Annotated in this window: 53 protein-coding genes, 1 tRNA gene and 1 pseudogene (2 of these 55 cut by a window edge); 23 read left to right on the top strand and 32 right to left on the bottom strand. The window is 71.7% G+C overall.

Going from position 1 to position 56462, the window contains the following annotated elements:
- Positions 1-189, bottom strand: the 5' portion of a protein-coding gene (locus BKA18_RS11405) for a TetR/AcrR family transcriptional regulator (protein WP_366043466.1). 486 nt of this gene lie to the left of the window's left edge; only the first 189 of its 675 coding nucleotides appear in the window; it begins with the start codon at positions 187-189; its stop codon lies beyond the left edge, outside the window.
- A 187-nt stretch (positions 190-376) separates the two neighbouring features.
- On the opposite strand from BKA18_RS11405, the gene BKA18_RS11400 reads away from it, so the two are divergent.
- Complete coding sequence (locus BKA18_RS11400; RefSeq protein WP_366043033.1) at positions 377-2950, top strand: beta-glucosidase family protein; 2574 nt, start codon at positions 377-379, stop codon at positions 2948-2950.
- A 64-nt stretch (positions 2951-3014) separates the two neighbouring features.
- Here BKA18_RS11400 and BKA18_RS11395 read toward each other — a convergent pair whose 3' ends face one another.
- From BKA18_RS11395 to BKA18_RS11385, 3 genes are all read right to left on the bottom strand, one after another.
- Positions 3015-3716: a DUF4097 family beta strand repeat-containing protein gene (locus BKA18_RS11395; RefSeq protein WP_366043032.1), complete on the bottom strand. Its 702-nt coding sequence runs from the start codon at positions 3714-3716 to the stop codon at positions 3015-3017.
- A gap of 129 nt (positions 3717-3845) precedes the next feature.
- Positions 3846-4892 (bottom strand): aldose epimerase family protein, encoded by a 1047-nt coding sequence (locus BKA18_RS11390; RefSeq protein WP_366043031.1) that lies wholly within the window; start codon positions 4890-4892, stop codon positions 3846-3848.
- Between the two features lie 57 nt (positions 4893-4949).
- Positions 4950-5876: a GDSL-type esterase/lipase family protein gene (locus tag BKA18_RS11385; protein WP_366043030.1), complete on the bottom strand. Its 927-nt coding sequence runs from the start codon at positions 5874-5876 to the stop codon at positions 4950-4952.
- 321 nt (positions 5877-6197) lie between these two features.
- Here BKA18_RS11385 and BKA18_RS11380 point away from each other — a divergent pair, with 321 nt between their 5' ends.
- On the top strand, positions 6198-6692 hold the full coding sequence (locus tag BKA18_RS11380; protein ID WP_093483003.1) for a DUF3145 domain-containing protein: 495 nt from the start codon (positions 6198-6200) through the stop codon (positions 6690-6692).
- Between the two features lie 195 nt (positions 6693-6887).
- Positions 6888-7778: an NAD(P)-dependent oxidoreductase gene (locus BKA18_RS11375; protein ID WP_366043029.1), complete on the top strand. Its 891-nt coding sequence runs from the start codon at positions 6888-6890 to the stop codon at positions 7776-7778.
- A gap of 65 nt (positions 7779-7843) precedes the next feature.
- Here BKA18_RS11375 and fabF read toward each other — a convergent pair whose 3' ends face one another.
- From fabF to BKA18_RS11350, 5 genes are all read right to left on the bottom strand, one after another.
- On the bottom strand, positions 7844-9109 hold the full coding sequence (gene fabF / locus BKA18_RS11370; protein ID WP_006605824.1) for a beta-ketoacyl-ACP synthase II: 1266 nt from the start codon (positions 9107-9109) through the stop codon (positions 7844-7846).
- Positions 9110-9186: 77 nt separating this feature from the next.
- Positions 9187-9435 (bottom strand): acyl carrier protein, encoded by a 249-nt coding sequence (locus tag BKA18_RS11365; RefSeq protein WP_006605825.1) that lies wholly within the window; start codon positions 9433-9435, stop codon positions 9187-9189.
- A gap of 105 nt (positions 9436-9540) precedes the next feature.
- On the bottom strand, positions 9541-10587 hold the full coding sequence (locus BKA18_RS11360; RefSeq protein WP_006605826.1) for a ketoacyl-ACP synthase III: 1047 nt from the start codon (positions 10585-10587) through the stop codon (positions 9541-9543).
- Between the two features lie 13 nt (positions 10588-10600).
- A complete protein-coding gene (locus BKA18_RS11355; protein ID WP_366043028.1) occupies positions 10601-11566 on the bottom strand; it encodes an ACP S-malonyltransferase in 966 nt (321 codons plus the stop codon).
- A gap of 89 nt (positions 11567-11655) precedes the next feature.
- Positions 11656-12840 (bottom strand): PucR family transcriptional regulator, encoded by a 1185-nt coding sequence (locus BKA18_RS11350; protein WP_366043027.1) that lies wholly within the window; start codon positions 12838-12840, stop codon positions 11656-11658.
- Positions 12841-12897: 57 nt separating this feature from the next.
- Between BKA18_RS11350 and BKA18_RS11345 the strand changes: the two genes are divergently transcribed.
- The gene (locus BKA18_RS11345) at positions 12898-13569 is read left to right on the top strand and encodes a pirin family protein (protein ID WP_366043026.1); all 672 of its coding nucleotides are present in this window, start codon (positions 12898-12900) and stop codon (positions 13567-13569) included.
- Positions 13570-13610: 41 nt separating this feature from the next.
- Here the strand turns inward: BKA18_RS11345 and BKA18_RS11340 are convergent, their stop codons facing one another.
- Positions 13611-14423, bottom strand: coding sequence for a serine hydrolase domain-containing protein (locus tag BKA18_RS11340; protein WP_366043024.1), 813 nt, complete (start codon positions 14421-14423; stop codon positions 13611-13613).
- Positions 14424-14608: 185 nt separating this feature from the next.
- On the opposite strand from BKA18_RS11340, the gene BKA18_RS11335 reads away from it, so the two are divergent.
- Positions 14609-15097, top strand: a complete 489-nt coding sequence (locus tag BKA18_RS11335; RefSeq protein WP_006605831.1) for a MerR family transcriptional regulator — start codon at positions 14609-14611, stop codon at positions 15095-15097.
- A 7-nt stretch (positions 15098-15104) separates the two neighbouring features.
- The gene (locus tag BKA18_RS11330) at positions 15105-16121 is read left to right on the top strand and encodes an aldo/keto reductase (protein WP_366043023.1); all 1017 of its coding nucleotides are present in this window, start codon (positions 15105-15107) and stop codon (positions 16119-16121) included.
- A 45-nt stretch (positions 16122-16166) separates the two neighbouring features.
- Here BKA18_RS11330 and BKA18_RS11325 read toward each other — a convergent pair whose 3' ends face one another.
- The 7 genes from BKA18_RS11325 to BKA18_RS11295 form a co-directional block, all read right to left on the bottom strand.
- Positions 16167-17405 (bottom strand): acyltransferase family protein, encoded by a 1239-nt coding sequence (locus BKA18_RS11325; protein WP_366043022.1) that lies wholly within the window; start codon positions 17403-17405, stop codon positions 16167-16169.
- A gap of 113 nt (positions 17406-17518) precedes the next feature.
- Entirely contained in the window at positions 17519-18685 is a 1167-nt protein-coding gene (locus BKA18_RS11320) for an alpha/beta hydrolase (protein WP_366043021.1), read from the bottom strand.
- Between the two features lie 152 nt (positions 18686-18837).
- Positions 18838-19518 (bottom strand): response regulator, encoded by a 681-nt coding sequence (locus BKA18_RS11315; protein WP_366043020.1) that lies wholly within the window; start codon positions 19516-19518, stop codon positions 18838-18840.
- Positions 19515-20918, bottom strand: coding sequence for a sensor histidine kinase (locus tag BKA18_RS11310; RefSeq protein WP_366043019.1), 1404 nt, complete (start codon positions 20916-20918; stop codon positions 19515-19517). Before BKA18_RS11310 ends, BKA18_RS11315 begins: the two co-directional genes overlap by 4 nt.
- A 108-nt stretch (positions 20919-21026) precedes the next feature.
- The gene (locus tag BKA18_RS11305; RefSeq protein ID WP_366043018.1) at positions 21027-21908 is read right to left on the bottom strand and encodes a DUF4429 domain-containing protein; all 882 of its coding nucleotides are present in this window, start codon (positions 21906-21908) and stop codon (positions 21027-21029) included.
- Between the two features lie 207 nt (positions 21909-22115).
- A complete protein-coding gene (locus BKA18_RS11300) occupies positions 22116-23327 on the bottom strand; it encodes an alpha/beta hydrolase (RefSeq protein WP_006605838.1) in 1212 nt (403 codons plus the stop codon).
- 226 nt (positions 23328-23553) lie between these two features.
- Complete coding sequence (locus tag BKA18_RS11295; protein ID WP_366043017.1) at positions 23554-24216, bottom strand: TetR family transcriptional regulator; 663 nt, start codon at positions 24214-24216, stop codon at positions 23554-23556.
- Between the two features lie 115 nt (positions 24217-24331).
- Between BKA18_RS11295 and BKA18_RS11290 the strand changes: the two genes are divergently transcribed.
- Together BKA18_RS11290 and BKA18_RS11285 are read left to right on the top strand one after the other, a co-directional pair.
- Positions 24332-25933 carry an MFS transporter gene (locus tag BKA18_RS11290; RefSeq protein ID WP_366043016.1) on the top strand — a complete coding sequence of 534 codons (1602 nt, stop codon included), beginning with the start codon at positions 24332-24334 and terminating at the stop codon, positions 25931-25933.
- 576 nt (positions 25934-26509) lie between these two features.
- A complete protein-coding gene (locus BKA18_RS11285) occupies positions 26510-26953 on the top strand; it encodes a peptidase inhibitor family I36 protein (protein ID WP_366043015.1) in 444 nt (147 codons plus the stop codon).
- Between the two features lie 161 nt (positions 26954-27114).
- Here the strand turns inward: BKA18_RS11285 and aceE are convergent, their stop codons facing one another.
- A complete protein-coding gene (gene aceE / locus BKA18_RS11280) occupies positions 27115-29847 on the bottom strand; it encodes a pyruvate dehydrogenase (acetyl-transferring), homodimeric type (RefSeq protein ID WP_366043014.1) in 2733 nt (910 codons plus the stop codon).
- Between the two features lie 514 nt (positions 29848-30361).
- Between aceE and BKA18_RS11275 the strand changes: the two genes are divergently transcribed.
- From BKA18_RS11275 to BKA18_RS11250, 6 genes are all read left to right on the top strand, one after another.
- Positions 30362-30793: a DUF3052 domain-containing protein gene (locus BKA18_RS11275; protein ID WP_006605843.1), complete on the top strand. Its 432-nt coding sequence runs from the start codon at positions 30362-30364 to the stop codon at positions 30791-30793.
- Between the two features lie 149 nt (positions 30794-30942).
- Complete coding sequence (locus BKA18_RS11270) at positions 30943-31401, top strand: peroxiredoxin (protein WP_006605844.1); 459 nt, start codon at positions 30943-30945, stop codon at positions 31399-31401.
- 170 nt (positions 31402-31571) lie between these two features.
- Complete coding sequence (locus BKA18_RS11265; RefSeq protein WP_006605845.1) at positions 31572-32147, top strand: TerD family protein; 576 nt, start codon at positions 31572-31574, stop codon at positions 32145-32147.
- A 192-nt stretch (positions 32148-32339) separates the two neighbouring features.
- The gene (locus BKA18_RS11260; protein WP_006605846.1) at positions 32340-32915 is read left to right on the top strand and encodes a TerD family protein; all 576 of its coding nucleotides are present in this window, start codon (positions 32340-32342) and stop codon (positions 32913-32915) included.
- A gap of 51 nt (positions 32916-32966) precedes the next feature.
- Positions 32967-34094 (top strand): DUF475 domain-containing protein, encoded by a 1128-nt coding sequence (locus BKA18_RS11255; RefSeq protein ID WP_366043013.1) that lies wholly within the window; start codon positions 32967-32969, stop codon positions 34092-34094.
- Positions 34095-34192: 98 nt separating this feature from the next.
- Positions 34193-34936 (top strand): TerD family protein, encoded by a 744-nt coding sequence (locus tag BKA18_RS11250; protein WP_040900801.1) that lies wholly within the window; start codon positions 34193-34195, stop codon positions 34934-34936.
- Positions 34937-35011: 75 nt separating this feature from the next.
- Here BKA18_RS11250 and BKA18_RS11245 read toward each other — a convergent pair whose 3' ends face one another.
- Complete coding sequence (locus tag BKA18_RS11245; protein ID WP_366043012.1) at positions 35012-36145, bottom strand: TerD family protein; 1134 nt, start codon at positions 36143-36145, stop codon at positions 35012-35014.
- Between the two features lie 218 nt (positions 36146-36363).
- Between BKA18_RS11245 and BKA18_RS11240 the strand changes: the two genes are divergently transcribed.
- The 4 genes from BKA18_RS11240 (at position 36364) to BKA18_RS11225 (ending at position 41727) form a co-directional block, all read left to right on the top strand.
- Positions 36364-37536, top strand: coding sequence for an HpcH/HpaI aldolase/citrate lyase family protein (locus BKA18_RS11240; protein WP_366043011.1), 1173 nt, complete (start codon positions 36364-36366; stop codon positions 37534-37536).
- On the top strand, positions 37533-40103 hold the full coding sequence (locus BKA18_RS11235) for a phosphoribosyltransferase (RefSeq protein ID WP_366043010.1): 2571 nt from the start codon (positions 37533-37535) through the stop codon (positions 40101-40103). The genes BKA18_RS11240 and BKA18_RS11235 overlap by 4 nt, the downstream gene beginning before the upstream one ends.
- Entirely contained in the window at positions 40103-40996 is an 894-nt protein-coding gene (locus BKA18_RS11230) for an HAD family hydrolase (RefSeq protein ID WP_366043009.1), read from the top strand. The genes BKA18_RS11235 and BKA18_RS11230 overlap by 1 nt, the downstream gene beginning before the upstream one ends.
- 107 nt (positions 40997-41103) lie before the next feature.
- Entirely contained in the window at positions 41104-41727 is a 624-nt protein-coding gene (locus tag BKA18_RS11225; RefSeq protein WP_208859225.1) for an O-methyltransferase, read from the top strand.
- A 49-nt stretch (positions 41728-41776) separates the two neighbouring features.
- Here the strand turns inward: BKA18_RS11225 and BKA18_RS11220 are convergent, their stop codons facing one another.
- From BKA18_RS11220 to BKA18_RS11190, 7 genes are all read right to left on the bottom strand, one after another.
- Positions 41777-41998: an FmdB family zinc ribbon protein gene (locus tag BKA18_RS11220; protein ID WP_366043008.1), complete on the bottom strand. Its 222-nt coding sequence runs from the start codon at positions 41996-41998 to the stop codon at positions 41777-41779.
- Between the two features lie 25 nt (positions 41999-42023).
- Positions 42024-43046 (bottom strand): sugar kinase, encoded by a 1023-nt coding sequence (locus BKA18_RS11215; protein ID WP_366043465.1) that lies wholly within the window; start codon positions 43044-43046, stop codon positions 42024-42026.
- The gene (locus BKA18_RS11210) at positions 43043-43663 is read right to left on the bottom strand and encodes a bifunctional 4-hydroxy-2-oxoglutarate aldolase/2-dehydro-3-deoxy-phosphogluconate aldolase (RefSeq protein WP_235447308.1); all 621 of its coding nucleotides are present in this window, start codon (positions 43661-43663) and stop codon (positions 43043-43045) included. The genes BKA18_RS11215 and BKA18_RS11210 overlap by 4 nt, the downstream gene beginning before the upstream one ends.
- Positions 43664-43808: 145 nt before the next feature.
- Positions 43809-44954 (bottom strand): galactonate dehydratase, encoded by a 1146-nt coding sequence (gene dgoD / locus BKA18_RS11205; RefSeq protein WP_366043007.1) that lies wholly within the window; start codon positions 44952-44954, stop codon positions 43809-43811.
- Between the two features lie 177 nt (positions 44955-45131).
- On the bottom strand, positions 45132-45836 hold the full coding sequence (locus tag BKA18_RS11200; RefSeq protein ID WP_366043006.1) for a FadR/GntR family transcriptional regulator: 705 nt from the start codon (positions 45834-45836) through the stop codon (positions 45132-45134).
- A gap of 22 nt (positions 45837-45858) precedes the next feature.
- On the bottom strand, positions 45859-46635 hold the full coding sequence (locus tag BKA18_RS11195) for a DUF4383 domain-containing protein (protein WP_366043005.1): 777 nt from the start codon (positions 46633-46635) through the stop codon (positions 45859-45861).
- A gap of 194 nt (positions 46636-46829) precedes the next feature.
- On the bottom strand, positions 46830-48089 hold the full coding sequence (locus BKA18_RS11190; protein ID WP_366043464.1) for a hypothetical protein: 1260 nt from the start codon (positions 48087-48089) through the stop codon (positions 46830-46832).
- A 268-nt stretch (positions 48090-48357) separates the two neighbouring features.
- Here BKA18_RS11190 and BKA18_RS11185 point away from each other — a divergent pair.
- Positions 48358-48429 (top strand) — tRNA-Val (locus tag BKA18_RS11185).
- 222 nt (positions 48430-48651) lie between these two features.
- A pseudogene (locus BKA18_RS11180) lies at positions 48652-48768 on the top strand (PaaI family thioesterase); the annotation flags it as partial.
- Here BKA18_RS11180 and BKA18_RS11175 read toward each other — a convergent pair.
- Complete coding sequence (locus BKA18_RS11175; RefSeq protein ID WP_366043003.1) at positions 48759-49328, bottom strand: rhodanese-like domain-containing protein; 570 nt, start codon at positions 49326-49328, stop codon at positions 48759-48761. The pseudogene BKA18_RS11180 and the gene BKA18_RS11175 sit on opposite strands and share 10 nt — an antisense overlap.
- A 77-nt stretch (positions 49329-49405) precedes the next feature.
- On the opposite strand from BKA18_RS11175, the gene BKA18_RS11170 reads away from it, so the two are divergent.
- Complete coding sequence (locus BKA18_RS11170) at positions 49406-49687, top strand: metal-sensitive transcriptional regulator (protein WP_319345906.1); 282 nt, start codon at positions 49406-49408, stop codon at positions 49685-49687.
- Positions 49688-49724: 37 nt separating this feature from the next.
- Here the strand turns inward: BKA18_RS11170 and BKA18_RS11165 are convergent, their stop codons facing one another.
- The 4 genes from BKA18_RS11165 to BKA18_RS11150 all read right to left on the bottom strand — a co-directional run bounded on the left by BKA18_RS11165 (position 49725) and on the right by BKA18_RS11150 (position 53425).
- Positions 49725-50474, bottom strand: a complete 750-nt coding sequence (locus BKA18_RS11165; RefSeq protein ID WP_366043001.1) for a sulfite exporter TauE/SafE family protein — start codon at positions 50472-50474, stop codon at positions 49725-49727.
- Positions 50471-50836 carry a rhodanese-like domain-containing protein gene (locus BKA18_RS11160; RefSeq protein ID WP_366043000.1) on the bottom strand — a complete coding sequence of 122 codons (366 nt, stop codon included), beginning with the start codon at positions 50834-50836 and terminating at the stop codon, positions 50471-50473. The genes BKA18_RS11165 and BKA18_RS11160 overlap by 4 nt, the downstream gene beginning before the upstream one ends.
- Before the next feature lie 38 nt (positions 50837-50874).
- Positions 50875-52251 carry an MBL fold metallo-hydrolase gene (locus tag BKA18_RS11155; RefSeq protein WP_366042999.1) on the bottom strand — a complete coding sequence of 459 codons (1377 nt, stop codon included), beginning with the start codon at positions 52249-52251 and terminating at the stop codon, positions 50875-50877.
- Positions 52252-52633: 382 nt separating this feature from the next.
- Positions 52634-53425: a bestrophin-like domain gene (locus tag BKA18_RS11150; RefSeq protein WP_366042998.1), complete on the bottom strand. Its 792-nt coding sequence runs from the start codon at positions 53423-53425 to the stop codon at positions 52634-52636.
- 225 nt (positions 53426-53650) lie between these two features.
- Between BKA18_RS11150 and BKA18_RS11145 the strand changes: the two genes are divergently transcribed.
- On the top strand, positions 53651-55108 hold the full coding sequence (locus BKA18_RS11145; RefSeq protein ID WP_366042997.1) for a protein kinase domain-containing protein: 1458 nt from the start codon (positions 53651-53653) through the stop codon (positions 55106-55108).
- Positions 55109-55172: 64 nt separating this feature from the next.
- On the opposite strand, the gene BKA18_RS11140 is transcribed toward BKA18_RS11145, so the two are convergent.
- Positions 55173-56072 (bottom strand): LysR family transcriptional regulator, encoded by a 900-nt coding sequence (locus BKA18_RS11140; RefSeq protein WP_366042996.1) that lies wholly within the window; start codon positions 56070-56072, stop codon positions 55173-55175.
- Between the two features lie 356 nt (positions 56073-56428).
- Here BKA18_RS11140 and BKA18_RS11135 point away from each other — a divergent pair, with 356 nt between their 5' ends.
- Positions 56429-56462, top strand: the beginning of a protein-coding gene (locus BKA18_RS11135; RefSeq protein WP_366042995.1) for an MFS transporter. The gene runs 1271 nt beyond the window's last position; 34 of the gene's 1305 nt are visible here — the first part of the coding sequence; its start codon is at positions 56429-56431; its stop codon lies beyond the right edge, outside the window.

Here is a 56462-nt window from a genome sequence, read left to right as displayed (position 1 = left end):
GACCAGCAGCAGTTCCTTCGTCGGGAAGTGGTGCAGCAGCCCCTGCTGGGTCAGGCCGGCGCGCTCGGCGACGGCGGCGAGCGAGGTGCGGCGGTAGCCACGTTCCGCGATGAGCTCCATCGCGGCCTGCAGGATGGCCTCCCGCCGCTTTGCGCGACGGGCCTCCCGGCCGCCGCCACCGGTCCGTATCGCGCCCGGTCCGCCGTCGCGGGAGCCGTCCTGATGTCGTGCAGTCACCGGCCGAGCGTATCCGTCGCGTGGAGATCCCGTACGGCTGATGTATCGGGAAAGTAACGGTCCTTACCGCGTGCATGGCGGCCGGGTCAGAATCCGGACAGGGGAACGCACGACCACCCAGGGAACACCGGAGAACCGCATGACCGATGACCAGACCCACGGGCCCGCCGGTGCCGACGCCGGCCTTCTGGCCCGTGACCGCGCACACGACCACACCGCGGCGGTGGAGCGGGCGCTCGCCGCGCTCGACCTCGACACCAAGGTCGGACTGTTGTCCGGCCAGGACATGTGGACGCTGCCGGCCGTGCCGGCGATCGGGCTGCGGTCGCTGGTGATGTCGGACGGCCCGGTCGGCGTGCGGGGCCAGGAGTGGAACGCCGAGGACCCCTCGGTGGCCCTGCCCGGCCCCACGGCACTGGCCGCCACCTGGGACCCCGAACTCGCCCGCCGGGCCGGCCACCTGCTCGCGCAGGAGGCCCGCCGCAAGGGCGTGCACGTCCTCCTGGCGCCGACCGTCAATCTGCACCGCTCCCCGCTGGGCGGCCGCCACTTCGAGTGCTATTCGGAGGACCCGCTGCTCACCGGCGTGATCGGCGCCGGATACGTCCGCGGGGTGCAGGAGGGCGGCGTCGGCGCGACGGTCAAGCACTTCGTCGGCAACGACGCCGAGACCGAACGCCTCACCGTCGACAACCGGATCGCCCCGCGCCCGCTGCGCGAGCTCTATCTCATGCCCTTCGAGCACCTCGTCGAAAACGCCCGCCCCTGGGCCGTCATGACGGCCTACAACCAGGTCAACGGCTCGACCATGACCGAGCATCGCGCGCTGGTGCAGGGTGTGCTGCGCGGCGAATGGGGCTTCGACGGCTGCAACGTCTCCGACTGGACGGCCGCCCGCGACACCGTGCGCGCCTTGCGCGGCGGCCTCGATGTGGCGATGCCCGGACCCCGTACGGTCTACGGCGCGCCGCTGGCCGAGGTCGTCCGTGCGGGTGAGGTGGCGGAGTCGGAGGTGGACGACGCGGTGCGCCGGGTGCTGCTGCTCGCGGCCCGTACGGGGTGTCTTGACGGGGTGCCGGCCGCGGTGGACCCGTCCGCGGTCCCCCAGGGGATCGACGGCCGGGCGGTGGCCCGCGACCTCGCCCGGCGCGGCTGCGTCCTGCTGCGCAACGAGCCCGTGGGCGGGGCGCGGCGGGCGCTGCCGCTCGATGTCCCGGGGCTGCGCAGGGTCGCGGTCATCGGAGCGGCCGCGCGGGACGCCAGGGTGCTCGGCGGCGGGTCCGCGACCGTCTTCCCCGAGGCGGTGGTCTCCCCGCTGGAGGGGCTGCGTGCCGCGCTGCCCGACGGTGTCGAGGTCACCTTCGCGGCCGGCGCCGAGGCCCGCACCCGAGTGCCGTCCGCCCGTGACGGCTTCACGCTCCGCGCCCGCTACCTTGCCGCCGATGGCCAACTGCTCGCCGAAACACCGCAGGTGGACGGCAAGGTGCAGGCGATGGGACGCCTCCCGCGGGGCGTCACCCGGCAGAATCTGCACGCCGTCGAGCTGACCGGCAGCTACCTCCCGCAGTGCGGCGGCAGCCACACCTTCGCCGTCTCCGGCACCGGTGAACTGCGGCTGACCGTCGGCGGTGCGGTCCTCTTCGACGGCCGGTGCGCGCCGGAGGGCAGCGACCCCTTCGAGGCGTTCCTGAACCCCGTCGAGCGGCGGGTGACGGCGGAGCTGACGGCGGGTGAGCGCACCGAGGTGACCCTGCGGTTCGTGCCGGGCGGCCCGGAGCTGGGCGAGGGGCTGGGCGGGCTGTACTTCGCCCTCGGCCACCACCTGCCGCGGCCCGATGCGGAGGAACGGATCGAGGAGGCGGTCCGCGCCGCGGCCGGCGCCGATGTCGCGATCGTCGTCGTCGCCACCACAGAAGAGGTCGAGTCCGAGGGCTTCGACCGCCGCGACCTGCGACTGCCGGGCCGCCAGGACGAGTTGGTCACCCGGGTCGCCGCCGCCAACCCGCACACCGTCGTGGTCGTCAACGCCGGCGCTCCGGTGGAGCTGCCGTGGCGCGAGAAGGTCCCGGCCGTGCTGCTGAGCTGGTTCCCCGGCCAGGAGGCCGGCGCGGCGCTGGCCGACGTCCTGCTCGGTGCCCATGAGCCGGGCGGCCGGCTCCCCACCACCTGGCCGGCCCGGCTGGCCGACGCCCCGGTCACCACCGTCACCCCGACCGACGGCCGACTTGCCTACGCCGAGGGGGTGTTCATCGGCTACCGGGCCTGGCAGCGGTCCGCCGTCGCGCCCGCCTACCCCTTCGGCCACGGCCTGGGCTACACCGACTGGGAGTACGAGTCGCTGGACACGACCCCCGACTCGGTGCGGGTGCGCGTTCGCAACACCGGTGACCGGCAAGGGCGCGAGGTCATCCAGATCTATCTGGCGCCCACCGCGGACGCCGCCCCGGACGCTCCGGAGCGCCCGGACCGCTGGCTGGCCGGCTTCGCCGTCGTCGAGGCCGGCCCGGGCGAGAGCGCCGAGGCCGAGATCCCGCTGCCGGACCGGGCCTTCGCGGTCTGGGGCTCCGCTTCCGAAGGCTCGGCAGTGAGCGGAGGCGGAGCGCAGCGGAGCGACGCGGACGACGGCTGGCGCCGGGTCAAGGGCGTCTACCGCGTCGAGGCCGCGCACAGCGCCGAGGACCGCCGGCTGACGGCGGAGGTCACCGTCGGCTGACCGGCCCGGGAACGGGGGCACCGTGCGCCGGCGGTGCCCCCGCTGGTCCTTCATGGCCGGTCCCTCATGAGGTCACCACCGACACATCACCGCCGCTCGTCCGCGCGGTCACCTTGTGCGCGGAGCGCCCGTCCGTCGGGACGGAGACCTTGCGGTGGCCGCCGCTCGTGGCGGCGTCGACCGCATACGCCCCCTTCGGGAGGCGGATGGTGACATTGCCTCCGCTGGACCGGCCCGAGACCTCGTCGGGCGCCGCGGCCAGCGCGAGGTCCACATTGCCGCCGCTGGTCTTCGCCCGCACGGTGCGGGCCGCGGAGTCCGTGACGGTGACATCGCCGCCGCTGGTCTCCGCGGCGATGGCGCCCTTGGTGCCCCGGAGGGTGATGTCCCCGCCGCTGGTGTGCAGATCGACCGAGGCGGTGCGCGGCAGCAGCACCCGGTAGTCGACCTCGCACCGGCGCCCCATGCCGCACTCCGCGGCCTTCAGCGTCAGCCGGCCGTCCTCGACCGTGTGGGCGGGAGTCGGCTTGCGGTCGTTGTAGCGGTACTTCTCCGTCACCCGGACCGGGCCCCCGCCGTCGGCCGGCACGATCTCGATGTTCCCGCCGTGCGTGGTCGCGGACAGCGCGCCGACCGTGCCCGGCACGGAGTACGTGCGCTGCGCCGTCTTCGTCGGCCCGTAGTCCGGCAGCGAGCAGCCCGCCACCACCAGGACGGCCAACGCCGCACCGGACAGGAGCAGATGAGGAGCGCGGAGGCGGGCCATGGTGACGGTTCTCCCTGGGCAGGCAACGGAACGGATCGCAGCGGACCGGAAAGCCGGTCGCTGCTCATCGTGCCGTCACCGCCGCCCGGCCGCGTCAGCGCACAGGATGACCTTCGCCGCGCCGCGCCCCTAAGGGTTTCCCGCAGCCCGCGGCCGCGCCGAGAAGCGGTACACGGTCTGCGAGCAGTAGTGCTCGCCGGGCCGCAGCACCGTCCCGGGGAAGTCCGGCCGATTGGGCGAGTCCGGGAAGTGCTGGGTTTCCAGGGCGAGTCCGGCCCGTGGGCCGTAGGGGACGCCCGAGCTGCCGGTCAGGGATCCGTCGAGGTGGTCCGCGGTGTAGAGCTGCAGACCGGGCTCGGTGGTGGCCAGCTCCAGCACCCGGCCCGACCGCGGGTCGTGGAGCTCCGCGACCGTGCGCGGCGCCGGTGCGACCCCGCCGTCGAGCACGAAGTTGTGGTCGTAGCCGCCGTCCACCGCCCGCGCCGTACGGAAGTCGAAGCGGGTCCCGGCGACGTCGGCGGGTGCGCCGGGCAGCGGAATGCCGGTGTCGTCGACGGGCGTGTACCGGGACGCCGCCAGCCGCAGCTCATGGCCGGTGACGGAGCCGCTGCCCGCACCGCCCAGGTGGAGATAGCTGTGGTTGGTGAGGTTGACGACGGTCGGTGCGTCGGTCCGGGCGCGCGAGACGAGGTGCAGTGCGCCGTCGGGGGAGAGGGTGTAGGTCACCCGCACGTCCAGGGCGCCGGGGAAGCCCTCCTCGCCGTCCGGGCTGACCCGGTGCAGCTCCACGCCGCCGTCGGTCTCCCGGGCGCCCCACACCACCCGGGAGAAGTTGGCCGGCCCGCCGTGCAGGCTGTGCCGCCCGTCGTTCGCCGTCAGCCGGTACGTCCGGCCGTCCAGCGGGAAGGACGCCCCGGCGATCCGGTTCGCATACCGCCCGACCAGCGCGCCGAAGTGCGACCCGCCGTGGGCGACGTACGAGGCCAGATCCGCGAAGCCCAGCGCCAACTGCCCCCGCGTCCCGTCCCGGTCCGGGGCCTCCAGGCTCTGGACGATCCCGCCGTACGTCAGGACGCGGACCCGCAGCCCGCCCGGACCTGACTCCAGGGTCCAGCGCTCGACGGGCGTGCCGTCGTCCAACGCGCCGAATATTTCCCTGCTGACCTGCGTCTTCATGCCGTTGAGCCTATGCCCGCGGACTGCCCGCGGGCGCCCGGTTCCCGGGTGCGGGCGCTACCTCCCCGCTCGGGTGACCACCTTGAACGCCAGCTCCGCCAGCTCCTTCTGGCCGCGGGCGCCGGGGTGGAACCAGTCCCAGGTGCTCAACTGCCGTCCGGTGAAGCGGTAGTCGAAGACCGACCGGTCGAACCGGCACAGCGGATCCTTGCCGCACACCTCCGCCAGCGCGGAGTTGTACGCCCGCACCCGGTCCTGCACGCTCGCCCGCCGGTCCTGGGCCGGCTTCGTCAGGTCGTCCGGGTCGCGCAGCATCGACCCGCACAGGCCCAGCTTCCACACCTGCTTGCCCAGCGGGTTCTTGCGCCCCTCGGACCACAGCCGCAGCAGGTCCGGCACCGCCGCGACATACACCTGGGTGTGCGGCAGGGCGCGCCGTAGTTGCCGCATGGACCGCGCGAAGTCGTCCCGGAAGGAGGCCTCCGGCGTCATCGCCGCCACGTCGTTCCGGCAGGCGTCATTGGCGCCGATCAGGACCGTGACCAGCTCGGGCTTGCGGCGGGTGGCCGAGGCGACCTGCTCCGGCAGATCGCTCATCAGTGCACCGGTCCGGGCGAAGTTCCAGCTGTGCGTGGCGGGCTGTTCGACCAGCCGTCGGGCGAGGCTGTCGACCGCGGGGTCGGTGCCGGTGGCCCAGGAGACCCGGGGGCAGTCGGCGAGGACCGTACAGGCGTCGAAGCCGGCGGTGATCGAGTCGCCGAGCGCCGCGATCGAGCCGGGGTCGGTGCGCCAGACGGGCGCGGGCGGGCCGTGCCGCTTGCCCGACGCGCCGGAGTGTGCAGTCCCGTCAGAACTACAGCCAGTGAGGGCGATCAGGAGTGCGGAGGCGACGGCGACGGTGCGTGAGGGGTACCGTCGGAAGCGGTGACGGCGGGGGCGGAACGGCCGACTGAGGGGGCGAAAGGGCCGATTGATCTGCGTCATCCCCTGTCCCCTCCGGCGTGCGAGTGATATCTCTTCGGGTACCGACGGTACGTCACCACCCGACCGGAGCCGCGCGGTAGCTTTGCCCCGTGCCTTCCGGGCGGTGACCCAAAGTGGCAAGTGCAGTCGGCACGGACAAATTACATCACGTCATTTCCTGTCCCTTTTGCGGCAAATTCCGCCTAATGGTGTTTACTGTAGGTCACCAGCACGCTGGTGCCGAAGTGATCACTGGGGCAGAATGACAACTGTCCCGGCCGCAACCGGAACGGGCACGAGGCCGCTGGGGAAGGCGAACCTCGAACCGCACTGGAGGTCCCGGTGACGACCCGTGGAGTTCTGTACGTCCACTCCGCACCGCGCGCGCTGTGCCCGCATGTCGAATGGGCCGTGGCGGGCGTCCTCGGCGTGCGCGTCAATCTCGACTGGATCCGCCAGCCGGCGTCCCCGGGCACGTGGAGAGCCGAGTTCTCCTGGCAGGGCGAGGCCGGTACGGCCTCCAAGCTGGCCTCCGCGCTGCGCGGCTGGCATCTGCTGCGCTTCGAGGTGACCGCGGAACCCTGCGCCACCGCCGAGGGCGAGCGCTACAGCTCCACCCCCGACCTGGGCATCTTCCATGCCGTCACGGGCATTCACGGCGACATCCTCATCCCCGAGGACCGGCTGCGGGCCGCGGTCGCCCGCTCGGCGCGCGGCGAGACGGAGTTGGCCGCCGAGGTCGACAAGCTCCTCGGCAAGCCCTGGGACGACGAACTGGAGCCGTTCCGCTACGCGGGCGAGGGCGCCCCGGTCCGCTGGCTGCACCAGGTCGTCTAGGGGGTGTCTCTTCGGTCTCCGTGGATCAGCCTGCGGTGCCGGACGCCGCAGGCCCACGGAGATCGAAGAGACACCCTAGGACGCGCCCGCCGGATCGCCCCCGGAGGGGCCGGTCCCCACGGCGTACCGCACGGCTGCTCCCCGACACACGGCGGCGCTTGCCTTGGAGTGCGCTCCAGGTTCTAGCGTGCCGTCATGGCCGACAACAACGCTTTCGACACCCTCTCCGTCGCGGTGCTCGGCACCGGAATCATGGGCGCGGCGATGGCCCGCAACCTCGCCAGGGCCGGTCTGGACGTCCGTGCCTGGAACCGCACCCGGGCCCGGGCCGAGCCGCTGGCCGCCGACGGGATCCGCGTCACCGGCAGCCCCGCCGAGGCGGTGGAGGGCGCCGACGTGGTCCTCACGATGCTGCTCGACGGGCCCGCCGTCCTCGACGCACTGCACCAGGCCGCCCCCGCCCTGCCGCCCGGTGCCCTGTGGCTCCAGATGAGCACGGTGGGACCCGAAGGGCTCGCCCCGCTCGCCCGGTTCGCCGGCGAACACGGGCTGCGGTTCGTGGACGCCCCCGTACTGGGCACCAAGGACCCTGCGGAGAAGGGGCAATTGACGATCCTGGCGGCCGGTCCGCAGGACGTACGGGAGCGCGCCGGGCGGATCTTCGGCGTCGTCGGGAGCCGTACCCAGTGGGTCGGTGAGGACGCCGCCGACGGCGCCGCCAGCCGTCTCAAGCTCGTCGTCAACACCTGGGTGCTGACGGTCATCAGCGGTACGGGTGAGACTCTCGCGCTGGCCGAGGGGCTCGGGGTGGACGCGCGCGACTTCCTTGCCGCGATCGCCGGCGGGGCGCTCGATCTGCCGTACCTCCGGCTGAAATCCGAGCTGATCCTGGCCGAGAACTACCCCGCGAGCTTCACCGTGTCCGCCGCCCGCAAGGACGCCCGGCTGATCACCGAGGCGGCCCGGGACGCCGGCGTCCACATGGACCTGGTGGCGGCGGCCGCGGAGCGCTTCCGCCGGGCCGAGCAGCAGGGCCACGGCGACGAGGACGCCGCGGCCGCGTACTACGCCGGCTTCGACGGCTGAGACGGCAAACGGGCCCGCCCGGTGACATGTCACCGGGCGGGCCCGTTACGGGTGCTGAGACCGCGTCAGACCGAGCGGAAGGCCAGGACCACGTTGTGGCCGCCGAAGCCGAACGAGTCGTTCAGGGCCGCGATCCGGCCCTCGGCCGGCAGCTTGCGGGGCTCGCCGCGGACGATGTCCGCGTCGGCCTCCGGGTCGAGCTGGTCGATGTTGATCGTCGGCGGGGCGATGCGGTTCTTGAGCGCGAGGACCGTGGCCACCGTCTCGATACCGCCCGCGCCGCCCAGGAGGTGGCCGGTCATCGACTTCGTGCTGGTGATGGCCATGTGGTCGACGTCGTCACCGAACGCCTTGCGCAGCGCCCGGAGCTCGCCGACGTCACCGGCCGGCGTCGAGGTCGCGTGCGCGTTCACATGCACGATCTCGGCGGGCTGGAGATCGGTGTTGTCGAGGAGGTTCTGCAGCGCCGCCGCGATGCCGTTGCCGGACGGCTCGGGCTGCGTGATGTGGTGCGCGTCGGCCGAGATGCCCTGGCCGACGGCCTCCGCGTAGATCATGGCGCCGCGGGCCTTGGCGTGCTCCTCGGACTCCAGGATGATCACGCCCGCGCCCTCGCCGAGCACGAAGCCGTTGCGGTCGACGTCCCAGGGACGGGAGGCGCCCTGCGGGTCGTCGTTGTTCTTGGACATCGCCATCATGTTGCCGAAGGCGACGATCGGCAGCGGGTGGATGGCGGCCTCCGTGCCACCCGCGACGACGACGTCGGCGCGGCCGGAGCGGATCATCTCGATCGCGTAGCCGATGGCCTCGGCGCCCGACGCGCACGCCGAGACCGGCGTGTGCACACCGGCGCGGGCGTTGAACTCGATGCCGACGTTCGCGGACGGCGAGTTCGGCATCAGCATCGGCACGGTGTGCGGGGAGACGCGGCGTACGCCCTTCTCCTTGAGCACGTCGTACTGGTCGAGCAGGGTCGTCACACCGCCGATGCCGGAGGCGATGACGGCGCCCAGACGGTCGGGGTTGACCGACGTGTCCTCGCCCGCCTTGGCGGTGAAGCCCGCGTCCTTCCAGGCCTCCTGGGCCGCGATCAGCGCGAACTGCGCCGAGCGGTCCAGCTTCCGGGCCTGCGGACGCGGAATGATCTCGGACGGTTCAACGGCGATCTGGCCGGCGATACGGACCGGCAGGTCGGTGGCCCAGTCCTGTTCGAGGGTGCTGATGCCGGAGCGTCCGGCGAGCAGGGCCTCCCAGGTCGAAGCGCTGTCGCCACCCAGCGGTGTGGTTGCGCCGATACCGGTGACGACCACGGTGCGATTGGTCGCGTTCACGGGAATTCTTACTCCACGGGTAGAGGGGTCTGAATCGACGGCGCCACCGCGGGGTGGCGACATGCGCGGGAGCTGGATCAGCTCTGGTGCTTGAGGATGTAGTCGGTCGCGTCGCCGACCGTCTTGAGGTTCTTGACGTCGTCGTCCGGGATCTTCACGTCGAAGCGCTCTTCGGCGGCGACGACGACCTCGACCATGGACAGCGAGTCGACGTCCAGGTCGTCGGTGAAGGACTTGTCCACCTGGACGTCCTCGGTGGGGATCCCGGCGATCTCGTTCACGATCTCGGCGAGACCGGCGACGATCTCTTCCTGAGTGGCGGCCATGATGGCGCTCCTTCGGTCATTTTATGGGGAAACTGCGTTACTTGCGGTGAAGATCCGAGCGGCGGCCGGTACATCCGAGGACATCCGGCGTTGCGCAGATCTTGCCTAGGGGAGGGTAACGACCGTCGCGGCGTAGACGAGACCCGCCCCGAAGCCGATGACCAGCGCGGTGTCGCCGCTCTTGGCCTGTCCGGTCGCCAACAGCCGCTCCATGGCGAGCGGGATGGAGGCGGCCGAGGTGTTGCCGGTGGTCTCCACATCGCGGGCGACCGTCACGCTCTCCGGCAGCTTCAGAGTCTTCACCATCGAGTCGATGATCCGCATGTTGGCCTGGTGCGGAATGAAGACGTCCAAGTCGTCCGGGCTGACGCCGGCCGCGTCCAGCGCCTGCTGGGCGACCTTCGCCATCTCGAACACCGCCCACCGGAAGACCGCCTGGCCCTCCTGGGTGATGGCGGGGTAGCGGATCTCCTCCGGGGCCGGCCGGCCCTCGGGGGCATCCCCTCCGGGGACCGGGGTGGTGCGGTAGACGTCCCAGCCGAGGGTCTGCTTGATGGTCTCGGCCTTGTCGCCCTCCGAGCCCCAGACCGTCGGGCCGATCGCCGGCTCCTTGGCCGGGCCGACGATCACCGCGCCGGCGCCGTCGCCGAAGAGGAAGGCCGTCGCACGGTCCTCCAGATCGGTCAGGTCCGAGAGCCGCTCGACGCCGATGACCAGGACGTACTCCGCCGAGCCCTCGGTCACCAGGCCCTTGGCCAGGGTCAGTCCGTAGCCGAAGCCCGCACAGCCCGCCGAGATGTCGAACGCGGCCGGCTTGCCGGCGCCGATACGGTGTGCGATCTCGGTCGCGATCGCCGGGGTCTGCTTGAAGTGCGAGACCGTGGAGACGATCACGGCGCCGATCTGCTCGGGCGTGATGCCGGCATCGGCGATCGCCTTGCCGGACGCCTCGACCGACATCTGCGCCACGGTCTCCTCGGGTCCCGCCCAGTGGCGGGTCGCGATACCGGACCGCGAGCGGATCCATTCGTCGGACGACTCGATGTACTTGAGGATCTCCTCGTTGGGCACGACACGGGTCGGGCGGTAGCCGCCGACACCCATGATCCGCGCGTACGGGGTGCCCTGCGAGGGCTTGATCTTCGAGGTCATGCGCTTCGGACTCCTATTCGGCCGGTGCGGAGCCCGCCGCGGCTGCGGCTGACGTCGTTTCGGCGATCAGCGTGCGGGCCGCGTCGAGGTCGTCGGGCGTCTTGAGAGCGAGGGTCCGCACGCCGGGCAGTGCGCGCTTGGCCAGGCCGGTGAGGGTGCCACCGGGAGCCGCTTCGATGAGCGCGGTCACGCCGAGCTCCTTGAAGGTCTCCATGCACAGGTCCCAGCGCACGGGGTTGGCCACCTGGCCCACCAGCCGTCGCACCAGCTCCTGGCCACAGGAGACCAGCGCCCCGTCCTTGTTGGAGACGTAACGGGTCTGCGGATCGGCGACCGCCAGCTGGGCGGTCGCGGTTTCCAGGGCCGAGACAGCAGGTGCCATGTGGTGAGTATGGAACGCGCCGGCCACCTTCAGCGGTACGACCCGGCGGGTGCCTTCCGGCTTGTTCTCGACCAGCGCGGCGATCTGCTCGGCGGTGCCCGCGGCCACGATCTGGCCCGCGCCGTTCACGTTCGCCGGGGTCAGGCCGAGCTGCTCCAAATGCGGGAGGACGACGGCCTCGTCGCCGCCGAGCAGCGCGGCCATGCCGGTCTCGGTGACGGCGGCGGCCTCGGCCATCGCCTGGCCGCGGCGGCGCACCAGCGTCATCGCGGCCTCGTCGGAGATGGTGTTCGCCAGCGCCGCGGCGGCCAGTTCACCCACGCTGTGGCCGGCCACCGCGCCGACCTGCGCGGTGACGGCATCGGCCGTCGCGAACAGCTGCCGGGCGGAGAGCAGGGCGGAGGCCACCAGCAGCGGCTGGGCCACCGCGGTGTCGCGGATCTCCTCCTCGTCCGCCTTCGTGCCGTAGTGGACCAGGTCCAGGTCGATGGCGTCCGACCAGGCACGGAGCCGGTCCTCGACACCGGGGAGGTCGAGCCAGGGGGTCAGGAAGCCGGGCGTCTGAGCGCCTTGGCCGGGAGCGACGAGTACGAGCACCCTCACACTCTCTCTTGTGGGTGGTTCCGGCCGCCCGTGGGGACAGGGACCAAGAACCATCGGGGTAATTGTTGGTGTCCGACAAAAGTCTAGAGTTGCGTCTCACCGTCAGCCAGGCGCCCCAGAATCAATGCGATACGGAGGGTGAACGCCGACCGCACATCGGAGGGTGACCAGCCGGTGACGTCGGTCACACGTCGAAGCCGATAGCGCACGGTGTTGGGGTGCACGAAGAGCATCCGGGCCGCGCCCTCCAGACTGCTCGCCTGCTCCAGGTAGACGCTCAGCGTCTCCAGCAGCGCCGACCCCGCTTCCTCCAGCGGTCTGTAGATCTCCTCCACCAGCTGGTCCCTGGCCACCGGGTCCGAGGCCATCGCGCGCTCCGGCAGCAGATCGTCCGCGAGCACCGGCCGCGGGGCGTCCGGCCAGGCGGCACAGGCCCGCAGCCCGGCCGCCGCGGCCTGGGCAGAGCGGGTTGCGGCCAGCAGGTCGGAGACCACCGGACCGGCCACCACGGGACCGGCGGCATACGGGCCGATCAGCGCCTTCGCGGCCTTCAGTGGATTGTCCGAGCCGCCCGCGATCACCACCAGACGGGAGCCCAGGACCCCGGTCAGCACCTGGAGCTTGGCGTGCCGGGCGGCCCGCCGGATCGCCTCCACGGTCAGTTCGCTGTCCCCGTCCGGGGCGGTGCCCAGCACCACACACACGTGCTCGGGGGAGTTCCAGCCCAGCGCCGCCGCGCGCGAGACGGCGCCCTCGTCGGCCTCGCCCGACAGCACCGCGTTGACCACCAGCGACTCCAGCCGGGCGTCCCAGGCGCCGCGGGCCTCGGCGGCCTGGGCGTAGACCTGGGCGGTGGCGAAGGCGATCTCCCGGGCGTAGACCAGCAGCGCCTCGCGCAGGACGGACTCATCGCCCGGCGCCGCGACCTCGTCGATCGCGGACTCCATGACCTCGATGGTGGTGCGGACCATCTCCACGGTCTGCCGCAGCGTGATCGCCCGGGTCAGCTCGCGCGGCGCCGTGCCGAAGACGTCGGTACTGATCGCCTGCGGGGTCTCCGGATGCCGGAACCATTCGGTGAACGCGGCGATACCGGCCTGGGCCACCAGGCCGATCCAGGAGCGGTTCTCCGGGGGCATCGCGCGGTACCACGGCAGGGTGGCGTCCATGCGGGCGATGGCGGCGGCGGCCAGTTTGCCGGACGAATTCTCCAGACGCCTAAGGGTCGCCGAGTGCGGGTGCGCGTCGCGCGATGCGGGTTCAGACACGGGACAAGCCTGCACTATCGGGGCGGAGAGGTGAGGGGGCGGGGCTACGGTGGGCCCATGATTCAGGTGCGCAGGGCCGAGGAACGCTACCGCGGCGGCGAGCCGGAGGCCGGGATCGAGTCACGGCACGCGTTCTCCTTCGGCCCCCATTTCGACCCGGACAATCTGCGCTTCGGGGCGCTGATCGCCTGTAACGAGGAGCGGCTGGCCGCGGGCGCCGGCTTCGACGAGCACCCGCACCGCGACACGGAGATCGTGACCTGGGTGGTGGAGGGCGAGCTGACCCACCGTGACTCGGCCGGCCACGAGACCACCGTACGCCCGGGGGATCTCCAGCGGCTCAGCTCGGCCGGCGGCGTGCGGCATGTGGAGCGCAACGACGGCGCCGGGCCGCTGTGCTTCGTCCAGATGTGGCTGGCGCCGCTCGAATTCGGCGGCGAGCCCCGGTACGAGGTGGTGCGCGGCATCGCCGACGGCACCCCGTACGCGGTGCCGCAGGCCGGTGCGCTGCTGCATCTGCGCCGCCTCGCCGACGGGGAGCGCACCGCGGTCCCGGATGCCGCACGGGCCTATGTGCATGTGGTGCGCGGCGCCGTACGGCTCGGCGAGGAGCGCCTGGCGGCCGGTGACGCGGCGCGGATCACCGACGGTGCGGGGCTGGAGCTGCAGGGGCTGGCGGCCGCGGAGTGCCTGGTGTGGGAGATGGGGGCGGAGCCGGGGTACGTGTGAGACCGCGGCGGGCCCGGTACGGGTCCGGGCCCGTGCGCACGTCAGGCCAGCTCGGCCAGCACCGCGTCGGTCAGCTGCGGCCAGACCTCCATCGCCCACGGCCCGAAGGCCCGGTCGGTCAGCGCGATGCAGGCCGCACGGGCGTCGGGGTCCACCCACAGGAACGTCCCGGACTGCCCGAAGTGCCCGAACGTACGCGGTGAGGACGTGGCGCCCGTCCAGTGCGGCGACTTGCCGTCGCGGATCTCGAAGCCCAGCCCCCAGTCGTTGGGCCTGTGGTGGCCGAAGCCCGGCAGCACACCCGGCAGACCGGGGAAGGCCACCTGGGTCGCCGCCGTGAGCGTCTCCCGGGCGAGCAGTCGCGGTGCCTGCAGCTCGGCGGCGAAATCGATCAGGTCGGCGACCGTGGAGACGGCGTCCTTGGCGGGCGAGCCGGGCAGGTCCGTCGAGGTCATCCCGAGCGGTGCGAGCACCGCCTCGTGCAGATACTGCGGGAAGGGGATGTCGGTCGCCTTGGCCAGGTGGTCGCCGAGCGCCTCGAAGCCGGCGTTGGAGTAGAGCCGGCGGGTGCCCGGCTCGGCCATCGTGCGCGGCTCGTCGAAGGCCAGCCCCGAGGTGTGCGCGAGCAGATGACGCACCGTGGATCCCGGCGGCCCGGCCGGCTCGTCCAGCTCGACCGCGCCCTCCTCGACGGCCAGCAGCGCGGCGTACGCGGCCAGTGGCTTGGTCACGGACGCCAGCGGGAAGCGCCGCTCCAGGGGGCCGTAGGCGCCGGCCACCGAGCCGTCGGCTCGTACGACGGCGGCCGCAGCGGTGGGCACCGGCCAGTTCTCGATCATCCGCAGGCTCTGCATGCCCACGAGCCTAGGACCTGACGTCAAACTCCCGTCATTCGCCCGAGGGGCCGGCCCGTGCCACCCCAAATCCCGGTCAAGATCGCGCTTGCTTGGAGTGCGCTCGAACTCTCTAGCGTTGGAGACGTCGAGAGGCGCCCGGCGAAAACGCCGGGAGACATCCGGCGAACAGGGGAGACGGGGCCATGACGGTCATGCAGGGCGAAACGGTCGCGAGCGGCGCGAGGACCGCCGCCGAGCGGCCGGCGACGGAGCGCGGCTGCGGCACCACACCCCCGCACCCACGGCCCACCGGCCACGACCGGTACACGATCAGCGAGGTGGCGGAGCACACCGGCCTGACCGCACACACCCTGCGCTGGTACGAGCGGATCGGCCTGATGCCGCACGTGGACCGCACCCACACCGGGCAGCGGCGGTTCAGCAACCGCGATCTGGACTGGCTGAACCTGGTGGCCAGGCTGCGGCTGACCGGTATGCCGGTGGCGGACATGGTCCGTTACGCCGAGCTGGTGCGGGCGGGCGCGGGCACCTTCGCCGAGCGGGAGCGGCTGCTGACCGCGCACCGCGAGGACGTACGCCAACGGATCGCCGAGCTGCAGAGCACGCTGGACGTCCTCGACTACAAGATCGACATCTATGCCGACGCCCGGCGGGCGTCCGAGAGGTTTTGAGGTCCGTATGAGCAGCAAGAAGATCGAAACGGTCGAGCTGGGCACCGGCGGCCCGCGGGTCGGGGTGCAGGGCCTGGGCTGTATGGGCATGAGCTTCGCCTACGGTCCGACGGACGCGGATGAAGCGCGGGCCACGCTGGAGCGGGCGCTGGAGCTGGGCGTCACGCTCTACGACACCGCCGACATGTACGGGATGGGGGAGAACGAGAAGTTCCTCGCCCCGTTCCTCCGGGCGCACCGCGACGAGGTCGTGCTCGCCACCAAGTTCGCGATAACCCTCGACCCGCAGGACCCGACGAAGCGGATCATCCGCAACGACCCGGCCTACATCCGCGAGTCCGTCGAGGGCAGCCTGCGGCGCCTGGGCGTGGACGAGATCGACCTGTACTACATGCACCGGCGCAACCCCGACGTCCCGATCGAGGAGTCGGTCGGCGCCATGGCCGAGCTGGTGGCCGAGGGCAAGGTCAAGCACCTGGGGCTGAGCGAGGTGACCGGACCCGAGCTGCGCGCGGCGCAGGCCGTGCATCCGATCGCGGCGCTGCAGTCCGAGTGGTCGCTGTTCAGCCGGGACATCGAGCAGGGCGTGGTACCGACCGCCGCCGAGCTCGGCGTCGGCGTCGTCCCGTACTCCCCGCTCGGCCGGGGCTTCCTCACCGGCACGTTCGTCAGCGCCGACAAGGAGCTGACCGCGGACGACTTCCGCCGCACCCAGCCCCGCTTCACCGGCGACAACGCGGCCGCCAACGCCGCGCTGCTGGAGCCGGTCCGCAGCATCGCCGAGGCGCACGGCGCCACGCCCGGCCAGATCGCCCTGGCCTGGGTGCAGCACCAGGCCACGGCGCGCGGTCTGGCCGTCGTACCGATCCCCGGCACCCGGAAGCGCAGCCGCATCGAGGAGAACGCCGCGGCGACCGGGATCCGGCTGACCGCGCAGGATCTGGCGCTGCTGGAGCCGATCGCCGGGAAGGTCGCGGGGGCGCGGTACGCGGACATGTCGTCCACCTCGGCGGGGCGGGAGTAGGTCTTCCCCGGGGGCCGGAGCAGTTCTCCGGCCCCCGGTGCGGACCTATGCGAGCCCCAGCGCGAAGGCCGCGAACCCGGCGGCCAGGAGCGCCGCCGCGGTGCGGCGGGCCCGGGTGACACCGGTCCAAGGGGCCTCGAAGCGGCGGGTGGTGCGGGCGATCAGGAGCAGGACGGCGGCGAAGACCGGCAGCCAGGCGAGCCGGGCGAGCAGCCAGCCGACGGTGTCGGGCGCCACGGTCAGCCCGGGCACCGGGCCCAGGAACGACGCGGGCACCGCCGCCGTCAGCATCGCCGTCTGGTGCCAGCACAGGATCGTCATCGCGGAGAGGTTGACGACCACGACCGGCGCCCACAGGGCGGGCCGGCGCAGGAGCCGGGCGAGCCGGTCCCGCAGCAGGATCGCGGCGCCGGACTGGGCCGCGGCCAGCGCCAGGACCAGCAGCGACGGCGGGTGGGAGTTCGTACGGTCCCGGCCCGGGACGCCGACCATGCTCGCCGGGTAGTGGAAGACCAGCAGCAGCGCGGCGAACAGCGCGGCACCGCCGAGCAGCAGCACCCCGGCGGCCCGCCGGCCGAGCCGCCGCTCGCCCCAGCAGACCCCGAGCTGATACGCGAACAGCCAGCCGGGCAGGAGGTTGAGCAGGCTCAGCCACGACGGCATGGCGTCGGCGAACGGCCCGTAGCGCAGGAAGTCCACCCCGGCCACCGCCACCGCCAGCGGTGCCGCCGCCCAGGCGCCCAGCCGCCGCGCGGCGCGCACGCAGTACGGCGTCAGCGCGGTGGTGCCCGCGTACACCGCGACGAACCACAGCGGCTGGATCACCAGCGTCGCCCCGGTCCGCAGCGTCGCCTCCGGCACCCCCAGCCCGTACAGGAGCAGCAGCAGCGTCGCCCATATGGCGGTCACCCCGACCACCGGGCGGCCCAGCCGGACGAGCCGGCCGCGCAGCCAGGTACCGGCGGACGTGCCCCGCTCCAGGGCGCGCCGGTAGGAGAGCACCGACGCATGGCCGCCGACCAGGAAGAAGATGCCGAGCATCTGGAGTACCCAACTGGCGGGCGCGAGCAGCCCGAAGGCGGTCAGCGGACTGGCGTTGTGCAGCGCGCCGCCGGCGTCCAGGGTGAAGCCGCCCAGCAGCCAGTGGCCGGTGGGCACGGCGAGCAGCGCCAGCGCCCGCAGCCCGTCGATCGCCCGGTCGCGGTCCGCGGGCGTGCGGTCCTCGATCCTGCGGGCCGTCCGCCGGGCGGCGGATCGGAGAGGGGCGAGAGTGGCGGTGTCCATGAGGCGTCCTTGGGTTCTTCCGTCGCGGAATCGTCGGGTGGTTCGGTCCTCGGGGCAGGTGCGGGTGTGGTGCGGTGAACGGCGGTACGGTCGGCGCCCGTTGGCGGCGAGCGTCAGTGCACCGCCCCGTAGCGGCCCAGCACGATGGCCGCGACGTTGCGGAGGGAGTCCGTACCGGGGGCGAGGTAGCCGGTGTGCCCTACGGCCCGCTGGGCGGGGAGCCGGCGGGCCCCGAAGGCGGGATCGACGGGGTCGGTGCCATGGCCCAGGCCCAGCAGTTCGACGTGCGGGAGGTCACCGATCCAGTCGGCGGCGTCCCGCCCCGCCCAGACCCGGGCCGACGTGCGCAGCTCCGCCACGCTGTCCCGGCGCATACCGGGTGAGCCGAGGACGATCAGATCGGCGAGGCCGCCACCGCCCAGCCGCGGCACGGCCAGCCCGCAGACCACCGAGCCGTAGCTGTGGCACAGCACCGCCGGGGGCCGGGCGCCGACCGCGGTCAGCCCGGACAGCAGACGGGCCAGCCGCGGCGCTCCGGCCTCGGCGAGCCGCCCGGTCGCGGCATCCGGACCGAGCCCGACCGGTGTGGTGTACCCCGCCCAGGCGACGACCGCGGTACGGCTCCCGGGCGCATCGGCGGCCAGCTGGGCGCGCAGCGACCTGGCCATGCCGGCCGGCGTGCCGTACGGGTCCTTCGCCCGGTCGAAGGACAGCAGATCGATGTCCGAGCCCGGCACGATCACGGCGGTGTGCTCGGCGGTCGCCAAGTCGCCGTGTACTTCGGCGACTTGTCCCCGGCCGCGCGGGTCGAAGGCGAGGATGCGGCGGCCGGGTGCGAGCAGCGCGGTGTAGCGGCGGGCCACGGCCCGGTCCTGACGGTGGTCCTGGAGGGTGCCGGCCGGGTCGTCGGCGCGGGCCAGTCGGCGGTCCCGTTCAGCCCTCAGGGCACGGGAGTTGGCCTCGTACCGCAGCGCGAGGGGCGCACCGTCGAGATTGCCGACGGTGAGCGGATGCCGGGCCACCAGCGTCTGCCGCTGGCGGTCGGTCAGTGCGGCGAAGAAGCGGGCGACCTCGGCGGGGGCCGTGGTCGCCGGGTCCGGCAGCCGGACACCGAGCGAGTGGTCGGCCCGCCAGGCGGCCGCGCCGGGCGCCGGACCGGTGACCGCGGTCTGTGCGGTGCCGGCCGCCCAGCCGCCGGTGCCGGCGGCCACGGCCACCGCGAGCGCGGCACCGATGAGCGCCCGCCTGCTGCGTCGGGCGGCGCTGCGCAGCCTGGACATGTGGGTCTCCCTCCCGTTGGTGGCGGAGGGAAACGTAGGAAGGGGGTGGGTGACGCGGCGTCACACCGCGGAGCCAACCCTCGGGTGATACCGGAGTAGGGGGCCTGGGCCACCCCTCGTCCGAAAGGAGGAGCGCGCCCCCGCGGCGGCCGCTACCGCTCGCCGGGCGCGACCAGCCCCGACTCGTACGCGAAGATCACGGCCTGCGCGCGGTCCCGCAGCGCCAACTTGGCGAGCACCCGGCCGATATGGGTCTTCACGGTCTGCTCCGCGAGGATCAGCGCCTCGGCGATCTCCTGGTTCGACAGTCCGCGGGCGATCAGCTCCAGGACCTCCGTCTCGCGCGGGGTCAGACCGTTCAGCCGCAGCGCGGCGCGGTCCGTGCGGGGCGCCGGCCGCTGCCGGGCGAAATCGGCGATCAGCCGCCGGGTCACGGACGGTGCCAGCAGCGCCTCACCGGCCGCCACCACCCGGACCGCGGAGATCAGATCGGCCGGCGGCGCATCCTTGAGCAGGAACCCGGACGCCCCCGCGCGCAGCGCCTCGTAGACGTAGTCGTCGACATCGAAGGTGGTCAGCATCAGCACCTTCGGCCGGTGGGCGACCCCGACCGGCGGATCGAGCAGCTGACGGGCCGCCTCCAGCCCGTCCATCTCCGGCATCCGGACGTCCATCAGTACGACGTCGGGGTGCGCCCGGCGGCTCAGCGCCACGCCCTGCACCCCGTCCGGCGCATCACCCACCACATCGATATCGCTCTGCGCGGCGAGCAGCGCGGCGAAGCCCGCCCGCACCATGGCCTGGTCGTCGACGATGATCACGCGCGTGGTCACAGGGAACCGGAATCCTTCGTGGGGAGGGGCGACGCCGGGGCGGCCGGCGGCGCGAGCGGAAGCTGGGCGGCGACCCGGAAGCCGCCGTCGGGCAGCGGCCCGGTGTCGAGCGACCCGTCCACCAGCCGCACCCGCTCCCGCATCCCGACCAGGCCATGGCCGGTGCCGCCGGTCTCCAGGGGTGCGGACGGCGTGGCGGGCGCGGGCGGCGCGGAGTTGACGACCAGGACGGTCAGCCGGGCACCGTCCGCCGTCGTCCGCAGCGACACCCGGGTCCGGGCGCCCGGCGCGTGCCGTACGACGTTGGCCAGCGCCTCCTGGACGATCCGGTACGCCGACAGATCCACCGCCGGTTCGAGCACCGCACTCTCCTCGGGCAGCGCCAACTCGACCGGCACACCGGCCCGTACGGTCCCCTCGACCAGCTTCGGCAGCATGCCGATCCCGGGCTGCGGGGCCTTCTCCGGGCCGCCCTGCCGCTCCGTCTCCTCGCTGCGCAGCACGCCGAGCAGCCGGCGCATCTCGGCCAGCGACTCGCGGGCGGTCGCCGCGATCGCCCCGAACTCGTCCTCGGCCGCCTTCGGGATCCCGCTGATGCGGTACGGGGCGCTGTCGGCCTGGACCGTGATCACCGACATGTGGTGGGCGACGACATCGTGCAGCTCACGGGCGATCCGGGTGCGTTCCTCCAGCAGGGTCCGGCGGGCCCGCTCGGCCTCGCTGATGGTCTCCTGCTCGATCAACTTCCGCTGGGCGTCGCCCCGTTCGCGCAGGGTGGCACCCATCATCAGCATCACACCGGAGAGGACGAACAGCAGCACCCAGGTGTTCTGGACGTGCGCGGGGGCGGCGAGCTCGAAGAGGATGCCCGCCGCACCGGTCGTCAGCCAGACGGCGATCAGGGTGCGGCGGCGCTCGCGCAGCGACAGCGCCAGCATCAGCGCGAGATAGCCGACGATCACCGGGGGCGGCCAGGGCCAGGCACGGCCCGCGACGCCGTCGACCATGGTGAGCGCCAGGGCACAGACCACGTCCGCCGCGAAGATCACCCACCAGGCCTGCAGCGGCCGGGCGACCGCGAGCAGCAGGGAGACGCTCTGCGCGGTGGCCAGCGCGCCGGCCAGTGCGCCGGCCATGCCGTAGTCGTTGGCGAGGACGGTGACGGTCGTGGGCAGCAGCGACACCGCGAACCCGAAGGCGAGGAGGTACGGCAGCCGGCGCAGCCAGCGATTCCGGACCGCGGCGAACAGCGGGGTGCCGGGCTCGGTCGGGGTGCCCAGCTCGACGGCGAGCAGGCGCAGCGCCTGCCGTACGGCGCGCAGCGCCCGTTGCCGGGCCGGCTCGCGCGCGGGGCCGCGGGAGGGCTCGGGTGCGGAAGAAGGGGGAGGGTGTCCGGTCATGACGCCCTCAATGTAAGCGGACCGCGACGGCCGCGGCGTCCTCCCTGGGGCCGGGGTCGGGCGGTACCCAGGGAGGAGTCGAGCGCCGGAAGGCGGCAGCGCTCCGCCCTACAGCTCCGCCAGCAGCTCGGCCTTCTTCATGCTGAACTCGTCGTCGGTCAGCAGACCGGCGCCGTGCAGCTCGCCGAGGTGCCGGATGCGGTCCGCGATGTCCGCCGGGTCCCGGCGCGCGTCCCCGGTCCGGCGGCGCACCGGCTCGCCGTCCGGTGTCTCCTGCGCAGGCTCGGCGGCGCGGACGGCCTGCAGCACCGCGGCCGCGAACGGCAGTGACTCATGGACGGGGCCGTATCCCAGCCCGAACACCACGGCGGCCGGATCCTGGTCCGCCTCGTCGGCCCCGCCGTCGCGGGCGCCGCGCGCCAGCAGCCGCAGATAGCCGTTGAGGATCTCCGGTGACCGCCACTCGATCCCCGCCAACTCGCCCACGGGGAAGGTCTGGTCGCCGCATTTCCACTTCGCCGAGGACGCGCCGGTCCAGAACCAGCGGAAGGCGACCGACCGGCCGTCGAAGGAGGCCTTGCCGTCATACGCCTTGAAGTGCAGCGGGGGCTCCGGCGCGGCCACCAGATGGCGGTCGGCGGGCTCCTTCGCATCCGGGCCGAGCGCCGTGCGCAGCTCGTCGGCGTAATACTCGGCCAAGGTCTCGTGCTCGGCCGGCAGCACCAGCCGATACGGATCGGAGTCGTCCTTGAGCTGCCCGTTGGCCGCCTCCATCAACGGATCGGCGCCGTGCCGCGGCACGGCGTGCAGCACCACCGTGCCGCGTCTGCCCTCGGTCACCTCGACAGCGCTCAGCGCCTCGTACGGAATGCGTCGCTCGCCGAGCGCCTGGAACAGCTTCGGCCTGCGGATCCCCCGTTCGAAGCGGATGAGTACGGAGTCGGTGTCGAACTCCCAGACGGCGTGAAAACCGGCCAGCACATCACCCATGTGGCTCATCGTATGCGGGCGGTCGCCCGCCCGTCCCCCTTCCTGACACCTCAAGGGGGCCCGCCGAAGCTACGCGCGTCACTCCGGCCACCCGCTCCTTCCCTGCCACAGGGACGTCACCCGTGCCGGGCGCGGTTCCCGCAGGTACGGCCCGTCCCCGGGCGCCGGGCCGTACCTGCGGCCGCTGGTCGTACGGCGGTGCGGCCCTCAGACCGTGGCACCGCACTGCGGGTCGGCGGAGGCGCAGTCGACGGTGCCGGTGTCGCCGACGCCGACCCGCGCGAAGTTCTGCAGGCTGCGGGTGCCGGGCTCGAAGTAGCCGGCGTGCCCGACGGCGCCGTCGGCCGACAGGATCCGCGCGCCGAAGGACGGATCGACCGGGTCCGCGCCGTGGCCGAGCCCGCCGACCTCCAGATTCGGCACGTCCTGGATCCAGTCGTCGGAGTCCCGCATCGCCCAGACCCGGGCGTGGGTGCCCAGCCCGGCGAGGCTGCCGGCCCGCATGCCCGGGCTTCCGGCCACCGCGATGTCCTTGACGTTCGACGGCAGGGTGCGGGCCGCGACGCCGCACACCACGGAGCCGTAGCTGTGGCAGAACAGCGAGACCGAGTCGGACGACGGCAGCGCGTTCACCAGGGCGCGCAGCCGCACCGCGCCGGCCGCGGCCAGCTGCCCGGTGGCGGCCTCGACGCCGACGCCGGAGGGCGAGGTGAAGTCGGCCCAGGCGATCACGGCCGTACGGGCGCTCGGGCGGGCCTGCCGCTCGGCGCCGTAGAGGGCGCGCCCCATGCCGACGGGGGCCGTGGTGGCCCGTGCGGTGCGCTCGAAGGTCGACAGATTGGTGTCCACACCGGGCACCACCACGGAGACCCGGTCCGCCTTCGTGAGATTCCCGAAGACCTCGGCGGCCCGTCCGCCGTCGGCCGGGTCGAAGGCGAGGATCTGTCGGCCGGGGCTCATCAGCGATTCGAGGCGGTGCATCAGCTGGCCCGCTGTCTGGCGGCCGACGGGGGTGAGCCGGGGGTCGCTCATCCGGCGTTTCTCGACGCGGCGGGCGTCGTCGATGGCCTTCCGGTTGGCGTCGTAGCGCAGCTGCGCGGGGGCGCCGCCCAGATTGCCGACGACCAGCGGATAGCGGGTGGCGAGCTGCTGCTTCTCGGCGCGGCTGAGGGGCGCGAAGAAGGCCCGGACCGCGGACGGCTGCCCGCTGGGGTCGGGCAGCGGGCGTCCGAGGAAGGTGGCGTGCTTCCAGGCGACCTTGGCGGTGGCCAGCGGGTTGGCGTCGTCCTTGGTACCTCTGATGGCGGTCCAGCCGGTCATCGCAAGCATCACGAACACCACCACCAGGGCGAGCGAGGCGCGCCAGGCGGTGGACTGCAGAAAACCGGAGGAGGGGCCAAGGCCCGGGAAGGAAGTCACCGCGAGCCACCCTAGGAGAAGCGGAAGCATGCCTGTGGTGGCCGTGAGTGATCTCACGTTTCACAGAGGGTATTTCGACCAAATCGGACACGAGTGGTCTGTTTCCGGCGCTCAGGCGTGCAGAGGTGGTCTCAGGGAGCCACGGGGGTCGAACGCGCAGCGGCGGACGGCGATTACGGGGAGTGTGGGCTGTCGTGCAGGACCGCTCCCGCCGCCGGCGGTGTGATCACCGCGTTCGCGTCCGCCAGTCGTCCTCGATCGCCGGCCCGATGTGGTCCAGGTAGGACATGGTCAGCTCGCGGATCGACGACACGGTGTGGTCCTCGCCCTCGCTCCAGACCTGGCCCGCGGCCCGCATCACCCCGCTGAACGCGGCCACCAGCACCCGCGGCCGCGGGTCGGCGTCCACATCGAGCCCCTCGCGCCGGGCGATCAGCCGCGCCAGCTGCGCCTCCAGCTCGATCGAGCGCCGCAGATGGACCGCGACCAGCGCGGGCGTCGACTCGATCATCCGGTACGTGCGCATGTACAGCTCCACCGGGATCACCGACGCGATGGCGCTGCCGATGTCGTCCCAGGCCACCGTCACGGCGCTGCGCAGGGCGGCCAGCGGGGCCTCCGTCGCGGGCCGGGCGCTCAACTCGTCGAGGAAGCGGGCCTCGACCATCTCCTGGACCGCGAAGGTGACGTCCTCCTTGTTCGCGAAGTAGCGGAAGAACGTCCGCTGGGAGACGTCCACCGCCTCCGCGATCTCGTCGACGGTCGTCGCCTCGTACCCCTGCTTCGTGAACAGTTCGAGCGCCGCCCGGATCAGAGCGTCGTGGGTGCGCTGTTTCTTACGTTCCCGCAGGCCGCCTGCGGGTGCCGAGTGCGGCGTCGGGGTGGCCATCCTGCGCCGCCTTTCCCTGGTGTTCTCGCTGCTCAGATTACCTGTGAGCGACGTGACAGTCACCGACTCATGAATTGCTTTGTCAACTGTCAGTGGCTGTCATTAGCCTCGTCGTATGAGCTCTCAGACCCCGGTTGCCCACGCCGCGCCGGAACTTTCCGTACCGGAGCCCCCCAGGGGGCTGCGAGGCCATCCGTGGCTGACCCTCTTCTCCGTCGCCATCGGCGTCATGATGGTCGCCCTGGACGGCACGATCGTCGCCATCGCCAACCCGGCCATCAAGCAGGACCTCGGCGCCTCGCTCGCCGATGTGCAGTGGATCACCAACGGCTACATGCTCGCCCTGGCCGTCGCGCTGATCACGGCAGGCAAGCTCGGTGACCGCTTCGGCCACCGCCAGACCTTCCTCATCGGCATCCTCGGCTTCGCCGCCGCCTCCGGCGCCATCGGGTTCTCCCACGAGGTCGCGCTGGTCATCATCTTCCGTGTGCTGCAAGGCCTGTTCGGCGCATTGCTGATGCCCGCCGCGCTGGGCCTGCTGCGCGCCACGTTCCCGGCCGAGAAGCTCAATATGGCGATCGGCATATGGGGCATGGTCATCGGCGCCTCCACCGCCGGCGGCCCGATAGTCGGCGGACTGCTGGTCGAGCACGTCAGCTGGCAGTCCGTGTTCTTCATCAACGTCCCGGTCGGCGTGCTGGCCCTGGTGCTCGGCCTGGCGATCCTCAAGGACCACCGCGCGGAGAACGCCCCCCGCTCGTTCGACGTCCCGGGCATCGTGCTGCTCTCCGGGGCGATGTTCTGCCTGATCTGGCCGCTGATCAAGGCGTCGGAATGGGGCTGGGGCGACGCCAGGACCTTGGGCTTCCTGATCGGCGCCGTGGTCCTCTTCGCCCTGTTCGCCGTCTTGGAGTCCAAGGTCCGCGAACCGCTCATCCCGCTGCGGATGTTCCGCTCGGTGCCGTTGACCGCCGGCACGATCCTGATGGTGCTGATGGCCTTCGCCTTCATGGGCGGCCTGTTCTTCGTGACGTTCTACCTGCAGAACGTGCACGGCATGACCCCCGTGGACAGCGGACTGCACCTGCTGCCGCTCACCGGCATGATGATCGTCGGCTCACCGCTCGCCGGCGCCCTGATCACCAAGTTCGGCCCGCGGATCCCGCTGGTCAGCGGCATGGTCCTCACCGCCGTCGCCACGTACGGCATGTCCGGCCTGGACACCGGCAGCGGCACCGGCCCGATGTCCGTCTGGTTCGCGCTGCTCGGCCTGGGCCTCGCGCCCGTCATGGTCGGCGCCACCGAGGTCATCGTCGGCAACGCCCCGCTGGAGCTCTCGGGTGTCGCCGGCGGTGTCCAGCAGGCCGCGATGCAGGTCGGCGGCAGCCTCGGTACGGCCGTGCTCGGCGCGGTGATGGCCTCCCGCGTCGATGAGAAGCTCCCCGGCAAGTGGGCGACGGCGGGCCTTCCGCCGGTCCCGCCCGCCAAGGCGTCCCAGCTGTCCGACGCGGTGTCGGCCGGCATCGCGCCGGTCCCCAAGGGCACCCCGCCCCAGCTGGCCGAGAAGATCACCTCCGTCGCCCACGAGACCTTTGTGTCCGGCATGGGCCTGGCCTTCACGGTCGCCTGCGGCGTGGCGGTCGTCGCGGCCGTCGTCGCCGTCTTCACCAAGCGCGGCGCGAACGCCGAGGCGGGGGCCGGCGTCGGCCACATCTGACCGGCGGCCGGCAGCTGTGCGGCCCGGCCCTGCGGCGCAGCCGTACGATCCCGGCGCCACCGCGACCCCGCACAACCCCCCACCGGCGCGCGGCCGGTCCGAGGAATCCTCGGACCGGCCGCGCGCCGTCGTGTGCTGTCCCGGCGTGGCAGCCTGAGCCGGGCGTCAGCAGGCCGCGTCAACCCGCCGCCCGGCGCCGCCGTCCGCCCCACCCTCCGTACGCCCCGCGGCAGTTGGCCCCGCCCGGAGCGGTGAATCCCTCATCCGGATGAGCCGTCACGGGAACCCTCGCCCCGCCTGCGGCCCTCCGGGGCCCCGCGCCCGCGCGAGCCCTCGGCACGCCCTGGGAAGAACGGTTCCTGCCCTCCGCTGCCGCCGCCCCGCCCCGCGTCAACACCGTGCACCGGCGCCCCGCTCCGGGCCGTTCCGCTCCTCCACATACCTGATCCGGGTGGGACCGCCGCCACGGCCTTGGCAGCCGCGCCGCACCCTCGCGAAGCTCGAAGCCGAAGAACCCGCCGCGGGCAGCCGGCCCGCCGCGGGACGCCATCGCCGTACTCCACGGGGGAGATTCCCATGCGACTGCGTCTGCGTACGCCCCACACCACCGCGCTCCTGACCGGCCTCACCGCACTGGCCGCCGCGCTCGCCGTACCGCCCGCCACCGGCACCCCGACCGCGCAAGCGGCCACCGGCACCCCCGCCGCGCAGGCGACCACCGGGGTCCGGGGCGCCGCCTCGGGGGACTGCGCCACCGGCCAACTCTGCCTCTGGCCGGCGGCCGGCTTCGGCGGCGAGCGGCGGACCTACGAGTTGTCCGACACCGACATCGAGAGCTGCATCCCACTGCCCAAGGGCGGCACCGCCGCGGCACTCGCCAACCGCACCGGCCGGCCGGTCACCACCTACCAGAGCGCGGAGTGCGCCGAGACCGCCGAGTTCGACACCTATCCGGGTGGCGGCACCTGGGTGCCCCGATCCCCCTACCAGGTAAGGGCGTTCAAGGTATGGGAGCGCTGAGCCGGCCGTCCGCGGCCCCCCTGCGCACCCTCGCCTCCCACCTGTTCCACATCTTCTACCTCTTCCACCTCTTCCACCGCACAGCACCGCGCCCCTCGACCGGCGAAGGACGCGGGTCGAGGGGCGCGGCAGGGAAGCTGCGGCGGGCGGCCGCGGAGAGGTCAGGCGTCGCCGCCGGCCTCACCCGCGTCGGCGGCCGAGACGTCCAGGAGCTGGTAGCGGTCGATCGCCTGCTTCAGCAGCGACCGGTCGACCTTGCCCTCCTTGGCGAGCTCGGTGAGCACACCGAGGACGATGGACTGCGCGTCGATGTGGAAGAAGCGACGGGCCGCGCCACGCGTGTCCGCGAAGCCGAAGCCGTCGGCGCCCAGCGACTGGTACGTGCCGGGAACCCAGCGCGCGATCTGGTCGGGAACCGCCCGCATCCAGTCCGAGACCGCGAGCGCGGGGCCCTCGGCGCCCTGGAGCTTCTGCGTCACGTACGGGACGCGCTGCTCCTCCTCCGGGTGCAGAAGGTTGTGCTCCTCGATCTCCACCGCATCGCGGCGCAGCTCGTTCCAGGACGTCGCCGACCAGACATCGGCCTTGACGTTCCACTCGTCCGCGAGGATCTGCTGGGCCTCGATCGCCCACGGCACCGCGACACCCGAGGCGAGGATCTGGGCGGCGTGCTCGCCCTTCTCGCCGGGCTTGATGCGGTGCAGGCCCTTGAGGATGCCCTCGACATCGACGTCGGCCGGCTCCGCCGGGTGCTGGATCGGCTCGTTGTAGACGGTCAGGTAGTAGAAGATGTCCTCGGAGTTCTCGCCGTACATCCTCCGCAGACCGTCCTTGACGATGTGCGCGATCTCGTAGCCGTAGGCCGGGTCGTAGGCGACACAGGCCGGGTTCGTCGAGGCCAGCAGCTGGGAGTGGCCGTCGGCGTGCTGCAGACCCTCGCCGGTCAGCGTCGTACGGCCGGCGGTGGCGCCGAGCACGAAGCCGCGCGCGAGCTGGTCGGCCATCTGCCAGAACTGGTCACCGGTGCGCTGGAACCCGAACATCGAGTAGAAGACGTAGACCGGGATCAGCGGCTCGCCGTGCGTGGCGTAGGCGGAGCCGGCCGCGATCAGCGAGGCCGTGCAGCCCGCCTCGGTGATGCCGTCGTGCAGCATCTGGCCGGTCGGCGACTCCTTGTACGCAAGGAGGAGTTCGCGGTCGACCGACTCGTACTGCTGGCCCAGCGGGTTGTAGATCTTGGCCGACGGGAAGAACGCGTCCATACCGAAGGTGCGGTACTCGTCGGGCGCGATCGGCACGAAGCGCTTGCCGATCTCCTTGTCCCGCATCAGGTCCTTCAGGACCCGCACGAACGCCATCGTCGTGGCGATCTTCTGCTGGCCCGAGCCCTTCTTGGCAGGCGCGTAGGCCTTGTCGTCCGGCAGCGCCAGCGGCTTGGCGCGCACGAGCCGGGTGGGCACATATCCGCCCAGACTCTTGCGGCGGTCGTGCATGTACTGGATCTCTTCGGAGTTCCGGCCCGGGTGGTAGTACGGCGGCAGGCCGTCCTCCAGGTCCTTGTCCGGGATCGGCAGGTGCAGCCGGTCACGGAAGCCCTTGAGGTCCGCGACCGTCAGCTTCTTCATCTGGTGGGTCGCATTGCGGCCCTCGAAGTTCGGGCCGAGCGTCCAGCCCTTGACGGTCTGCGCGAGGATCACCGTCGGCTGGCCCTTGTGGGCCTTGGCCGCCGCATACGCCGCGTAGATCTTCTTGTGGTCGTGACCGCCGCGGCCCAGGTGCAGGATCTGGTCGTCGGTCATGTTCTCGACCATGGCGCGCAGCCGCTGGTCGTCGCCGAAGAAGTGCTGACGGATGTAGGCGCCGGTCTCGGTGGCGTACGTCTGGAACTGACCGTCGGGCGTGCTGTTGAGCTTGTTGACCAGGATGCCGTCGCGGTCCTGCGCGAGCAGCGGGTCCCAGCTGCGGTCCCACACCAGCTTGATGACGTTCCAGCCGGCGCCGCGGAACTGCGACTCCAGTTCCTGCATGATCTTGCCGTTGCCGCGGACCGGGCCGTCGAGGCGCTGGAGGTTGCAGTTGACGACGAAGGTGAGGTTGTCCAGGCCCTCGCGGGCGGCGATGGACAGCTGGCCGAGCGACTCGGGCTCGTCCATCTCGCCGTCGCCGAGGTAGGCCCATACGTGCGACTTGGAGGTGTCGGCGATGCCGCGGGCCTCCATGTAGCGGTTCATCCGCGCCTGGTAGATCGCGCCGAGCGGGCCGAGGCCCATCGAGACGGTCGGGAACTCCCAGAAGTCCGGCATCAGCCGCGGGTGCGGGTAGCTGGACAGACCATTGGGGGCCTTGGACTTCTCCTGCCGGAAGGCGTCGAGCTGGCCCTCGGACAGCCGGTCCAGGAGGTACGCGCGGGCGTAGACACCGGGCGAGGCATGGCCCTGGAAGAAGATCTGGTCGCCGCCGTCGCCCTCGTCCTTGCCCCGGAAGAAGTGGTTGAAGCCCACGTCGTAGAGGGAGGCGGAGGAGGCGAAGGTGGCGATGTGGCCGCCGACGCCGATACCCGGCCGCTGGGCACGCGAGACCATGACGGCGGCGTTCCACCGGGTCGCGTTCAGGACCTTGCGCTCGATCTCCTCGTTGCCGGGGAAGAACGGCTCGTCCTTGGTCGCGATGGTGTTCACGTAGTCCGTGCTGCGCATCTCGGGCACGGCCACACGCTTCTCGCGGGCGCGCTCGATCAGGCGGAGCATGAGGTAGCGGGCACGTTCCCGGCCGCGCTCGTCGACGGCTGCGTCGAGCGAGTCGAGCCATTCCTGGGTCTCTTCGGGATCGAAGTCCGGGACCTGGCTGGGAAGGCCGCCAATGATGATCGGGTTTCGATCGGATCCGGAAGCCACGCTGTTCCTTCGTGTTCGGTTCGTGTCGTGCTCTGCAGGCTATGGATGCTGTGCACGGACGAATGCTGTCTCTGCCTTGGTGTCGCGCCGTCTCCATCGTGTACCGAGCCACAGGGATACGTCACCTCTACCGATGGGTAACCCATCCGTAGAGAGATGGCGCTGAAAAGGCCGATTTCTCGGGTCGGCCAAATCGCAACCATACGCTCATGTCGAAAGTGGTTCGCGTACGGACGTCCGGGCCCCGAAAAGAGATCCGGAACGGGCCGGTGACCCCCGAAGGGACCAGTCTCGCGCGAGTACCCGACAAACCCGGCAGAATGCTGTGGTGTGAATCACTTCGGCTTGTCCCGCCAGGGTCGTGGTTGCGGCGAGACGCCGCCAAACGTCACCGTTTCGGCGGTCTGGATCGCCGGGTACTTGCGCGATCCGCCCGGCCCGTGTGGACTACGCCCAATGCTCCGCGCACGCGCGGGGTCCCCGAGCATTTCCGAAACATGACAGGAGGCAATCCGTGAGCGCGACCGCGGACCACGCGGAGGAGCGGACCAACCCTGCCGCCAGGCTGGGGTTCGAGCCCGGACAGGTGGTCCAGGAGATCGGCTACGACGACGACGTCGATCAGGATCTCCGCGAAGGCATTGAGACCGTGATCGGCCAGGATCTCGTCGACGAGGACTACGACGACGTCTGCGACGTCGTCGTGCTGTGGTTCCGCGACGAGGACGGTGACCTCACGGACGCGCTGGTGGACGCCATCGGCCTGATCGACGAGGGCGGGCAGATCTGGCTGCTGACCCCGAAGACCGGCCGTGAGGGCTACGTCGAGCCGAGCGACATCAATGAGGCCGCGCAGACCGCGGGTCTGTCCCAGACCAAGAGCATCAACGCGGCCAAGGACTGGACCGGCAGCCGCCTGGTCACACCCAAGTCCGGCAAGCGCTGAGCCGCACCGACTCGACGTTCGTCACCGAGCCCCCTCCGCGCATGTTCCGGAGGGGGCTCGGCCCTGTTCAGGACGCGTTCCCCCCTCGTGCACCCCGGCGCGTAGGGTTGGTCGCGTTCTGTTGGCAGTGAGCGGAAGGGAAGCACCCCATGGCGATCGAGGTCGGCACGAAGGCTCCGGACATCGAGCTGAAGAACCAGCACGGTGAGCTGGTCAGGCTCTCCGACTTCCGCGGCGAGAAGTCCGTCGTCCTCCTCTTCTACCCCTTCGCCTTCACCGGTGTGTGCACCGGTGAGCTGTGCGCGCTCCGTGACGAGCTGCCGAAGTTCGTCAACGACGACGTCCAGCTGCTGGCCGTCTCCAACGACTCCCCGTTCTCGCTGCGCGTCTTCGCGGAGCAGGAGGGGCTGGAGTACCCGCTGCTGTCGGACTTCTGGCCGCACGGCGAGGCCTCGCGGGCGTACGGCGTCTTCGACGAGGAGAAGGGCTGCGCGGTGCGCGGCACGTTCATCATCGACAAGGAGGGCGTGGTGCGCTGGACGGTCGTCAACGGCCTGCCCGACGCCCGCGACCTCAACGACTACCTCAAGGCGCTCGGCAGCCTCTGAGCCGCGCTCTCCCACGCCGCCGGTGTGCCCACCGGGCCGACATCCGCACGGATCCAGGTGCGATATCTGCAATCGGTGGGAACCGGTCACTAGGATCAATTCGTTGATCCGATGCCATGCACGATGGGGGCGCAAATCTTTACGTACCCCTCGAATCTTTGGGAGGACTCGTGGGAGTCAGCCTCAGCAAGGGCGGCAACGTCTCGCTGACGAAGGAAGCCCCCAATCTGACCGCCGTCGTCGTCGGTCTGGGCTGGGATGCGCGTACCACCACCGGTACGGACTTCGACCTGGACGCCAGCGCCCTGCTGACGAACGACCAGGGCAAGGTGGCCAACGACCAGAACTTCGTGTTCTTCAACAACCTGAAGAGCCCGGACGGTTCGGTCGAGCACACCGGCGACAACATCACCGGTGAGGGTGAGGGCGACGACGAGCAGATCAAGGTGAATCTGGCCGCCGTGCCGGCCGATGTCGACAAGATCGTCTTCCCGGTGTCGATCTACGACGCCGAGACCCGTCAGCAGAGCTTCGGCCAGGTCCGCAACGCCTTCATCCGGGTGGTCAACCAGGCCGACAACAACGAGCTGGCGCGCTACGACCTGAGCGAGGACGCCTCGACCGAGACCGCCATGGTCTTCGGCGAGCTGTACCGCAACGGCGCGGAGTGGAAGTTCCGGGCCATCGGGCAGGGGTATGCCTCGGGTCTGCGCGGCATCGCGCAGGACTTCGGCGTCAACGTCTGATCGGCAGCGGCTGCGATCTGATCGTCGACGACCGGCCGGGCAGTGCTCGCGCAGTGGCTGCCCGGTCCAGGAATGACCGCGTCCGGCGCCGTACGCCCCGAACCGGGGGAGTGCGGCGCCGGACGCGCTTGAAGGGAAGGGATGGGGCCGTGCCCGGCACGGCCCGCACCGACATCGGGGAGGAAGCGCACGATGAGCGTCACGCTTGCCAAGGGGGGCAATGTCTCTCTGTCCAAGGCCGCTCCGGATCTCACGCAGATCATGGTCGGCCTCGGCTGGGACGCGCGGTCCACGACCGGAGCGCCCTTCGATCTCGACGCCAGCGCACTGCTGTGCCAGTCGGGACGGGTGCTGGGGGACGAGTACTTCGTCTTCTACAACAACCTCACGAGCCCTGAGGGCTCCGTCGAACACACCGGGGACAACCTCACCGGCGAGGGGGAGGGTGACGACGAGTCGATTCTGGTCGATCTCTCGCAGGTGCCCGAGCCGGTCGACAAGATCGTCTTTCCGGTCTCGATCCATGAGGCCGAGGTGCGCGGCCAGAGCTTCGGCCAGGTCAGCAACGCTTTCATTCGCATCATCAATCAGACCGACGGCAGCGAACTCGCCCGCTACGACCTCAGTGAGGACGCCTCCGGGGAAACGGCGATGATCTTCGGCGAGGTGTATCGCTACAACGGCGAATGGAAGTTCCGAGCCGTCGGACAGGGGTACGCGTCGGGTCTGCGGGGCATCGCTCTAGACTTCGGGGTCAACGTTTCGTAAAGCGCCGCGCGCTGCGCGCGGGGGACCCACACAGCGAAGGATTGGGTAGCAGTGCTCCTGAAAACCTTTGGCTGGTCGTTCGCCATCACGGTGCTCGGCCTCGCCTTGGCCGGCGTGCTCTGGGGGTGGCAGGGGCTGGCGATTGTCGGGATCCTGTCCGTCCTGGAGATCTCGCTCTCGTTCGACAATGCCGTTATCAATGCGGGCATTCTGCGCAAGATGAACGCATTCTGGCAGAAGATCTTCCTCACCGTCGGCATTCTCGTTGCGGTGTTCGGCATGCGGCTGGTGTTCCCGGTCGTGGTTGTCGCGATCACCGCGAAGCTGGGGCCGATCGAGGCGGTCAGCCTGGCCCTCAATGACAAGGCGCGTTACCAGGAGCTGGTCACCAGTGCCCACCCGGCGATCGCGGCCTTCGGCGGGATCTTCCTGTTGATGATCTTCCTCGACTTCATCTTCGAGGAGCGCGATTACAAATGGCTGTCCTGGATCGAAAAGCCCATGGCCAAGATGGGCAAGCTCGACATGCTGTCCGTCATCATCGCGCTGGTCGTCCTGCTGGTGACCTCGATGACGGTGGCCACCGCCGCGGCACACGGCGCCGGTGACAAGAGCGCCACGGTGCTGCTGGCCGGCGTCGCGGGCCTCCTGACGTATCTCGTCGTCGGCGGAATCTCCGGCTACTTCGAGGAGAAGCTGGAGGAGGAGGACGAAGAGGGCGACGAGCCCGCGGCGGCTCCCGCCAAGAAGGGCACCGGCGCGGCCGTGGGCCTGGCCGGCAAGGCCGCGTTCTTCATGTTCCTCTACCTCGAGGTCATCGACGCGTCCTTCTCCTTCGACGGCGTCATCGGCGCCTTCGCCATCACCAACGACATCTTCATGATGGCGCTGGGCCTGGGCATCGGCGCGATGTACATCCGCTCGCTGACCGTCTTCCTGGTCCGCAAGGGGACCCTGGACGACTACGTCTATCTGGAGCACGGCGCGCACTACGCGATCGGCGCGCTGGCCGTCATCCTGCTCCTCACGATCGAGTACGAGATCCACGAGGTCATCACCGGCCTGGTGGGCATCGCGCTGATCGCCCTCTCCTTCGGCTCGTCCGTGGCGCGGAACCGGCGCGAGGGAAAGCCGGGGAAGAGCTCGGGAGAGACGACGGAAGTCGCCTCCGGAGTGTGACACGGCGCTGATTGCGGGAACGCTCTCTGCGGGGCGGCCCTGGGGTGCAGACCTCGGGCCGCCCCGTGCGTATTGGGGCCGAGAATGGGGTGGGCAACGTGTCGTTCCTGGGGAATCTGTGGCGCGGTGGCGCTGCGAAATTCGACTTCGACAGCGGCGGCGCGTCGTACGTGGTCGAGCTGACGAAGCGGAATCCGGTCGTCTCACTGACCAAGCAGGGGGCGGCCAGCGGGCATCTGCGGGTCAATCTGCACTGGCAGATGCGGACGTCCGACCTTCATGAACGGACCGGGCGCACCACGGGCGGACTGCTGCGGCATCCGGGCAAGCTGTTCAAGCCCGAGATCGTGCAGGCGCAGGGCCCGGCCGTGGTCAATGTCGACCTGGACCTGGCCGGTCTGTACGAACTCACGGACGGCACCAAGGGTGTGGTGCAGCCGCTGGGCGACTTCCTCGGCGACCTCAACGGCCCGCCCTTCGTGAAGCTCAGCGGCGACGACCGCTTCGGTTCGGGGTCCGGCGAGACGCTCTACATCAACCTGGACCACCGCGATGAGATCAAGCGGCTGCTGATCTTCGTCTACATCTACGACGGCACGCCGGCGTTCGACCGTACGCATGCGGTCGTGACGCTCTACCCGAGCAGCGGACCGCGGGTGGAGGTCAAGCTGGACGAGCGGGCGCCACAGGCCCGCTCCTGCGCCGTCTTCATGCTGGAGAACGTCAAGGGCGAGCTGGTGGTGCGCCGCGAGGTGAAGTACGTCTACGGCTTCCAGGCGGAGCTCGACCGGCTGTACGGCTGGGGTCTGCAGTGGGGGCGGGGCTACAAGTCGAAGGTGTGAGCCGCCGGGGTGGTGCGCGGTCCGGCGGGCTCACCCCCGGGGCAGCCGGTCCCGCCCCGGGCCGTCGGACCGTCCCTAACGCCGCTGGAACTGCGGGCCCTGGGGCGGCAGCACGAAGGACGGGTCCGGCACGAAGGGCTGCTGCGGCGCCTGATAGCCGTATGTTCCGGCCGGCGGCGGCCCCGGGTAGCCGTAGGCGGACGACGGCTGGGGCTGGTACTGGGGCGGCGGTCCCGGGTAGCCGTATGCGGGCTGGGCCGGGGGCTGCGTCGGCGGGGGCGGCACGTTCTGCGGGTAGCCGTAGCCGCCGCCCGTGGGCACGGGAGCGGCCGGCGGTGCGCCGGCCGGCGGCAGCGGTGCGGACGAGAACGGCTCCGGCATCCCCTCCGGCACATGCTGGGTGACCGCATCGGGGTCCGACGCCGCAGCGGTCTGCGGATCGGCCGCGGACGGCGGGCCGGAGGCCTCCTCGGGCCAGGTGCTGGGCGGCGGGGTCGCGGGGGAGCCGGTGGCACCCGCCGCCGGGCCGGGCGCGGACGGGCCGGGGCCCGATGGGCCGGGCCCGCTGCGGGGCGACGGGCCGTCGGCAGCCGTGGGCTCCGTGCCGGGCTTCTCCGCCTTCGGTGCCGTCGCCTCCTGCGCCTCCGTGGACGCCGTGGCCGGTTCGTTCTCGTCCACCGAGATCCCGAACTCGGTCGCCAGGCCGACCAGACCGCTGGCGTACCCCTGCCCCAGGGCGCGGAACTTCCAGGCATCGGCGCGGCGGTACAACTCCCCGCAGATCAGGGCCGTCTCGTCGCCCGTCTCGGGCACCACGTCGAAGACCGCGATCGGCTCGCCGTCGCTCGCCGCCGCGTCGTAGAGCAGGACCCGCAGATCCGTCACGCCCGCGAACGGCCCGCCGTCCGAGGACGCGGCCAGGACGACCCGGTCCACCGAGGGGTCCAGCGCCGCCAGATCCGCCTCGATGGTGTCGGTCAGTGCCTCGTCGACCTGCGTCTTGGGCAGATGCCGCACCAGGCCGCTGGGGTGGCGGGGCTGGTTGTAGAACACGAAGTCCTCGTCGGAGCGCACGCGTCCCCCGGGTCCCACCAGCAGGGCCGAGGCATCGACATCGGGCGCACCGGCGCCGGGCGTCCAGCGCAGGACGGCCCGGACAGCCGTGGCATCGAGGGGTACGTTCGACCCTTTCAGCATCGCGTGCGTCATGCCGTAATCCTGCCTTCCCTCAGGTCGCAGGGACAACGCGGGGGCCCCGTGAGGCGCGGACGGGCCCGCGCGGCGGACACCCGGGAGCCTCGCGTGGGTTACGTGATTTTCACGCACGCGGGAACCAATCACACCCCCACACACGTACGATTACCGGCTGGATCCAGACAGCGAGCCGCCGCGGGGGGCCCGGATCCCGCAGGTATACGGGGAGTTATATGCAGCATTTTGGGCACCTTGCGCCCGACGTTCGGAAGGCGCTGTTCCACCAGGAGCCGGTGGAGTTCACCGCCGATTCCCCGGCCCGCACGCTCGCGGTCGCCCTGGGCGCCACGCTCTACAGCCCCGCCACCCGCCCGCAGCTCGCCGCCGACGTCCTCAAGCAGGCCGGGCGCGGCGTGCTGTCCATGGTGCTGTGCCTGGAGGACTCCATAGGGGACGGGGACGTCGAGGCCGGCGAGGAGAATCTCGTGCGCCAGCTCGCCCTGCTCGACGAGGCGGCCGCCGCGGGAGAGTCCCTTCCGCTGCTGTTCATCCGCGTCCGGGCCCCCGGCCAGATACCGGACCTGGTGCGGCGGATGGGACCCGCCGTGCACAGGCTGTCTGGTTTTGTACTTCCGAAATTCACCGAGGAAAGCGGCATCCCCTTCCTTGAGGCGCTGACCGCGGCCGAGTCCGCGAGCGACCGGCGGCTGTTCGCGATGCCGGTGCTGGAATCCCCGCAGCTGCTGCATCTGGAGAGCCGCGCCGAGACCCTGCACGGCATCGCCAGGTCCGTCGACAAATACCGGGACCGGGTGCTCGCCCTGCGCCTCGGCGTCACCGACTTCTGCTCGGCCTACGGACTGCGCCGGGCCCCCGACATGACGGCGTACGACGTCCGGATCGTCGCGTCCGTGATCTCCGACGTGGTCAATGTGCTGGGACGGGCGGACGGTACGGGCTTCACGGTCACCGGCCCGGTGTGGGAGTACTTCCGGTTGCAGGAGCGGATGTTCAAGCCGCAGCTGCGGCGCAGCCCGTTCCTCGGGCGGGCCGAGGAACTGCGGACGGCCCTGATCGAGCACGACATGGACGGTCTGCTGCGGGAGATCGAACTCGACCGCGCCAACGGCCTGCAGGGCAAGACCTGCATCCACCCCTCGCACGTCGCACCGGTGCACGCCCTCTCGGTCGTCAGCCATGAGGAGTTCAGCGACGCGGTCGACATCCTGCGGCCCGAACGGGGCGCCGGCGGAGTCCTGCGCTCCGCGTACACGAACAAGATGAACGAGGTGAAACCGCACCGGGCCTGGGCCGAGCGGACCCTGCTGCGCGCCGAGGCGTTCGGCGTCGCCGGGGAGGGCGTCGGGTTCGTGGAGCTGCTGACGGCGAGCGTGCCGGCGACATGACCGGCGGTGCACGACATGACGGTACGACGAAGGAGACACAGCGCGTGGTCTGGACGGGAGAATGGGTCGCCGGTCGGCTCGGGGTCTCGCTGAGCGGCGGGGACGAGCTGCCGGAACTGCTCGGGCTGGCGCTGCGGCGCAACCCCAAGCGGGCCCATCTGCTCGTGTCGAACGTGCTCGGCAAGCATGTGCCGCAGCGGCCGGACGTGGTCCACGGCGCCGGCCTCGGGCTGGGACGCCGGGTGCGGCAGCTGCTGGGCGAGGAGGCCGCCGCCCGCTCCGTCGTCCTGGGCTACGCCGAGACCGCCACCGGCCTGGGACATTCGGTGGCCGACGGCCTGGCGCTGGCGCCGTATCTGCACTCCACCCGCCGGCCGGTGGCGGGCGTGGCGCAGGTGGGCGGGTTCGAGGAGGAGCACAGCCACGCCACCTCGCATCTGCTGCTCCCGCAGGACCGCGAACTCCTGGCCGGGGACGGACCGCTGGTACTCGTCGACGACGAGTTCTCCACCGGCCGGACCGTGCTGAACACCATCCGGGCGCTGCATGCGCACTTCCCGCGCGAGCGGTACGTGGTCGTCGCCCTGGTCGACATGCGCTCCGACGAGGACCGCAGCCGTCTGGAGAAGTTCGCGGCCGAGTTGGGCGCCCGGGTCGATCTCGTGGCGCTGGCCGCGGGCGGCGTCCGCCTCCCCGAGGATGTGCTCTCCCGCGGCCAGGACCTCGTCGCCCGGCACGAGGCCCTCGCGGCGGGGACGCCGGCGCCCGGCCCGAACGGAGCGCCGCAGGACGGACCCCGGCCGGCGGACGCTTCGGCAGCGCCCGGCCCCGGTGGTGCGCACGCCGTACGGATCGACCTCGGCTGGCCCGCCGGTCTGCCGGACGGCGGGCGGCACGGCTTCACCCCCGCGCACCGCGAGCTGCTGGAGGACCGGCTGCCCGCCATGGCGGCCCGGCTCGCGCAGCAACTGGACGGCGCGCGCCGCATCCTCGTCCTGGGCAACGAGGAGTTGATGTACGCGCCGCTGCGGATCGCCGGGGCGCTGGACGCGCTGGTCACCGCGGAGCACGGCGACGCCGCCCCGGCACCCGCCGACGGCACCGGCGCGGGCGTCTTCTTCTCCACCACCACCCGCTCGCCGGTGCTCGCCGTGGACGACCCCGGGTACGCGATCCGCACCCGGCTGTCCTTCCCCGCCCACGACCGCCCGGCCGACGGGCCGGGGGAGCGCTACGCCTACAACGTCGCGCCCGGCTCCGCCCCGGAACGCCGCTTCGACGCCATCGTGGCCGTCGTGGACGCGCCCGGCGACCGCCCCGAACTGCACGCCGCCGGCGGTCTGCTGCACCGTCTCGCCGCGCACACCGACCGGCTGCTGCTCGCCGTTCTGCCCTCGTACACGCCGCCACCAGAGGCCGGATCGATGTCCCTCCCCGAGCCGCTGCGCGGCCCCGCCTTCTCCTCCTATGCGGCCGACGAGGTCGGCTGGCTGCTCCAGGACCTCTCCGGCGTCTGTCTGGAAGCGCCGACCGAGGAACGCGAGGAGGCGATCCAGCGCGGCGGCGCCCACTACGCGGAGTCGCTGCCCGTCGAATTCCAGCCGAGCCAGGAGTACCAGGCGCTTTTCCACGGCGCGCTCGAGACCTCGGCGAGCCGGATCGCGCGGGCCGTCGGCACCGTCACCGAGACCGTGCTCGCCGAACGCGGCCCACGCCCCGTGCTGGTCTCGCTGGCCCGGGCCGGCACCCCCGTCGGGGTGCTGATGCGCCGCTGGGCCCGGCACGTCCACGGGCTGGAGCTGCCGCACTACGCGGTCTCGATCGTCCGCGGCCGGGGCATCGACACCACGGCGCTGCGCTGGCTGGCCGCCCGGCACGATCCGGCGGACGTCGTCTTCGTGGACGGCTGGACCGGCAAGGGCGCCATCACCCGCGAACTCGCGCAGGCACTGGCGGACTTCCCGGGCTTCGACCCGCGGATGGTCGTGCTCGCCGACCCCGGCGGCTGCGTCGAGACCTACGGCACCCGCGACGACTTCCTCATCCCGTCCGCCTGCCTCAACTCCACCGTCTCCGGCCTCATATCGCGCACCGTCCTGCGCGCGGACCTGGTGGGCCCGGACGACTTCCACGGCGCGAAGTTCTACCGCGAACTGGCCGCGGCCGATCTGTCCGGGACGTTCCTGGACGCGGTCGCCGCGCGCTTCGACGAGGTTGCCGAGGAGGTCGCCGCCGAGGTGAAGGAGCTGGCCGCCGCGGACCGGACACCCACCTGGGAGGGCTGGGCGGCCGTCCAGCGGATCAGCGAGGAGTACGGCATCCACGACGTCAATCTGGTCAAACCCGGTGTCGGGGAGACCACCCGCGTCCTGCTGCGCCGGGTCCCCTGGAAGATCCTGGCCCGGCGGGGCGCAGGGGCCGATCTCGCGCATGTGCGCCTCCTGGCGGAACAGCGCGGCGTCCCCGTCGAAGAGGTCGACCAGCTGCCCTACACCTGCGTGGGGTTGATCCACCCCCGCTTCACCCGCGGGGCCACCGGGGCCGACGGCAAGGCGGTGGCCTCCTGATGAGCGGCCGGCCCCTCGCCCACCACCACCCTTCCCCGGAAGCGCTGCGCGCTGCCCCTCTTTTGGTCGCCAGCGACCTCGACCGCACCCTGATCTATTCGGCTGCCGCGCTGGACCTCGCCGTGCCGGACGCCGAGGCCCCCCGGCTGCTGTGCGTCGAGACGTACGAGCGCAAGCCGCTGTCCTACCTGACCGAGACGGCCGCCGCTCTGCTCGCCGAACTCGCCGCCCGCACCACCTTCGTGCCCACCACCACCCGCACCCGCGCCCAGTACGGCCGCATCCATCTCCCCGGACCGGCACCGGAGTTCGCCATCTGCGCCAATGGCGGGCAGCTGCTCGTACGGGGCGAGCCGGACCCGGACTGGCGGCGCGCCGTCGACGAGCGGATCGCCGCGCACTGCGCGCCGCTGGCCGAGATCCGCGCCCATCTCGTCCGCACCGCCGACCCGGCCTGGCTGCGCAAGGAGCGGGTCGCCGAGGACCTCTTCGCCTATCTCGTCGTGGAGCGGCCGTTGCTGCCGGACACCTGGGTGAAGGACCTCACCGGCTGGGCGGCGGAGCGCGGCTGGACGGTGTCCCTCCAGGGCCGCAAGATCTACGCCGTACCGCAGCCGCTGACCAAGAGCGCCGCCGTGGCGGAGGTGGCCCGCCGCACGGGCGCCACCGAGATCCTCGCGGCCGGTGACTCCCTGCTCGACGCCGATCTGCTGCTGGCCGCCGACCGCGGATGGCGGCCCGGACACGGCGAACTGGCGGCGGCCGGCTGGTCCGCCCCCCACGTCACGGCGCTGGACGAACGGGGCGTCGCCGCGGGCGAGGAGATCGTCCGCGCCTTCCTCCGCGGTGCCGCTTCCCCGGACCGTGCGGTGGGGGACGACGGCCTCGGCTAGTCTCGCCGGGGCGGTCGGCCGCACCGTCCGGTGGCCGGCCGGGACCGCAATCCTTGATCAAGAGGAGACCAGTGGCTGAGTCCAAGAGCACGCAGATCACCGCGGAGATGTACGACTACGTCCTCGCCCACAACCCGCCGCTGAACGACGCACAGCGGGACATCGTCGAGCTCACCCATCGCGTGTTCCCCGAGGCGGCGGTGATGCAGTCGGCGCAGGAGCAGGGGCCGCTGCTGGCGTTCCTGGTGCGGCTGATCGGCGCCCGGCAGATCGTCGAAGTGGGCACCTTCACCGGCTTTTCGGCCCTGTCCATGGCCCAGGCACTGCCCAAGGACGGCACCCTGCTCGCCTGCGACGTGTCGGAGGAGTGGACGGCGTACGCCCGGGAGGCCTGGGAGCGGGCCGGCGTCGCGGACCGCATCCAGCTGCGGATCGCGCCCGCACTGGAGACCCTGCGCGCACTGCCGGCCGAGCCGCGGATCGATCTCGCCTACCTCGACGCGGACAAGGGCGGCTACATCTCCTACTGGGAGGAACTGGTGCCCCGGCTGCGGCCGGGCGGCCTGATCGTCGCGGACAACGTCCTCTACCACGGCGAGGTCGTCGACCCGGCGGCCACCGGTTCGGCCCTGGCCATCCGGGCGTTCAACGACCACGTCGCGGCGGACCAGCGGATGGAAGCGGTGCTGTTGACCGTGGCGGACGGCTTGACGCTGGCGCGCAAGCGGTAGGGGTCGCCGGGCCTGGCCCTGCGACCCCTGGTCGACCGCAGCGGCACCCCTAGCCGCAGCCGCCGCCCCCGCAGCAGCCGCCGCCCGCACCGCGCGGGGCGGGGGCGGGTGCGGGGGCCGCGGCGGAGCCGCCGACGGCGATCGTGGAGAGGAGCTTCACGGTGTCCTCGTGGCCGTGGGGGCAGACCGCAGGGGCGGAGGACTCGGCCATCGGCCGGTTCAGCTCGAAGGTGGTGTCACAGGGGCGGCACCGGTATTCATAACGAGGCATGAGCACAGATTAGCCGTGGCGCCGCTCAGCGCACGACGGTGCCGGGCGGCGCGTCCAGCATGCCCAGCTCCGCGCGGGTCGGCGCGCCTTCCCAGTCGCCGGCGGAGGCGACCGCGAACGCGCCGGTGGTGACGCCCCGCGCCAGCCGCCCGGCCGGCTCCTCGCCGTCCAGCAGCGCCGACAGATAGCCCGCCACGAAGGCGTCGCCGGCGCCCACGGCGTCCACGGCCCGTACCGAGGGGGCGGGCCGGTGCAGCGGGCCGCCGCGGGTGAAGGCCGTCGCCCCCGCCGCGCCGAGCTTGACCACGACCTCGCCGACGCCCAGGTCCAGCAGGAGTCCGGCCTGCGCGGCGAGGGGCGGCCGCGCGCCCGCACCTTCGGGCAGGCACAGCGGCAGCTCGTCCTCGGAGGCGATCAGGACATCCACGCACGGGACCCAGGTGCGCAGGACCGCGGCGGCTTCCGCGGCGGTCCACAGCCGGGCGCGGAAGTTGACATCGAGGCAGACCAGCGAGCCGCATTCCCGGGCGAGGGGGAGGATCTGACCGGCCGCCCTCCGGGCCGTGGGGCTCAGGGACGGGGTGATGCCCGTCAGATGCAGGATGCGCGGCGGGGCGGCGGAGAAGGCGCCCCGGATGAGGTCCGCCGGGAGCCGGGAGCCGGCCGATCCCGCGCGGTAGTAGTGCACCCGCGTGACGTCGGGCAGCCGCGGTTCGCTCCACAGCAGCCCGGTGGGGGCCTCGGGATCGGTCGCGGCCCCGGAGACGTCGACGCCCTCGGCGCGCAGCGTACGCAGCACCAGCTGCCCGGCCTCGTCCGCGCCGACCGCGCCCGCCCAGCGGACGTCGTGCCCGAGCCGGGCCAGGCCGATGGCGACATTGCTCTCCGCTCCGGCGACGGAGACCTGGAGCGTGCCGCCGAGCTTCAGCGGGCCGCTGCCGCGCAGGGCGACCATGGTCTCGCCGAAGGTGAAGACGTCCGGGCGGCCCGGTTGCCCGGGAAGCCGCGGCCGGACGGCGCCGGCCTCGGGCGTCGGCCGCCCCGTCATTGTGCGCACGCCGCCTGGAACTCCGCCGTCCGCTTGCGCAGCTCGTCCAGATCGCCTCCGTCCGCCGCGTCCCCGATCAGCGGTGAACCGACGCCCACCGCCACCGCCCCCGCGTCGAAATACTCCTGCGCGGTGGTCAGATCCACCCCGCCGACCGGCACGAAGGCCGGCTCGGGGAAGGGCCCGCGGAGCGCCGCCAGATAGGCCGGACCGCCCACCGACGCCGGGAACAGCTTCAGCGCGGAGACGCCCAGCGCCTCGGCCGCGATCACCTCGGACGGCGTCAGCACCCCGGCGAGGGTCGGCAGCCCCTGGCGTACGGACTCCTCCAGGCCGGCCCCGAGACCGGGCGTGACGATGAGGTTCGCGCCGGCCTCGGCGGCCCGCCGGGCGTCGGCTGCGGTCTGGACGGTGCCGGCGCCGAGCCAGGCCGCGTCGCCGAGCTCGGCGCGCGCCCGTCGGATGACGGTGAGGGCGTCCTGCCCGCTGAGCGAGATCTCGACCAGCAGAACGCCTGCCTCCGCAAGCGCCATGACCGTGCGGAAGGACGCTTCCGCATCCCTGCCCCGGATGACGGCTACCAGCCGCTCGGTCCGGAGCGCCGTGCTGAGGTCCATAGCGTTTCCTGCTTTCTCCTGCACCCCGTCGCGGGTGTGCTGCGCGACGCGTCGCGCAGGCGCGCGGGTGACACCTTCGATTATTTCCCGTCGGGCAGGGCGGCGGGGCCAGTCACCACCCCCCCGTCCCTCTTCGGCCCGCCCGTCACCATTCGGCGAACGCGCCGTCCTCATGGCGCCACACCGGATTCCGCCAGGCGTGCCCTCGCGCATCCGCCGCCCGTACGGCGGCCTCGTCCACCTCCACCCCGAGCCCGGGTCGGTCGGTCCGCAGCAGCGACCCGCCGTGGAAGCGGAACGGCTCCGGATCCACGACATAGTCCAGCAGCTCGGTGCCCCGGTGGTAGTGGATCCCGACGGATTGCTCCTGGATGAGGAAGTTCGGGGTGGTGAAGGCGACTTGGAGGCTGGCGGCCAGGGCGACCGGACCCAGCGGGCAGTGCGGGGCGAGCTGCGCCCCGTAGACCTCCGCGAGTGCGGCGATCCGGCGCAGCTCGGAGATGCCGCCCGCATGCGAGACATCGGGCTGGACGATCGCCACGCCGGCCTGAAGCGGAGCCAGGAACTCCGCTCGGGTGAAGAGGCGTTCACCGAGTGCCAGCGGGATGCCGGAGGCAATGACGAGGTCGGGGAGGGCATGCAGATGCTCGCAGAGCACGGGCTCCTCGACGAACATCGGCGCGTAGTCGGCCAGCAGCGGGAGCAGCCGGCGGGCGTTGGCGGGCGAGACCCGCCCGTGGAAGTCGAGGCCGAAGTCCCGTTCGTCGCCGAGGACTTCGCGGGCGGTCTCGGCGCGCCGCAGGCATGCCCGTATCTCGGCGCGGGTCGCCACCGGCGCCATCCGGCCGCAGCCGTTCATCTTGACGGCGGTGAAACCGGCCTCGATCTGTGCGGTGACCGCGTCGCGCAGGGCATGCGGCTCATCGCCGCCGACCCAGGCGTAGGCGCGGATCTTCTCGCGGACCGGCCCGCCCAGCAGTTGGTGCACGGGGACCCCGTGCCGCTTCCCCTTGATGTCCCACAGCGCCTGGTCCAGGCCGGCGACGGCGGACGAGAGGACGGGCCCGCCCCGGTAGAAGCCGCCCTTGGTCATGACCTGCCAGTGGTCCTCGATACGTGCCGGATCCTGGCCCAGGAGATATTCGGCCAGCACCTCCACGGCCGCCCGGACCGGCTCGGCCCGCCCCTCGACCACCGGCTCACCCCAGCCGACGACGCCCTCATCGGTCTCCACCCGTACGAACATCCAGCGCGGCGGGGCGAGGAAGGTCTCGATGCGGCTGATCTTCATGCGGACCGGCCCGTCCTTTCGGCGTGCGGCACCTGGCGTGCGGCCTCCCGCGCGGGGCCCGTGCTGCGGACGGCGCCGGGTTCGTGCGGCGTCTGCCGCTCCTGCGCGGTGCCTCGCGGTGTCCTGCCCACCGGCGTCCCCGCCGTAACGGCTGCCGCCCGGCAATTCCCCGCCGCGCTACGGATGCTCCCGCGCGGACAGATCGAGCAGTTCGAGCATCGCCATATAGGCGCCGTCGATGTCCCTGTCCCGTACGGCCTTGACGACCGCGGCATGGGCCGCATGCGGCGGCGCGAGCGCCCCGGCCGCGGCGAGCACCTCCCGGTCGCGCTGGACGAGGACCGGCACGATCACCCGGTGCATCTGCGCATAGAAGCGGTTGTTCGACGCGATCAGCATGGCCGTGTGGAAGGACGCGTCGGCGCGTACGAGCATCACCGGGTCGCCCGCGCTCGCGGCCATTGCGCTCAGCGCGGCGTCCAGTGCCGCCAGATCGTCTTCGGTACGGCGCTCCGCGGCGAGCGCGGCCGCCGCGGGCTCGATGGAACGGCGCAGTTCGAGCACATCGGCGAAGAAATCGGAGGAGACCCCGGCCGCGAGCTTCCACCGCAGCACGTCCGCGTCCAGGAGATTCCAGTCCTCTCTGGGACGCACGAACGTGCCGCGTTTCGTATCGGTGCCGAGGATCCCTTTGGTGGTCAGCACCTTGATCGCCTCAAGCAGGGCGGTCTGGCTCACCTCCAGTTCCGCCATCACCTCCGGCAGGACCAGGCTGTCGCCCTCCCCGTAGGTGCCCTTGAGTATCCGCGTGGCGAGCGCTTCGACCGCCACGCCGTGCACCCCGTGCCCGGTGACGGGCGTGGCGTGCCCGTGACGGCTCATCGTGCTGCTTTCCTGTCCCGGCTCAGGACTTCTTGCGGCCGGTGCCGGTGCCGGTGCCGGGTCCCGTGCCCGAGTCCGCGCCGGTGCCGGTGTCCTGGCCACTGCCGAGCACGGACGGACGGCTGCGCCGCCTGCTCCCGCTGGTGCCGGCGCCGAACGAACCGCGCCCCGCATGGGAGGCGCCCTGCATCCTGACCCGCGCCGCCTGCCGCGCGGCCGTCATACCGGAGACGGGCACCAGCTGTCCGCGGTCGAACCGTTCCGCTTCCTCCGGGTGCCGGGCCCGCCAATACGGATTGTCGTGCGGGAGGCCGCCGCTGACCCGTCCGTACATCCCGAAGACCAGCAGCATCAGCCCCACCAGGAAGCTGAAGAGGACGTTCTGGAGCCGGAAGGCGAGGAAGTTCGCATCGGTCTGCAGCAGCGCCAGGTTCACGAATCCGCTCAGCAGGAACAGCCCGCCGAACACGATGTTGAGGGTCGAGGCGAAGTTCCCGCCGATCACCATGCCGAGGAAGAGGATCGCGCCGACGACGATCGAGAGCACGCTCAGGGTGCCGTTGGTGTTCAGCCCGGCCACGGTGTCGCCGCCGGTGTCGAAGTAGCCGATGTGGTGGGTGAGTCCGAGGATGCCGAAGGCGATCAGCACCAGGCCCATCAGCCCCGCGCCGACGCGGTAGACCTTGCTGAGCCGATGGTCCACGGGCAGATGCTCATCGAGGCGGGTGTGCCGCGCCTTCACCCGGTGGAGCGGATTCGCGGGCCCGTGGAGGGGCCGGCCGGTAACCCCAGTAGCCATGTCCGGCCTCCTTCGCGCAGAGGTGCCGTCTGAGCCGTACCTCTCTCCAGGATCCGCCCACGCCGCACATCACGCCATCGCGCCCGGGCGGCGCGGACCGGTCACCCGCCGGGGGAAAGCCGCCGGAGGCCGCCCTCAGCGCCACCGGAGCCCGGGCCGCGCCCCGGCCCCGCCCCGCGACGCCCCGGGCCGTGTCAGCCGGCCCCGGCCCCACCCCTGGCGTCCCTGATCTCCTGCACCACCCGGGCCGCCGTCTGCCGGACGGCGTCGGTCTCGGTCAGGAAGTGCCACCAGTCCGGATGCCGCCCCTCCAGGCCCGCGACCGCGCGCTCCAGCCGCGCCACCGCGTCGTCCAGGGGGCCGGCGTGCCGCGGGTCGGGGGTGCTGCGCCCGGCCATCGCCAGCCGCTGCGCGTCGCGGAGCGCGAAGCGCGTCCGGTCGATCTCCTTCTGCCGGTCGAACGACACCGCATCGAGCCGCTGCAGCCGGTCACCGGCCGCCGACACCGCCTCGTCGACGGTGTCCAGCAGCGCCCGTACGGTCGCCAGCAGGCTCGTGGCATCCGCCCAGCGCTGCTCGTCACGCGCCTGCTGCGCCTCCCGCAGCTTGGTCTCGGCCTGCCGGACGGACTGCGCGGCCTGCTCCGGCACTTGCTGGAGGTCCTGCCAGCACGCCGCGCTGTACCGCCGCCGCAGCTCGCTAAGGACCGGGTCGACCTTCCCCGCACGCGTGGTGATCGCCTGCGCCCGGGTCCGCAACGACACCAGCCGCTTGTCGATCTCCGCGGCCTTGCCCGGCAGCCGCTCGGCCTCGGCCCGTACGGCCTCGGCCTTGCGCAGCACGTCGTCGGCCCGCCGGATCGTCTCCTGGACGCCGTGCTGCCCGGCGCCCTGATTGAGCTTGGTCAGCTCCGGCCCGAGCGCCGCCAGCCGGCCCGCAAGATCGTCCGCCCGCAGCCCCTGGGCACGCACCGCATCCAGCCCATTGCTCGCCGCGAGCAGCGCCTGCCGGGCCCGCTCCACGGCCGGGGCCAGCCGCGCCAGCTGCGTCTCGGCGGTCTGCAGCAGCGGCCCGAGCCCCTGCGCGAACCGGTCGAGCTCGCCCTTGACGCGGTTCAGCTCCTCCTTGGCCCGCGTCAGATCGGCCCGCGCCCGCGCCACGGCGGCGCCGTCCAGATCGTCACGGTCCAGATCGTGCGAGTCGACCGCGGTGATGTATCCCTGGCTCACCTCGTCGATCCGCCGGCCGAAGCCCGCGTAATCGTCCGCGATCTTCCGCGCGGCCGGCGAACTGTCCACGGCGGTGATCGTCTCTATGGAGATCCGCAGATCCCGCTGCGCGGTGTCCAGCTCGTAGAACGCCTCCGCCGCGGCATCCTTCGCGGCCTGCGCATCGGCCCGCTGGCCCTCCCCGCGCCCGAACCAGCGACGGGTCCCCCCGCCCGCGAACGCCATCGGCGCCAGCGCGGCCAGCAACGGCACCGGCAACAGCGCGAGCGCCACCACATCCCGGACCGGCCCCCCACGGGCGCGACGGCGTTCTCGCTGCTCATGCGGCTGCGTTTCTCTCGCCGTCACTTCCCTCTCCCGATCGATCGCATCGCCCCAGGCCGAATGTCATTGTCCCACTCACCGGAAACGAACACCCCGACCGGTAAGTTCGTCCGCCGCACACTGGTTTGCAGTCCGGCCCAGAAGGCAAGGTAGTCTGTCGGCTCGGCCGGGGCGCATAGCTCAGCGGTAGAGCGCTGCTCTTACAAAGCAGATGTCGGCGGTTCAAATCCGTCTGTGCCCACAGAGAAATAGCAGGTCAGAGGGCCCTCCGCAGCGATTGCGCGGAGGGCTCTCTGTCTGGCGGTACCCCCAGTTCATCGACCCCGCGGGCGGCTGGCCCGTGGCCGCGCCGACCGGTCTGCTCGGCACGTTCCACATGACAGCCTGCGCCGTCGTCCACGTGCCGGCACGCACCCGTGCTGACGACCCGGCCCTCGGCAGCCCGGGCCGTGAACCGGGCCTCCGCGTGCACATCGAGCTCCCCGGCAGGCCCGAAGTCACCCAGCAGCACGGCTACTTCCACGCCGGCGCCACCAGCGCCGTCGCGGACAGCGCCGGCGGCTACGCCGCCTACACGCTGGTCAGGGCCGCGAGGGTGGCGTCCAGGTCGGCTGTCTTGGGCTGATTGTGGGGGAGTTTGGCGAGGATCTTGGCCATGCTGCAGGTGTTGGTGAGGGCGGAGAAGGTCAGGCCGACGGCAACGCCCGCGGAGAGCCAGCGGGCCGCACTCCAGAGTTGTCCGGCGATCAAGCCGGTCAGGACGAGGGATCCGGCGGCGAGGCGGACCTGGCGGTCCATGGCCCAGGGGGTGCGGGTGCCGGCGGGGCGGTGGGTGTCGTGGCCGAGCTGCGTCCAGGCGGTGGTGCCGCCCGTGAGGGTGGCTGCGGTGATGCCGTGATCGGCCAGGTGCCGGCAGGCGGTCGCGGAGCGGGCGCCTGAGGCGCACACGACGAGGAGGGTGCCGCGGCCGGCAGCGGTCTTCAGGGCGGGCAGGGCGGTACTGAGGTGGTCGAGGGGGATGTTGTGGGCGCCGGGCAGGTGGCCGGAGGCGTATTCGCCAGGGGTGCGCACGTCGATGACAGTCAGCTCGTGAAGGCGGGCGTTGGCCTGGTCGGCGGTGAGGGCGGTGGTGGGTGCCACGGGGGATTTTCCTTTACTCAATGGGGGTTACCCCTTCTGTAAGATACCCGTAGGGGTATCTCGAAGGAGTGTGGGTTGTGGAGTTGGCGATGGCGGCTGAGGAACTGAAGACGGTGGTCAACCGGCTGCGCCGGGCGCAGGGCCAGATCGCCGGTGTGATCAAGATGATCGAGGAGGGGCGGGACTGCGAGGACGTGGTCACGCAGCTCGCGGCGGCGTCCCGGGCTTTGGACAAGGCAGGCTTTGCGATCATCGCCACCGGCCTGCAGCACTGCCTGACAGATACGGACATGGCCGCTTCCGGTGACCGGGAGCAGATGCGTACCCGGCTGGAGAAGCTGTTTCTTTCCCTGGCCTGACCCGTGGTGCTGCGGCACCGGATCGCCGCCCGACTCGTCAGGTGAGGGCGTCGATCAGCATGAAGACGGCGACAGCCAGGAGCACGACGGCGAAGGTGCGCTGCAGGAGCGTGCCGGTGACCTTGGCAGCCAGACGTTTGCCGTCCCAGGCGCCCAGGATCGCCGCCCCGGCGAAGGGGCCGATCACCGCCCAGTCGATGCCGACGGTGGTGGCGCCACGGGTGGCCAGGGAAGCCAGCGAGTTCGCCGCTATGACCAGCAGGCTGGTGCCAACGGCGGCCTGCATCTCGAACGCCAGCACGGCGACCAGGGCAGGGACGGCGAGGAAGCCTCCACCGACCCCGAGCAGACCGGTCAGCGCACCCAGTCCCGCGCCGGTGCCGGCGGCTTTGGCGGGCCTTGCCCCGCTGGCCGCCGGGCCGGTGGCGGCGCGGGGGCGGAGCATTTTGACGGCGGCGAGTGCGGCGATGGCGGCGAACGCCGCGGTCAGCACGGGCTGGGGCAGGCGGGATGCGGCGGCTCCGGCTGCCGCGGCGGGCAGGAGTCCGGCCGCGGCGAAGAGTGCGCCGGCTTTCCAGCGGACATTGCCGGTGCGGGCGTGGGCGTACAGGGCGGTGAGCGAGGTGGCGGTGACGATGATCAGGCTGGCGGTGGTGGCGGCGGCCGGGGTGAAGCCGAGCAGGTAGACCAGTGCGGGCACCGCCAGGACGCTGCCGCCCCCGCCGAGCGCGCCGAGCGCGAGTCCGACCACGGCCCCGGCGATCAGGGCCAGGATCAGCGCACTCACGCTATGACACCGCCGCTGTCGCCCCGACCACCGGTGACCGGTAGGTCCGCACGCGCCCATGCGGTCATGCCGCCGGTGACGTCGGTAGCCTCGACGCCGCGTCCGGCCAGCAGCCTGGCTGCCTGCTGGGAGCGGTGACCGGAGCGGCAGATCGTGACCACCGGCTTGCCCTGTGCGGCTGCCGGGAGCGACGCCCCGGCCATCAGGCGGGAAAGCGGCAGGTGCAGCGCGATGGGCGCGTGACCGGCCTTCCACTCCGGCATTTCGCGGACATCCAGCAGAACGGCCTTGCCGTCGCTGGTCTGCTGATGGGCCTGCCGGGGGGTGAGGCGGCCGGGGCCGCGGCGAAGAATCGAGAACATCGTTGGATCACTTTCGTGCGGTGGCGTGGAAGGGCGCGTCAGTTGGTGTCGTCGGGGCGGGTGAGGGGCAGTCCCGCCTTGGTGGCGGCGTCGAAGCCGTCGTCGACGGCGACCACGTCGCGGCCGGCAGCATCGAGCAGGGAGGCAGCTATCGCCGCGCGCATCCCGCCGGCGCAGTGCACCCATACCGTCCCGGGCGGCACTTCGCCGATGCGGCCGTGCAGCTCGTGGATCGGGATGTACACCGAGCCGTCGATGTAGCCGCCCGCGCGCTCCGAGTCCCGGCGCACGTCCAGGACGACCACGTCGTCGCCGCGCTTACGGACATCGGCGAGGTCGGCGAAGCGGGCGCGAGGGAAGGAGGCGAGCTGTTCGCCCTCACGGACCCAGCGGGCCGGGTCGCCGGTGGCTGCGGCGGCTGGGCGGTCGATGCCCACGCGCACGAGTTCCCGCTGCGCGTCGGTGATCTGCTCCGGGGTGTCGGCGAGCAGGGTGACGGGCTTGCCCCACGGGATCAGCCAGGCCAGGTAGGTGGCGAGCTTGCCCTCGCCCTCGAAGTTGAACGATCCGGCCACGTGACCGTCGGCGAAGGCCATGCGGCTGCGCAGGTCCACCACCCACTCACCCGCGGCCAGCCGGGTGGCGATCTCCTCGGCATCCGCACGGTCGGGCGGGGTGAGATCGACGGGTGCGGGGCCCGCGGCGTTGGCCGGGCCCATGTGCGCGTAGTAGGCGGGCACGTCGTCCAGCCCGGCGAGCATCTGGGCGACAAATGTGTCCACGTCCAGGGTCAGCGCGTCGTTGGTCTTGCGCTCCTTGCCGATCGTGGTCGCATCCCCCTCGGCCTGGGATGAGGAGCAGAAGCTGCCGAATCCATGGGTGGGCAGCACCGGCACCTCGTCGTCCAGCTCGTCGGCCAGCCGGTGGGCGGAGGCGTGCTGGGCGCGGGCCAGCTGCTCGGTCAGCCGCGGCTCGACCAGGTCCGGGCGGCCCACGGTGCCGATCAGCAGCGACCCGCCGGTGAACGCCGCCACACCGCGCCCGTCCTCGGTAAGGGCGTAAGCGGTGTGGTGCGGGGTGTGCCCGGGAGTGGCGATCGCGCGCAGCACCAGGCCCTCGTCCACCGTCACGGTGTCGCCGTCGGCGACGGGGGTGCGGGCGAACGATACGTGCGCCCCGGCCGGCACCAGGTACTGGGCGCCGGTGACGCGGGCCAGCTCCAGGCCGCCGGTGACGTAGTCGTTGTGCACATGAGTCTCGGCCACGAAAGCGATGCGCACCCCGCGGCGGGCCGCTGCGGCGATGACCTGGTCGATGTCGCGCGGCGGGTCGATGACCACCGCGGCATGGGGTCCGCCGACCAGGTAGCTGCGGTTGCCCAGGCCCTCGAATTCCAGGGTGTCGACAAAGAACACGGTTCACGACTCCTCTCGCATGGTGTACCCCGGGGGGTATCTGACACTCACCCTAACAGCTATACCCAGGGGGGTATTCCATGGGCGGAAAGCGCCCCGCTCAAGGCATGCACTATCCGGGGGTGTCCGTGTCCTACGACCGCACCGTCCGCCTGGACGCCGACTTCGACACCGCCGTCACGCCGTACGCAAGACCCTCGTCGATCAGGGCTTCGGCATCCTCACCGGGATCGACGTGAAAGCCACGCTCAAGGCCGAGCTCGAACGGTGGACCGCGATCGTGCGCTGCTCCGGGCGTCAGCCCATGCCCGGAGTCGGCGGCGTCCGCGAGCGATGTGGCCTCGGTAGCGGCATGGTCGCCGGCCTTACCGCCCCCTCCGGTCTACTGGGGCGACGACAGGACCTGGACCACCGCGTTCAGTGGCTCCGGCGACGAGGAGAGTTCGCCGAGGTAGGGGTAGGCGAGTTCGGTGACGAGGAAGAGGTTGGCGGCAACGAGGGCGCTCACCGCCCCGACCATCCCGTAGTGCATCCGGGTCTGCTCGGAGCCGAAGATGACGGAGAACCCGAGGACCAGTCCGCTGTTCAGGAAGATCACCATCCACAAGGACACGGGTGGGCCGGTGTTGGTGCGTGCCTGGAGCAGCCGTACCGTTCGTGCGTCCGTCAATTCCCTCAGGGACGCGAGTGAGCTGGTGAGGGAAGCCCGTTGGGAATCGTTGCGCGGCTTGATGTCCTCGTATGTGCGGTGCAGGCGGTTCAGCGCCTTCTCGGCCTCGGGCGTGGTACGGCCGACGGCGGCGCGGGGCCACTCGGCCACTGCCGCGCGGCCGTACTCCAGCAGTCCCTGCCGAATCCGTGCGCTCTCGGCGCTGCTGAACACATTGCGGCCCCTGGCCAGCTGTACTGCCGCGGCGCCCTCGTTCCGCGTCGTCTGGTCTGCCGAGTTCACCTGGCCCCAGAGCACGAGGACCATGAACCCGATGAGGAACCCGTAGACCAAGCCGACAACGGGGAAGAGGTACTGCGCGACCTCGTTGTGCTTGCCCTGCCTGAGGCGAGGGAAACGGTGCCGGACCAGCATCTGGACGACTGCCGTCCCGCCGGCAATGACGACGACGAGCCCCGCCAGCAGCCATCCGGGCGGCAGGTTCATCACGATCCAACGGGCCACTGCTCCACGCTCCTGACGTACCCCACACCCGCCACCACCGGCCCGGTGGCCAACGAACGCACCGGCCTGCGGACACGCACTGGTGCGGGGCCTGTTCTGTCCGGGCCGGGGTGTTTGTCCGGCCGGGGTGGTACTCCCGTGGTGCCGGGGCCGTTCTCCCCGCCGGAAGGGCGCGGACGCCTTGGGTAGAGTGCGCCGCGCGTACCACGTTTGGGGGAGCGAGCGATGCCAGAGCCACTGAGCGCCGGAGACCCGGTGGTGGTCGGTCCGTACCGATTGAGGGCCCGGCTCGGGGCCGGCGGTATGGGGGAGGTGTACCTCGGCGAGTCCGGTTCGGGGCGGCGGGTCGCCGTGAAGCTCGTACGGGCCGAGATCGCCAAGGACCCGGGCTTTCGCAGGCGCTTCCGACGGGAGGTCGAGCTGGCCATGAAGGCGGGCGGCTTCTGGACCGCTCCCGTGGTGGACGCCGACCCGGACGCGCCGACGCCCTGGGTGGCCAGTCAGTACGTCCAGGGTCCCTCGCTGGCGGAGCAGGTGGCGGTGCACGGGCCGCTGGACGAGGCGGCGTTGCGGCAGCTGGCCGCGGGACTGGCCGAAGCGCTGCAGGCGTTCCACGGCATGGGGCTGGTGCACCGTGATCTGAAGCCGTCGAATGTGCTGCTCCTGGACGACGGGCCGCGGGTCATCGACTTCGGGATCTCCAAGGCCCTGGAGGACGACAGCGGTACGGCGCTGACGGTGACCGGAACGGTGCTGGGCACCCCCGCCTTCATGTCCCCCGAGCAGGCCGTGGGGCGGGAGGTGGGGGAGCCGTCGGACATCTTCTCGCTCGGTTCGGTGCTGACGTTCGCCGCCACCGGGCGGGGGCCGTTCGGGGACGGCCCGACGCATGCGCTGCTCTTCCGCGTGGTGCACGAGCAGCCGGTGCTGAACGGACTGCCGCCGGGGGTACGGCCGTTGATCGCGGCGTGTCTGTCCAAGGAACCGGCGGACCGGCCCCGGGCCGCGGACCTTGCGGGCATGGCGTTGGGGGCGGTGCCGGTGGACGATCCGGGGCGGGTGGAGGACCAGGGTCCGGTGGATGGTCAGGGTCTGGTGGAAGCCGCAGCAATGTTCGATGCTCCGGGGCGGAGGGAAGCTCCGGGGCCGGTCGATGCCGCAGCCCCGGCCGACACCGCAGCCCCGGTCGACGCTCTGGGCCGGGTGGAAGCTCCGGGTCCTGCGGGTGGGCGGGGACGGACCGTGCTCGCCGGCGGCTCGGGTGGGCCGGGGACGGCCGAGGCCGCGACGGCGTCCGCGTCCCGGCGGTGGGGCCGCCGTGCCCGCGCGACTGCGGTGGGTGTGCCGTCCGCCCGGGAGGGCGCCGTACCGCGGGCCGGCGGAGCGCCGGTCGGGCGGGCCGCGCTGCTGGGGTTCCGGGCGATGGCCTACGCCAGCGGTGTGCTGACCCTGGTGATCTGGGTGGCGGCACTGGCCGGTGAGCTGGCGGAGCTGTCCACAGTTACTGCGATCAACGGTTTCCTGCTGATCCTTTACGTGATCGCCGCCGTCCGTCTTTCGTTCCGGCTCAGGCTGTCCGCCCGGACGAAGATCCTGGTGGTGCTGGCGGCTTGGCTTCCGCTGGGGACGTTCCTGGCGGAGTGGAAGATGACCCGTACGGTCCGGGCGGCGGCCGTCCGGTAGGGCTCGCGCGGCGGCGGGTCCGTACGGTCCGGTGTGCCGCGGGGGCGTGGTCCTGCCCCCGTTCCTACACCTCGATTTCCGAGAGCCGGTGGATCAGGTGGTCGGCGAATGCGTCCACGACGGGCGGGAGTTGACGGCCTGCCATGGCCTGGATCTGGATGGTGCGCAGATGCATTTCCGGGTTGAGGATGGAGATGGCCTTCAGGCCCTCTCTGCGCAGCCTTTCGTGCACGGTGATGTGGCCGATCAGTGAAACGGCATTCGCCTCTTTGACGAAGTTGGACAGGGCGCTGGAGCTTGAACTGACCAGCAGGGGTTCGAAGCTGATTCCCTCGGTCGAGCAGCAGAGGTCGAAGAGACGCCGGTTCGTGGTGCCTTCTTCGGTGAGGGCGACCGGATAGGGGAGCAGCTCGTGCAGGTGGATTTCGTCCCGCTGCGCGAGCGGGTGGTCGGATCTGACCATGGCCTGGATCGGGGCCCGTTGGGCATGGATGACGCGGACATCGGGAGCGGGCGCGAGGCTGAAGGTGACGGCCAGATCGACCGAGCCGTCCTGGACCATTTGCGTGGCCGATGACGGGCTCACCACGGGCATATGGAAGGTGGTGCCCGGATTCTCCTTGCGGAATGCGGCCATGGCGTGCGGCAGGAATTCCTGCGCGGCGCCCTGTGAACTCGCCACCCGGACGGTGGCCCCCAGCCGGCCGCGGCCACGGATCTCCGCGAGTACCTGATCGGTTTCCAGGGCGGCGCGGCGCGCATAGGCCGCCAAAAGGGCACCGGCCTCACTGGGCACCATTCCGCGCGGCCGGCGCTCGAACAGCGGGACGCCGATTTCCTGCTCAAGTTTGCCGATTTGCCGGCTGATGGCCGATCCCGCTACCAGGAGTCGCCTGGATGCCTCATTGACCGAGCCGGTGCGAACCACCTCGAGGAAGTACTCCAGAGCCGGACTGTTCAGCATGCCGTCAGCATAGAAACCTATTGCTCTTCGGGCAACGATTCATTCCATGAATTGTGATTGGGTGAATGAACGGTCAGCGCTCTGCCGTCATTGAGGACAGGGTGTCGGACGGTGTCGGCGTTCTCCGGCGGGAACAACCGCCGGGCGGACCTCCCGGCGGCCCGAGCGGGGTTCCACGCGCCGTTGCCCATACAGCAACGAGGTGTTCTAAAAGTTGCGATTGTGCGAACGGTCGGTGGGCTCTAGCGTCATCGCTCAACGAGCTCCCGAGGCCATTTTCCACTGCTTCGGACTCACCCATCGGCGTTTCCACCCTGCACGACAGTTCGCCTGCTCGATTCGAGGGAGTAACACTCATGACGACCGCTGGAGAGACAGGTCAGATGATTG

Origin of the sequence: Streptomyces auratus, assembly GCF_050433025.1 — a bacterium.
Lineage (GTDB): Bacteria > Actinomycetota > Actinomycetes > Streptomycetales > Streptomycetaceae > Streptomyces > Streptomyces sioyaensis.
Note: the sequence above shows the minus strand (reverse complement) of the source record. Positions and strands in the feature narration are given on the sequence as shown.

Coding starts and splice junctions, on each gene's coding strand:
- BKA18_RS11230 (WP_366043009.1), top strand. CDS start 40,103: ATGAGCGGCCGGCCCCTCGCCCACCACCACCCTTCCCCGGAAGCGCTG.
- BKA18_RS11190 (WP_366043464.1), bottom strand. CDS start 48,089: ATGGCGTTCGCGGGCGGGGGGACCCGTCGCTGGTTCGGGCGCGGGGAG.
- BKA18_RS11285 (WP_366043015.1), top strand. CDS start 26,510: ATGCGACTGCGTCTGCGTACGCCCCACACCACCGCGCTCCTGACCGGC.
- BKA18_RS11270 (WP_006605844.1), top strand. CDS start 30,943: ATGGCGATCGAGGTCGGCACGAAGGCTCCGGACATCGAGCTGAAGAAC.
- BKA18_RS11400 (WP_366043033.1), top strand. CDS start 377: ATGACCGATGACCAGACCCACGGGCCCGCCGGTGCCGACGCCGGCCTT.
- BKA18_RS11215 (WP_366043465.1), bottom strand. CDS start 43,046: ATGACGGGGCGGCCGACGCCCGAGGCCGGCGCCGTCCGGCCGCGGCTT.
- BKA18_RS11305 (WP_366043018.1), bottom strand. CDS start 21,908: ATGGGTGATGTGCTGGCCGGTTTTCACGCCGTCTGGGAGTTCGACACC.
- BKA18_RS11220 (WP_366043008.1), bottom strand. CDS start 41,998: ATGCCTCGTTATGAATACCGGTGCCGCCCCTGTGACACCACCTTCGAG.
- BKA18_RS11210 (WP_235447308.1), bottom strand. CDS start 43,663: ATGGACCTCAGCACGGCGCTCCGGACCGAGCGGCTGGTAGCCGTCATC.
- BKA18_RS11330 (WP_366043023.1), top strand. CDS start 15,105: ATGAGCAGCAAGAAGATCGAAACGGTCGAGCTGGGCACCGGCGGCCCG.
- BKA18_RS11160 (WP_366043000.1), bottom strand. CDS start 50,836: ATGTTCTCGATTCTTCGCCGCGGCCCCGGCCGCCTCACCCCCCGGCAG.
- BKA18_RS11295 (WP_366043017.1), bottom strand. CDS start 24,216: ATGGCCACCCCGACGCCGCACTCGGCACCCGCAGGCGGCCTGCGGGAA.
- BKA18_RS11365 (WP_006605825.1), bottom strand. CDS start 9,435: ATGGCCGCCACTCAGGAAGAGATCGTCGCCGGTCTCGCCGAGATCGTG.
- BKA18_RS11390 (WP_366043031.1), bottom strand. CDS start 4,892: ATGAAGACGCAGGTCAGCAGGGAAATATTCGGCGCGTTGGACGACGGC.
- BKA18_RS11375 (WP_366043029.1), top strand. CDS start 6,888: ATGGCCGACAACAACGCTTTCGACACCCTCTCCGTCGCGGTGCTCGGC.
- BKA18_RS11245 (WP_366043012.1), bottom strand. CDS start 36,145: ATGACGCACGCGATGCTGAAAGGGTCGAACGTACCCCTCGATGCCACG.
- BKA18_RS11260 (WP_006605846.1), top strand. CDS start 32,340: ATGAGCGTCACGCTTGCCAAGGGGGGCAATGTCTCTCTGTCCAAGGCC.
- BKA18_RS11335 (WP_006605831.1), top strand. CDS start 14,609: ATGACGGTCATGCAGGGCGAAACGGTCGCGAGCGGCGCGAGGACCGCC.
- BKA18_RS11200 (WP_366043006.1), bottom strand. CDS start 45,836: ATGAGCCGTCACGGGCACGCCACGCCCGTCACCGGGCACGGGGTGCAC.
- BKA18_RS11360 (WP_006605826.1), bottom strand. CDS start 10,587: ATGACCTCGAAGATCAAGCCCTCGCAGGGCACCCCGTACGCGCGGATC.
- BKA18_RS11340 (WP_366043024.1), bottom strand. CDS start 14,423: ATGCAGAGCCTGCGGATGATCGAGAACTGGCCGGTGCCCACCGCTGCG.
- BKA18_RS11145 (WP_366042997.1), top strand. CDS start 53,651: ATGCCAGAGCCACTGAGCGCCGGAGACCCGGTGGTGGTCGGTCCGTAC.
- BKA18_RS11345 (WP_366043026.1), top strand. CDS start 12,898: ATGATTCAGGTGCGCAGGGCCGAGGAACGCTACCGCGGCGGCGAGCCG.
- dgoD (WP_366043007.1), bottom strand. CDS start 44,954: ATGAAGATCAGCCGCATCGAGACCTTCCTCGCCCCGCCGCGCTGGATG.
- BKA18_RS11325 (WP_366043022.1), bottom strand. CDS start 17,405: ATGGACACCGCCACTCTCGCCCCTCTCCGATCCGCCGCCCGGCGGACG.
- BKA18_RS11240 (WP_366043011.1), top strand. CDS start 36,364: ATGCAGCATTTTGGGCACCTTGCGCCCGACGTTCGGAAGGCGCTGTTC.
- BKA18_RS11235 (WP_366043010.1), top strand. CDS start 37,533: ATGACCGGCGGTGCACGACATGACGGTACGACGAAGGAGACACAGCGC.
- BKA18_RS11310 (WP_366043019.1), bottom strand. CDS start 20,918: ATGACCGGACACCCTCCCCCTTCTTCCGCACCCGAGCCCTCCCGCGGC.
- BKA18_RS11395 (WP_366043032.1), bottom strand. CDS start 3,716: ATGGCCCGCCTCCGCGCTCCTCATCTGCTCCTGTCCGGTGCGGCGTTG.
- BKA18_RS11385 (WP_366043030.1), bottom strand. CDS start 5,876: ATGACGCAGATCAATCGGCCCTTTCGCCCCCTCAGTCGGCCGTTCCGC.
- BKA18_RS11195 (WP_366043005.1), bottom strand. CDS start 46,635: ATGGCTACTGGGGTTACCGGCCGGCCCCTCCACGGGCCCGCGAATCCG.
- BKA18_RS11320 (WP_366043021.1), bottom strand. CDS start 18,685: ATGTCCAGGCTGCGCAGCGCCGCCCGACGCAGCAGGCGGGCGCTCATC.
- BKA18_RS11140 (WP_366042996.1), bottom strand. CDS start 56,072: ATGCTGAACAGTCCGGCTCTGGAGTACTTCCTCGAGGTGGTTCGCACC.
- BKA18_RS11290 (WP_366043016.1), top strand. CDS start 24,332: ATGAGCTCTCAGACCCCGGTTGCCCACGCCGCGCCGGAACTTTCCGTA.
- BKA18_RS11225 (WP_208859225.1), top strand. CDS start 41,104: ATGTACGACTACGTCCTCGCCCACAACCCGCCGCTGAACGACGCACAG.